Genomic DNA, 55,780 nt, shown 5'->3' with positions numbered 1-55,780 from the left:
TTATTATAACTTCTTCGTTTCCGTTGAGTATTTCCTCTGGAATCTTTTTGTTTTGGGCGTTCGAATTAGATAGCTCTCCAAGCCATTCAGCCGTTCTCTTGCGGAAAAGTATCCTGTAGAGGCCGCGTCTAACTTCGACTTTCGGCTCGTATCCGTCGTGCTTTTTGATAAAGCTAACGATAAATTCCTTGAGTTTCTCTGATGCCGTTGTTATAGAGAGCGGATTGGAAGTTCCTTCTGCAACGAAGAGACCAAGGAAATACGCTTTCTCGTTGGCCACTGAAGCTGTGTTAGCCGGAACCTTACGGATGCCAACGAGGATATCACCTTCTCTAAGCTCCCCTGCACGAACCCACTTTAAACCATCTCTAAAAACAAGCACTGGGTGAACTGCGGTTATTTTGAGCGTTCTTCCCTTGGAGAGGTTGATCTGAAGTATCTTCCTAACCTTCTCGCGATAAAGGTAGGAAGCCTTGGTGCGCTTTACTTCTCCAGTTACGGAGTCGAATGTGTAGACGCTGACCGTTTCCAGTGGAACTGCAAAGCCTGTGTCAAATGGTATTTCCCCATTCAACGCTTTATACTTCTCGTACATTTCCTCGATGGTCTCAAAGTGAACCAAAGTATCGTTCTCATAGTATACTCTCGTGTCTTTTGCAAAACACTTTCCACTACCAAATTCACCGAAGACCTCGGAGATAGCTTGAGTCTCGATTCCACCGCCGAGAAGCTTATCCAAGGCCTTGCTTCCAGTGGTAATTTTGCCTACAACGGCTCTCTTTTGTAAATATTCATCAGCACGCATGAAGGTTCCAATATTAGCTGCTTCTCTCGCGGCTTGGATAATTTTTAGAGCAGCACCTTCACTTATTCCAGCAAGTTCTTTCAGCTCTAACGGAGAAGCTACTGCTATCGCCTCCAAGGTGTCGTAACCTGCTTCTCTAAGCTTTTCAGCAGTAGCGGGCCCAACTCCAGGGAGATCCTCCAACGTTTTTATTTCCTTCTTTTTGGTTGATCCACTACTCTCTTCGATTGAATCTTCTTCAATTGAGAGTTCTTCAAGATCGTCGAGCTCTTCAAACTCTTCGAGCTCTTTAATTTCATCTTCGACTTTCTTTTTTCTCGCCATAGTTATCACCCATAAGCATGATTCTAAATAGTAGTGCATCCAAAGTGCTTATATATTTTTCCCATGCCCGAAAAAAGCGTTCAACCGCTGAAAATTACAAAATCAAGGATGAGTAAAACCAAAATGCAAAAATGGAGCATTAAGGCTTGAGATTTCCAGTGGAAATAAAGCCCTATTTGTAAACCCCCAACGAGTAGTTGTGCATCTTCTGAACAACATTTCAAGGCAGCATGAGTTCCAGTGGAAATAAAACACCACAATTTTGCATATTTATGCACATTTTAATACATTAGCATCCAAAAGTTCCAGTGGAAATAAAACCCCTTTTCTATGGTTATCTAAGCGTTCATAAACTCGTCTGACAGGCCCCCCAGAGTTTCATTTCCACTGGAACCCAGTTTGGAAAATCGGACGGATTTTGTGGAGAATAGAAATGTAAAAAGCATTTAAAAGGGTCATTTGAGTTTGTCGATGTTAAGTTGTTCACAATACTTAAATGATAAATGCCAGTTAGTTGTTATTTCTTATCATTGGTCATGTTATTTTCTGAACAATGTTCATAGATAAATATATATATCTCAAAGTGTAAAAACAATGGGAGTGTTTTCACCAATTTAATAGAAAGTGTCGGGTGTTCTGCACAGCCTCCAGTGGAAATAAAACTCTGGGGGGCTAGGTCTCTGTTTAACAAATGGTTGGTTGGCAAATACTTTTGTTAAATCGGATGCATGTTTGGGAGCACTGTTGTACTCTTTTCAATGCATATCTTTGTTCATTTTTCGTCCATAGGAAATGGCCATTACACCTTACAGGGGTTGTCTATTGTAAAGATTTCATGAGGTGTTTGCGGCTATTTCGACTATCGCTTCCGGTGGAAGATTGAACTTAAATACTTCAAAGTTCAACTTCATATGGTGGTTCCTGTGGAAGTACTCAAATGGTTGGAAGAGGGGTATGACAATGCGAGGGATATAGTGGACCTCCCGTGGAAAGTGACAAAAAAGTCAGATGGGGTTTATTTGGCTGAATATCCAAAAATACCATTTGTTCTTAATGTAGTAATAGATAAGGAATTTGTTCATCTGATAGTCCCTCTTGGCGTTGATACCGTTGCTTTAGAAGTGCCAGAGCGCTTGAAAGTTTACCACTCTCTTTTGATGCTTAACGACAAGTTGAACCTGATAAAGTTCTGCATAACTGGGATGAACGAGGAAATAACTTTAAGAGTCGACTTGGACAGGAAAACTCTTGGGAAAGGCGAATTTAACGATGCTCTCACGAGCCTGTTAATTGGTTTGAACGAGGTTATAAGGGCTCTGGGACTCGAAGAAGAGTTCGCCATGGCAGTTTTTGAAAGAATTGTGATGATGGTATTGGAACGACTTGAGAAGGGCGCCAAAAAAGAGGATATTCTGAACTTTTGGTCGTCAAGGTTGGAATGGATCCAAAAGATGCCGAAGAATTCCTTAGGGAAATACTTGAAAAATCAAAGTCAAGTGAAGACGTTGGCTACTTCTGACTACTTCTCAATTTCCAGTTCCATTAGCTTTTTGCATAACTTCCAGTGGAAACAAAACTCTTGATGTAGGTCCTTCTTGAAGACTAACTTCAGTTCATTTAGTTCAGTTTTTCCTCTAAATTCGCCAAATATAAGCACGTTGTTCATCTCAATGACACCAAAAACAGCCGCTAGGTTGAATATCAGGGTTCTCAACTGATAGCCACTAGCATAATGTTCGCTCAGCTCTTTGTGGGGATACTCAAAGAGAAAGTACTCAACGCCCTCGATTTCCGCTATGTCAGTCATCGCTATGTCTGCCGTTAAGAGAACAACAAGTGCTGGCGTGTTTTTGTCGAATTCCTTCAGAGTTTTTATTATCAGCTCGTCGTTGGTGTTTGCTTTTTCTTTGATGCTTTCCACCTCTATTATTTTGTCTTTTAGCTTTTCGTATTCTCTTAGGGCTATGTAGGCAGCTTTCCTTGATTTTTTCATTCTCCTGTTGCTGAATTCTTGGAGTAGGTGTGAATTGTGGAGGATATTTCTCAGCTCTCTTAAGTGCGTATGCTTGTATTTGAAGTTCATTGAATTCTCGATTTCCTTCTTAACCAAATCAACTATCGCTATCTGGATTCCCGTCACTCCCCTGAGCTTAGACAGAAACGCGTGGTATAAAAGGTTGGTATCTGGGGCAAAGATTATCCTTCTTGTGAGGCTTTTATATGCTTCAAGCTTCTTTTGGAACTCGTCTATGTTGGCGTAGTTTATTATTCCACTGGAAAGGAAACACTCGTAATAGTCTCTGTATGTGGGAAGATCGTAGAGGTATCTCTCTTTCCCATGGAGCACTTTGTGAAAGTCCTCTTCCTTGGCTAGTGCCCTTACTCTGTATCCATCTTTGTAAGGATACGCTTCGAGAAGTGGCATGTTGTAAAGGGGAGCACTAACGCGGATTTTGTCTCTCATCTGGATTAAGTTGATCAGTATCTGGAGCTCCGGCTTTTCTATAATTTTTTCCATCTTCTGCCCTCCATAAAGTCCTTTAGCCTCTGGATGTGCAGGGGAATCATCATGTACGGCCGGTTTGCATATTCGAGGTCCCTAAGTGAAAGGTAGAATAGGTGCTCGACTTCCAATGGAAGTGCATGGATGGCGGCTCCCGCTACCAAGGCTTTTCTTCCAGAGGTTATGTCCACCGATACCTCGTAGCCTTCTTTCTTCAGCTTTTTGAGGAGTTCTCCTATCTTCTCATCAGCTTCGAGAAAGTTGTCTTCCTCAATTATTATCCACTCTATCTCAGGAGAAAAGCCGTATTCGTTGGAGATTATTTTTAGTGCTTCGACTGCTTTTGGGAGCTTTTTAGTATAGATGTCCTCAAGAAAGATGAAAATTTTGTCAGGCCGGTAGTTCTTCATAACAACTGCATAATAGGCATTTATCATGGCCCATGTCGACCTTCCGAGCATCGTAACGTAGGCTTTCATAGGCTTCACTTTAATCTATAAGTATCAGGCCGTACAAAACACTTTCGGAGAAGTTGAGCTCAACTATCTTTGAGAGCTCTATGCCAACAGCATCTATTGAGGGTCTGACCTTGTTGGGCATTCTGCAGTTTCCGCTTTTTTCAAATTCGCATTCTTCACAAAGGTTGCAGTTTCCCGGGAACAACGCTAGTGTGTAGAAGTTTCCGTTTTTAAATAGCTCATCTTCTTTCTTTAGAATGTATTCCAATGCCTTCCTCTTTTCATTTTCAAAATCCTCGAAATCGATTTCAAATTTTATCAAAAGGGCTCTTTTGTAGTGTTTTATCAGCTCCTTTGCTTCCATCCATGAAGGGGCATAGGGTGGGCAGGAAGGGCTTTTTCCATAAGCCGGACAGCTCCGGCACTTCCATACGGGTCTTGGTGAGACAACAATACCCTTTGCGGGTATTTCTTTTTCCCAGAGGACTTTCATAAAAGAAAAGTTGAAAATCTCAAATAAAAACTTAATCCATCAGGCGGCCTCCGTTAACGTCTACTACTTCGCCGGTTATATGGTCGTTTTCGAGAAGAAAGACTACTGCGTGGGCTATATCTTCTGGCTTGGCGATTTTCCCGGTTAATGAGAGCTTTCTTAGCCTTTCTCTCATCTCTTCGTTTATCATATCCGTTGCAACGGGTCCCGGAGCGAGCAAAAAGGAGTTAGAAAAAGCAATGGAAGGGCATATAATCCAATTCGGCGAGCTGGTTGGCCTTTATGAAAGAAGGTGATCACTTGTATCTTAGCTTGACATAGAGGTTGACCCCACTCTGCAGGGCTGCTAGGGAGTTCAGGGTTAGAAATACCCAGTCTCCTATTAGGTATGAGTAAATCGCAAGTAGTGTCGAGCCAACAATATAAACCAACACAAATTCCAGATTTAAGGGACATTTCTTATTTCTTATTGTCTCCAACGTTTGAGGAATCCAGGAACTCACGAGAAGAAGCATACCTATAAGCCCCACGAGTTCCTTCATTTTATCACCTCACTCATTCTTTTGCACAAAGGCTAAAACAGCATGGTTTTAAAAAAGATTATGAACTATTGCGGGTGTATTTTCAGAAAAAGAAATGCAAAAATAATCAGAAGGATGTCAATGCTTTAATTCGGATGCGAGCTTTGAAGTTGCCCATGTTTTGACATCGTCATCGAGAATATCGTTAATAATCTTAAATGCTTCCTGAATTTTTCCCTGCCTTGCGAGAGTTAATGCTACCTCCGCCTGTATTTTTGACCTGTTGGATACGTCTTTTATAAATTCGGCTATTTTTAGGGCTTCGTCTATGTGGTTAAGTTCAAGAAATTCAAAAGCTAAGCTCATGAGGGCTTTGGTAACGCTTTCATCGTTCTCAATTTCGAGTATGGCACCTATTGTTCTGTTAAGGGCTTCGCTGTAGTCCCTTCCCTGCTTTGCCATTTCCACCGTAACCATTGACATTGACTTTGCCCTTATTCCTTTGTCAGGGATTGACTCTGCAATTTGAAATGCGTTTTCAAAGTCGCCCCTCTCTATGAGCTTTGAAACGGTTTCATAGAGGGCTCGTGATTGATACCATTTCTGCATGTAAACACCAAATAAATTTTGCATTTGAAAAATTTAAGCTTTCCTACATTCCAAGAATAACGTATATTCCAAGAAGTATCAACAGTACCCCGGCAATCATTGAAAGCTCTCTAGACTTTTGGACTATCTTTTGTGAGATTGATTTGCTCTCTGTTATGCTTCCAACTGTTAAGAGGATTATAAGCAGCGGAAGGATGAAGATGACATTGTAAAGTGCTAGAAGGATTAACGTTAATGCCCTGCCCACTTTGGATATGAGGATCGCGTATGCCAGATAAGTTCCCGAGGAACATGGCAAGAGGGTGAACGATACTATAACGCCGAGTGAGAATGCCCCTAAAATGGTTGCTTCCCTGCTGAATATGTTTTTTCTTACTTCTTTTTTCTTTGCTATCCTGCTTTTTTCCATGTAGCCGGTTATAAAGGTATAAGCCCCAAAAGCTATTGAAACTACTCCCGCAACCCATACTGGAATTGTCTTGGTGAGTACCACCAATCCCACTCCAAGAAGGTAGTAGGAGATGTAAATTGCAGCAACAAAGGCCAGTCCAACAGCATAAATTCTCCTTTTGGAGATGTTTTCCTTAAGTGAGAGGGCTATGAGAAGCATCGTATAAATGACAAACGTACAGGGGTTTATTGAATCCGCACCAGCCAGCGCGAGAAGGGGGTAAATTAAATTTCTTAAGCCGAGAAGTGATAGTATGCCGGCCGTTAATCCAATTGAAGATAAGATTACTAAAAGAAGAACCTTGATTTCAGACTTCACTCGGCTCACCATTTGTGAAGATATATTCAAGCTTATTAATAATTTCGGTCTTGTTTTCCGGGATGAGGTACGTTTTGTCAGTTATAAAGAGCACGCCATTGGCTTTTTTGGCTTCTTCCACGAGGTCATCCGCGTATTCGAGTGGAAATTCTCCGTTGACTATTGCATAGAGCTTTCCGTCGTAGAAAATGCCTATTACCGGGACACCGGTCACTCCAAGTATTTGGTATAGCTGCTCAAACATATTCATGTTGTGCTCATTACCTTGTAATTCGTAGTACGTTAAAGCATCTTTCCCAAAGAACTTTGGAATCTCTTCTTTCATTTTTCTACAGTGGGGGCACGTTGCCGCTCCATACATATAGAAGTGGAACTTTGCTTTATCAAGTGTAAAAGTCTCTGTTGTCGTGCTGGAAGATGATGTAGTCGATGAAGTCGATGAGGTAGATGAGTTATTATTTGATATGCACATGCTGGTGAGCACTATGAGTGCAAGTAGTAGCGCTCCCAGAACTTTTTTCATTAACCTCTCACCTGATTCAAGGGTATGCTTTATGGATTATAAATGTTTAGGAATGTAGATTTTTTGGCACGTAGCTTTTTAAGGACTTCCAACACAAGCTATTGGTGGTGAGAGCATGAATGACGTCGAGAGGGCTCTCCAGACTTTTTATTCAATGAAGCTGAAGAATATAATGCCGTCAGTAGCTTCAATGCCAATTGTCACAGTTGATTCTCCCATCATAGATGTTCTTAAGCTGCTCAGGACGAGGCATCACGTATGGGTTGTGAACAATAAAAAGGAGATGAAGCTTGAAGGAGTCATCAGATACCTTGATGTTATATGCATTCTTCTCCCTCCGGAGAACACAAAGGCGAGGCTTGGCAACATAAGCACGGTTTTCAAGTCCATTTTGGGAGGAGCAGAAAAAGCATCCGACGTAATGGAGCGTAATGTAATGACAATAGACGAAGATGCCACTGTCTTGGATGCATTAACGAAAATGAGGAGGTACAGAGTACAGATCTTAGCTATTGTCGATGAAAACAACATTTTGAGGGGAGAAATAAGCCTGAGGTTGCTCATTGACGAGTTCTTAAGACTCATGAAGGTGGGTGGTGTGCAATGGCTCCAGAATGGATCCTCTTCACCCTCGGAGTAGCACTTATCTTTGGAAAGCTTGGAGATCACCTAATGGAGCGCTTTGAACTTCCCGGTGTACTGGGAGAGATACTGATGGGTATGATTTTGGGAAATTTGATATATTTTGGCTTAGTAAGTCCAGAATACCTTACTTTGCATTCAAATGAGACATTTGAGTTTTTGGCTCGTTTGGGGATAATCTTCTTGCTCTTCTTGGGTGGTCTTGACACAGATGTTGAAATGCTCAAAAAAACCGGTGCGGTGGCGACTGTTTCTACTCTCCTGGGCGTTTTTGTCCCTTTGGTTCTTGGGTACTTTGGGCTCAAGCTGATGGGTTATCCTTCTAGGGAAGCCTTTGCCGGTGGTGTTTTATTGACGGCAACAAGCATAGGGATTACCGTAAGGGTTATGATGGACCTCGGAGTTTTGAGGAGCGACGTTGGTGCCGCTTCCCTGAGTGCCAGTGTTATGGACGATTTCCTTGGAATAGCACTAGTCATATTCGCGGTCGGCACTGGAAGTATTTTGGGGCTAATAAGTAAAATGGCAATCTTTTTCATCATTACAGGTTTGGTTGCGTGGTATACAATAGAAAAATACATCCGCTTTTCAGAATGGCTTCACGTTGAGAAAGGTGTTCTGGGAATGGTGCTTGCTCTGATGTTTCTGTTCTCTGCTCTGGCTGAACACTGGTTTGATGCCGCTATAGAGGGTGCCTTTATGGCTGGTCTTGTTCTCTCAAAACTTCCTGAGGGTAAGAGAATAATGGAGGATGTAAGAGCAATAGCCTATGGGTTTTTGGTTCCCGTATTCTTTGTGTACACTGGGGCAATGCTCGATTTAAGGGTTTTTGCCAGCGTTGAAGCCCTTTCCCTTGCAACGGTCTTAACTATAATTGCCGTCGTTGGAAAGGTCCTCGGCAGAGGAGTTGGGGCAATGATTATGGGGTGGAGCGCCAAAAAAGCCCTCCAAATGGGTATTGGTTCAATTCCAAGGACGGAAGTTGCACTTGTTGACCTTATGGTGGCAATTCAGGGAGGTGCAATTCCCGAAAGCGACGCTCCAAAGTTCATTGCGGCGACGCTAATTTTCATAACTATCTCCGTCTTAATAACTCCACCTCTGCTCAAGTGGGCATTTAAAGAGGAAGTTGAAGCCATGAAGCAAGGAAAAGCTGAAAAGAGAGTAAAAGCGGTGCAGGAGACGAAGAGAAGAATTTCAATATTAAAGGGATCAAAGAGAAATCGCTAAAATACCCTTGCGTATCCCCATTTTTTAACGCTTGTTAGGATTGAGGTTTCCGTGCTCTTTATCCCGTCAATTTTTCCAAGCTTTTCTATTAGAAAGCTTTCCAGTTCTTGGAGGTCTCTCACGGTAACCTGCATGAGAACATCGTGTGCTCCGGTAGCTATCCCCAAAACATCAACCTCTGGAAGTTTGGAGAGCTCTTCAACGGCCGTTTTGATTTTGTTGGGCTCGATATCAACTGCTATGAATGCCACTATGGTGTAACCCGCTTTGAAGGGGTTTATTAGGGCGGCAAACTTTCGTATTATTCCCTCTTCGATAAGTCTCTTGACCCTAAGCCTCACAGTTGATTCTGGTATTCCTATTCTCCTTGCTATTTCTGAATAGCTCATCCTCCCATCTTCTTGCAACAGCCTTAGGATATTTCTGTCTATTTCATCCATCTTCATTTTGACCACCAGATTCGTACTTTGTTTAAATATTCTACTACTGAATTTTAAATGCTTTTTGCCATTTTTGTCAGAATGCGCAAAATTTAACCAAAAATTCTATTAATTTCAAACGCATTATTTAAAGTGGTGAGAAAGTTGAGAAAGGAAGATATAATAACGCAATACTCTAAAATCTTCCCAAAGGCTTCTAGAGTAACCTATGCTCCGATAGTCGCCCATAAGGCAAAAAACGCAAAAGTATGGGATATCGAAGGGAGAGAATACATAGACTTTTTGAGCGATGCCGCCGTTCAGAACGTTGGCCACAACAACGAAAGGGTCGTTAGGGCCATAAAAGAACAGGCTGAAAGGCTAATCCATTTCACATTTATCTATGGTTTTACAGCGGAGCCCCTCTTGCTTGCAGAAAAGCTTGCCGAGATTTCACCCATTGAAGAACCGAAGATAGCCTTTGGGTTAAGCGGGAGTGATGCAAACGATGGGGCAATAAAGTTTGCCCGGGCTTACACTAAAAGAAGAACCATTCTTAGTTACCTTAAGAGTTACTACGGCTCCACATATGGTGCAGCCAGTATAACCGGCTTGGATTTTCATGTCAGGGCTTTGGTAGGCGAGCTTAGCGACGTCCACTATATTCCCTATCCGGACTGCTACAGATGTCCGTTTGGAAAAGAAAGAGGGTCTTGTAAGAGGGAATGCATTGAATACATTAAGATGAAGTTTGAGGGTGAAGTGTACGCGGATGGTGTTGCTGCCTTGTTTGCCGAACCAATTCAAGGAGATGCCGGAATGATTGTGCCTCCAGAGGACTACTTTAGAAAGGTCAAGAAAATCCTTGACGAGCATGGAATTCTTCTTATAGTTGATGAAATCCAGAGCGGCATTGGAAGAACTGGAAAATGGTTTGCCATAGAGCACTTCGGAGTTACGCCGGACATAATAACAGTGGCAAAGCCCCTTGGGGGAGGCTTACCGATAAGTGCCGTAATCGGAAAGAGCGAAATTATGGATGCTCTTCCACCTCTTGGTCACGCCTTTACCTTGATTGGAAACCCTGTTGCGAGCAGAGCAGCACTTGCTGTCATTGAGGAGATAGAGGAAAAGGATCTCTTAAAGAGGGCGGAAAAGCTTGGGGATTACACCATGAGGAGACTGGAGAAGATGAAAGAAGAGCACGAACTAATAGGCGATGTGAGAGGAAAGGGTCTTATGATAGGGGTTGATCTAGTTAAAGACAGAGAAACCAAGGAGAGAGCATATGAAGAAGCGAAGAAGGTTGTCTGGAGGGCTTACGAGCTTGGATTAATCGTTGCCTTTTTGCAGGGGAACGTCTTGAGAATTCAGCCTCCGCTCACAATTGAGAAAGAAACTCTCGACGAAGGCCTTGATAGGCTTGAAAAGGCTATAGCGGATGTTGAAGAGGGCAAAGTTGGGAATGAAGCCTTGAAGTTTGTGCAGGGCTGGTAGTCTTTAATTTCTTTAGCCTATTCACTGCTCTTTTTTGTGCTATGATGCACATTTCGCATCCGAAAAACTTTATAAAGGGGGTTATTTTCGCAGATGAGTAGCAAGGTGGCAAATATATGAAGAAAAAGGTAGCTGTAAGTATGCAGGTAAGAAAAAAGGTCGTAAAAGGTTATAATAACCAGATGCCCAAGTGGTTTTATGCTTTCGTGCCTTTCAAGATAGCCACCGGCGGTTCCTCCCAAGTAATTCCCCTCTATGCTATCCACCTCGGGGCTGGTGCCGGCGAGGTTGGGCTGTTAAACGCATTTTCAACACTTTCTTCCACCGTAGGAACAGTATTCTGGGGCAAATTGAGCGATAAAACACTTAAAAGAAAGATCTTCATTCTAATGGGTCTTTTGAGTGTTTCAATTTTCTTAAGCCTGCTGTCGTTTGCAAGGGACTTCTGGGATCTCTTGGCAATAAACGCAGTTTATTCATTTTTCCTCGCTTCAACGGTGTCCATACCAATTGTCCTCCTCTTCAGAAACGTGAGAAAGACAAGATGGGATGAGGCGGTAGGAAGGTTCAACAAAATCGGCGGTTGGGCGTGGGTCTTGGGACTTTTGGCAGGATTCGCACTCGTTAAATTTTTAAGTTTTAGACAGCTGCTCCTGTTTTTTGCCATAGCAAACGTTCCAGGAGTTATCATGGCATTGAGAACTATCAGAGAGGCTCCAGTTTACCTTCACAGGAATAACATAAAGCCTTTTGTAACCCAAGTTATCCAAAAGAGCCGCTACCTTCCAAACTTTATTATTCATATGCCCACAAAACTAAAGGTCTCTCCAAAGTTCGCGGGATTTTATCTGTCTTCGGCATTCTTCTGGATATCATCGGGTATGTACGTCACTCAGCTCCCCGTGTACCTAATAAACAATGGACTTACTGGCCAAGAAATATTTGGGCTGGCGCTCTTAAACTCCTCAACCTCAGCAATGCTCTATCAGAGGGTGGGACTAAAGCTTAAGTCCAAGAATCCCGCTTTGGCGTTGATTCAGGGATACTTCATTAGAAGCCTTGGAGCTCTCCTGTTGCTGTTCCCCCTAACCGTTCCTTACAGTTTACTCATCTCAGCCCTTGGAAGCTACATTCTCATGGGCTATTCCTGGTCGTACGTAAGCGTTTCATCAACCTCTCTCCTAGGAAGAATGAGCTCTCCAAAAGAGCAGGGAAGTGTTTTAGCAACTGCAAACTTAATAAACTCCGGCGGATTTGTCCTTGGAAGCTTAGCCGGGGGCTTTGTAGTGTCACAAGTGGATTTCGCCCTTAATTTTGCCATAGCATCTTCAATGGGCCTTTGTGCAATAGTTCCAGTGCTGGGTTTGATAGGATTTTCATTCCCGCTCCACACTCCAGTACACATAAGGAGAAGGAATTAGTGTATTTCAGCGTTTCCAAGCCTTATGTACCTTCCATGCCTTTTCACAAACTCCAAAAAGCGCTTGTACGTGGGGTGATTGCTTAGAGTTTCGCTGTCCCCAATTGCTATCAGCTTTCTCTTTGCCCTCGTTAGGGCAACGTTGAGCCTTCTTAAATCAGTTAAAAACCCCAATTCTCCTTTCTTATTTGACCTCACGAAGGAAAGGATTATTACTTCTTTTTCTCTTCCCTGATAGCCATCTACACTGTGAACCTCAATCTCTTCGCCGATAAGTGAGCGTATTAGGTCAACCTGGTCGTCGTAAGGAGTTATAACTCCAATCCATTCTTCTTTGACTCCCATTCTCAAAAGCCTCTCAACTATCTCCTTAACCAAAAGCGCTTCAAGGGGGTTCTCTCGTGATGTTGAGCCTTTCCTCTGCCTCTCCCATTTATCTCTCCTCTCGGCTGTGTCGACGAAAACAAGGGGTTCCTCTCTTTTGAGAATCGAATTCCAAGGCTCTCCGAAAAATGGTTCCCTAACATTCAGGTCAGCCAGAGTTATATTTTTCACGCTCTCATCCGCTTTTATCTTTCCGTTGTAAAATTCTCTGCTCGGGAACTCCATGAGCTTTTCGTTCATTCTGTACTGTATTTCGAGCATCTTCGCTTTGTATGGGTAAAGCTCAATAAGCTTCTCGAAGAGCGTCTCACTAAGCTCCTTTGCCTCTTCGCTTAGAATCGTAGGTGGCAGCTGCTTGTGATCTCCAGCAAGGACAAAGCGCTTGGCCTTTGCGATTGGAATTAAAACGCTTGGAATAGTTGCTTGAGATGCCTCATCTATTATTGCTACGTTGAATTCAACGTCTTTTATGAATTCAAGGGCTGCGGAGGAGTTCGTGCTTAAAACAACGTCAGCCTTTTCAATTACCTCCTTAATTATCTCCTCCTCTATCTTTTCGGCGAATTTGTAGAGCTTTTGCACCCCTTCGTTTAGGGTTATCCACTGCGCCATCTCTCTAACCTCTTTTGCGGGAACCCCTCTTGCCCCCCTTCCCTTCTCGGCAAGCTTTAGAATCTGCTTGTTGGTCAAACCCCTTCTAAGCTGTGGCACTGGTTTCTTGTATTGGTCTCTCATCATGGCCAGTCTTTCTGCTTTGTTTCTTAGCTCTCGCACTCTTCTGTATCTTTCGTGGCTTTCTACTTGAAATGCGAGCGTTGATTCTTTTAGGTGCTTTGAGACCCTCGAAGGGTGCCCTAAGCGGACTAGGTTTACCTTTCCCCAGAGCCTCTCCACGAGGTTGTCAACTGCAACGTTGCTCTCTGCCGTGGCAAGAACTTTGTTTCCTCTTTTGACCTCCTGAAGTATGAGCTCGGCGAGGGTTCTTGTCTTTCCAGTTCCAAAGGGACCATGTATTAAGAAGAAATCCTCACTGCCAAGGGCGAGGCTTATGGCCTTTCTCTGAGTAGGGTTAAGGCTCTTGTCAAAGGGCTCGAATTCTTGGGGAGTGCTTTTTGTCGGCTTTTCTTGCTTTAGAATAAATTTCAAAGCCCTAATGCCGCTTTCACTGAGGTTTTTCAGGTTCTCTATCTGCCTTCTAAAGGTTATGTCGTTGGCGTAGAGGTCTATTCTAACGTTTCTCAAGGCCCAGGAAGGCACGGATTCGAGGGCAACTACGATAAACCTGCTTCCCTTTTCCACAACAGTTCCAACAAGGTCGCTCATTAAGGGATTTCCTCTGCTGATTAAAACCAAATCTCCAACGCCAATTTCCGTCTTGAAGGGCTCCTTCCTTCCGTATTTGACGAGCTTAAACCCAAACTCCTCGCCAACTATTTTTCCGTTGAGATTTAGAATAGTCCTTCCGAGCTTTTCTCTCTCATAACCTCTAAGCCTGCGCATCTCTTCGCGCATAGCGTTGATCTCTGCTTCTCGCTCAAGCTCAACAAGGTCGATTAGCTTTGCGATATAAGTTTTTACGTGCATGCTATCACCTGACTCAAAAAAAGTTTGAGCTTTTAATTGTTTCTTCTTTTTCAAGAAGAGCTTTTTGGTGGGCCCGCGGGGCTTCGAACCCCGGACCTCCCGCTTATCAGGCGGGCGCTCTGACCAGGCTGAGCCACGGGCCCATTGTCTGGTGCCCCGGCCGGGATTTGAACCCGGGTCGCGGGATCGAGAGTCCCGCATGATTGACCGGGCTACACCACCGGGGCGTCGATGTTGATAACCGAAAATTAATTTATAAATCTTTCGATGCTAAAACTACATCTATCGTGTGAATAATGTATGGTTGGGAGTATCTCTACCCCTAGGGCTTTACCCCTCCAGATAGGCTTCCAGATATTTCTTGAGCCCCTTGATGCTAGGCATCACAACATCGGGCTTTATTTCACTCTTTTCCACATCCTTGAGGGTGTTGACGCCCGTAAGCACCATTATGGCCTTGGCATTTATCTTCTTTGCAAACGCCATGTCCGTATCTAACCTATCCCCAACAACCCATATCTCATCTGCATTGAGCTTTTCCTTTACCACTTCAAAGACCGGTTTGTTTGGTTTGCCAATGATTAAAGGCTCCTTTTCGGTCGCGGTTTTTAGGGCGGCGATTATTGCGCCAGCTCCGGGCAAAATACCTTCTTCACTTGGGTAAGTTGTGTCAGGGTTAGTCCCTATAAAGTGGGCGCCGTTACGTATGGCCAAACACCCGTATTTGAGCTTTTCATAGGTGAGTTGAGGGTCTAGACCAACTACAACGTAATTTATTTCCCTCCACTTCTCTTTTGCTTCTTCGAGGCTTATTACAGGCCAGCCTATGGCTTTTATCTCTTCCAAAAGGCCTTTTCCACCTATTACAAAAACGTTGCCCTTTTCAAAGTGCTTCTCCAGATATCTGGCTGTAGCGTATCCGGAGGTTATTATCTGGTTTTCTTCAACTTCGATTCCCATCTTCTCGAGCTTTTCTTTGTACATTCTGGCATTTCTGGTAGAATTGTTGGTGAGAAAAATGAACGGGACTTTTTGGGATTTTAAAAACTCGATAACCTCTTTGGCTCCCTCGATGGGTTCGTTTCCCCTATAGATGACTCCGTCCATATCGAAAATTATGCCGATCATCGCTAGCACCAGAGAAGAAAACGAAAGGGAGTTTAAAAACTCACTGCTCTGCATAGATTTGGAGCGAGATCAGGGAGAGATCCTTCTGGATTTCATTAGTGGCATTTGGGTCAACAAGGAAAAACATTGACACTTTAAGGGTTTCCGATGGGGCAAGAGGAGTTTTTAATAGGGATATTGCTTGGTTGTTAAGCTCATATAAGGTCTTTTCCGAATACTCTTTGAGGGTGTAGGTTTCGTTGCTCCTCGTTACCACTATCCACTCGATTATTATGCTTTTGCTTAGCTCCCCTTCTTCTGGAGTGAAGTCCACAAGGGATTCAGCATCTGTGAGCTCTCCATCCTCTAAGTCCTGGACTCTGGGAGTCATGATTATTTTCGATATTTCTATTTCTCCACCGTTTTTTATGTAGAAGCTAACGTTTGCTTCGTCTCCGGGTTTTAGGTTATCGAGCTCAAAGAGCTTCAAATCGTTGTAGAACCTATCCCCTGTTTTGCTGATTCTTATGTCGAATTCTCCTGTGGAGATCTCGTTTTTCTCAGAGAGACTGATGTCGCTGAAGAGCGCAGTGCCTACTTTAAAGCCCATTACTCCCAACAACAACCCCAGCATCATGAATACGATTTCCTTCCTCATTATGATAACCCCACTACAATTTTGAGAAGTAATATGTTATTGAGTTAAAAAGTATTTCGTCCTTGGGAGTTAAGAAATTGAAAGAAGAGACTACACAGGGGGCAGTGAAATTATGGAATGAGCACTTCTGATCTAACCAGAACATCCTACCTCTAAGATTTTAATTTCATCCCCTTCGCTAAAGCCATTTTTGTCTTCTGGGTCAAATTTGAGTTTATCCCATACTTGGCCGTCTTTCTCTCTCCATTCCCCTATGATATACGAGCATTCCGAATACATTTCTGCTTTGTATACAAAATTTTCAAAATAATACATACCTGCAATTGTGGAGTCTATGTTTGTTCCTTCTATCAGAATTATAAAATCTCCCTCGTGTTCTAATGATTGAATTACAAAGAGTCCATTTTCCACATCCCACCAATTTTTCCCGGACTGGGGGTAGGGGTATATACTGTGTGGGGAGACTAAGCCATTTTCTGAGAATGATACCAACGTTGCTCTTTTTTCTTCAAGTTGTTTTGTGCACTTATTTGAAAGAGGCCCTCCAATAATTAAAAGTGGAGAAACTCCGCTACATTTGTCTGTCTCTATTAGTGAATGCTCATGGAATATAAGATAAGCGTGATACTCTTCAGTGGGCGACGAAGGAACAATGTAAAGATTTTGATACTTTTTGATTTCTCCGAGTTTTATTGGAGTAAACGGAGCAGATAGCAGATAATAATTGTCACTTGATAATAAAACCGATCCTTGGGGAGTTACATAGTCGGTGGATAGTCTTCCATAGGCTCTGAGCAAGTTTTCGACTGAAATCCTTTTGAAATCTGACGGAGTTGTTCTGAATCCCAAAAACGCATTGAATTTTGCTTTTTTTGCTACATTTATTGTTTCTTCATCCCAAGTGAGATCATAATTATAGAGTTGCGGGGGTCTGGCTACATTTAAGACGCTCAAGAATATCAAAAGACTGAGTGTTACCGTGATAAGAAGTTTAACTTTTTGAGTTGTCTCCTTTAAGTCTCGCATTAAAGAAAGAGCCACTATTGGCGTAGCAAAAGGTACAAAGTACTGGACTATTCTAACTAGCCAGTTGTTAAATGACCACCCTCCAGAACTTGGCATTAAAATGGAAGCAAGGAGACCCAATCCTCCGACAAAGACTAAAATTATCGAGATAACATCCAAGTCCTGAAAAGCATTTTTTGGTATTTTGTTTATAACTTCCTTGATGTACACTATGGCGAAGAACAGATTGCCAAACTGAAGTAAAAGAAATGTTACTGCGGAATTTGAATATACGGTTGTATAAACATCGGCCCTAAGTTTAAACTGCAAGTACAAGCCTATCATAACAAGTGCAAAAGATAATCCAAATATATAGGGCTTGAATCTTTTAACAATCGCTGTTGTAACCTCCCAAATGTTTTTTAATGTGTCTACCCTCTTAGTAGCAAAATCCGTAATCCTGACTACGATGTAGAAGCCAATCACTAACAGAATAGTGGATATGATCGAAAAATGATCCCATAACGGTGCTTTGCCAATTATTTTTGTGTTTTTTATTACCCATACTAACGAAGCTACCATCTTGTTATATGGGGAAAATATGAGAAAAACCACCCATCCCGATACTATTGAAAAAGATATCGTTAAAAGCTCCGTTCTACGGTTTTTTCCTTTGATTACAACTTCTAACATGGTATGTACCAGTAGCAGTATCGAAAATACAATAAACGACAGGATATGAGTTAAAACAAGTAACACAGAAAGAATAGGGGCTAACAATCTCTTATGTCTTGATCTTAGAGCTAGGAATAAGGACGCACCTACTATGAGTCCTAATTGTTGGGGTCTAACTTCCATTGCTGGCCAGATGTAATAGCTGGACATAAAAAGGACTAACAGGGAGAACAAAGAAGCTCTTTCGTCAAGCCCCATCTTTTTGTAAAACCAGTAAAGAAAGATCACATAAATCAGGAAGACTAAGGCAGAGAAAGTTAGTGTTGTAATGATTGGGTCGGAGATTACGTCATTCAATTTATGGAGCAGAAAAGGGGTAGCAAATCCAGAGATCGGCCAGTTGCTGTACCAATAACGATCCCCCAGAAGGGAGGTGTAGTAGGATTCATCAAAGCTTGTGAAGTATCGCCCAAAACCAAATCGAATATAGTACCAAACTATGAAAGCAAAAAACAGAATAAGAAATAGTGTAGCATTTTTTGTCAATTTTTCGCTGGTGACCAGATACATTGTTCCAAGGATAAACAGGAAAAGAATGAGGAGCGTAATATCCAACTTCACCCCTCCTTTATGGGAATTGTGAGGAGTAAAGGATACTCTTCGTTCTGAGATTTAACAATGACCTTAACTTTTACTGGTTCTGCAACGTATTTTACCTTTGAGTACTTTCTGGTTAGGATGTAAGTCTCATTAATTTCTGTTAGGTCGTATTCTATTATTTCCGCTAAAGTTTCATTTCCTTCGGAAATATTCCGAACATGAGAGACGTGAAGTGGTGTCCCAGTTATCGGAAAAGCTAAGTTAAGCGTAAGGTTATTGTCTAGCAACAAGATGCCCAATTCAGATGCATTGTTTAAACTAGAATGTGTGCCGAGAATTATGGAGCCGTTTATCAAATATTTTTCAGTTCTCGTTTCTAGGGTTATTTTCTCATACTCAACTTCCGATACGGAAAAGTTGAAAGATATTGAGTGTTTTTCTTGAGGTTCTAGAACAACTTCGCCGCTCTTTATTTTATGATTGTTTATAAAAACTTCAAACTCATACTTTGTCCTTTCTCTTTCATGTGATTCTATTACAAAACTCATTTCGTAAGTTTGATTGGGAATTATGTAATTTGGGGTAGTCAAGTTGTCAAAATAAGCCAGACTATATCCGGGACTCGTTTTGGGGTATACTATTAGCAGAGTGCCCAGAGCTATAACAGATGCCAAAACTAAAACATAAAGCAGTTCTCTCCTCATCACTCAATCCCAAAAAAACAAAACGTTCGGAAACTTAAAAGACTTTCCTCATAGGTTTGGAATACTACAAGGATAATCTGCAGGATACTAAACTTAGGCTGTGAAAGTGTTTTGGAAAAAAGAATTAGACTTCATTTAAAGTGGGAACTCACAAGTCTCTATAATTGCCCTATTGTATCCATCGTTGTGAGCCTCATCTACGGGAAGTTTCTCTCCAGTGTCGGGATACCAAAATCCAATGCGAATTTGATAAGTACCTTGAGCTGGAATTTTGACTATGTATGCTTCGTGGATTATTTCTCCAGGTTTCCAACTTGAAGTGGGACACTTTCCTCCACAAGGTTGGTGATCCTGTTGAAAAATAATGTTCCCTTTTTCGTCGGTAAAGTGCACAAATATTTCATAATCTCTTTCTATGGGCGAATTTGTTCTCCAGTAGTATTCAATTAAAAGCACATGTTTATCATGCATTGTTTGATAAATGCACAAGCCTATAAGTTCTATTTTCTGAGCAAAAATAGGCTTGGAGATTGAACATCTCTTTTTCGTTATATCTGTTGATAAGTTCGAGAGTAAGAGTGTGTAGTTTGAGCTTCTTTTATAAAGAATTCCTTCACTATCTGGAAATTGGAATCTGTTAATTCCTATAAAGTGTCCGCTACTATTGTTATAATGAATGAACAATTCCCTGGCTTTCAAAGTATAATTAATGGCCCACGGTTCAGCTAGAAAGCCTCCCTCAGTGTAAAGAACATAGTCTGAAGCAATGGAGAGGAGATAGTTTTCTTCAATAGGTTCTATAACCTCGATATTACATCCCCTAAGCAATGCCATATACCTTAACGGCCAAGTTATCCATGGATTATTGGCCAGAACATATAATTTCTTCTGAGTTTGGGGGCAACCTATTGCCGAAAGAATATCATCGATCTTCCAGTCCTTTTCTGTGGTTTTCAAGTAAGCTCCCCATTCTGAATGTCCAAATGCTCTACTTTCGTAAACTCCAGTAAAGTACAATTTTCCCCCATTTATTGCAATTAAAGAGCTTTGAGTGATCGATGTTGGTTGGAGAGCACCAAGAAATGTCAAAACATTAAAAACCCCAGAGATCCCAAGAATAACTGTAATCGAAATGCTTAGCACTTTTTTGTTCTGTCTTACCAAACTTTCAGTACCATAGGAAACCAACATAGCCAAAAGTGGAATTATTGGCATTAAAAATCGGGGAGCTTTATTCCGGGTTAATGTGAAAAGAACGTAAGAGAAAATTAACTGGAACAATAAAAGATTTGTTAGCGTATTTTGTCTTCTTTCCTTACAGACATAGAACAACACAATAGTAAACACAACAAACCCCAGCAGACCGAGATAATAATTAACAAACACCCAAAGGTAGTACAGAATTGATTGAAATGAAAACACTTCTGGGTCTCCTTCCAAGGCACCACTCACTCTACTGTTGTATAATAGTGCGGGTATTAACACTTTCAAGTTTGGCAAGTACCACCACGCCGAAATCACAAAAGCCACCAAAACAAAAAGAGCAAAATTGCTAAGTATCTCACATTTTAAAGTCTCCTTGTGAACACAGTTGTTCTTGAATCCCTTTATTAACCCATACAACACTGGAACAGCAATGAAAAACGGAAAAGTCCATTTGCACAGCAAGCCCAAGCCTGCGGTTATCCCAGCGAGAATTGAGTACTTTCTCGATTTGAATTCCTCAGCTCTTAGAAGAAAATACCAAGCAACTGTAACCATTGCAGTTAGCGTTAAATCTACCATGAAAACTATTGATTGATCAAGCACTATCGGAGAAGTCAAAAGAACAAGAACTGCCAAAAAGCCTGATTTTTTTATGTCTAGTATTTTGGAGAGTTTGTAGATAGAGTAGCTAATTAATCCAACTGCTATAAGATTCACGGTGAAAATTCCGACTTCGGGGGATTCCCCAAAAATCACATATCCAGGAATTGCCAAAAGCTGGGGAAATGGTGGGTAATATCTATCTGCAAAAATAAGGGGAGTGAGACTTAGGTCTCTCAATGCGCGATAATATTTAATGCTATCCATGAAATGGATTGCCTGATCCCATATTAGGGGTGGGATGCTTTTAATGAATATTTGATAGTATACAAGAACAACGAAGGATGCATAGGCAATAAATATCAAAAACACCTCACTTTTGTTTTTGAATTCTTCACGGAGCGCGTTCATAGGCCTCGAATACCAAATAAGCTGTATTCCTTTAAAATGTTTGTGATAGTTTTTAGAACTTCGAAGAATTGCAAAAGGCAAAAGAAGAGAAAAAGGAAGTTTGAAAAAGGCTTTCAGCCTTTGTAGACGATTGTAATGGTGTCTGCTGGGTTGAATCCACTGTCGTCGGCTGGGTCGAGGATTACTACTGGTTCGCCAGCATCACTGTCAGTCCACTTGCCGACGATCCAGCTGACTTCTGCGTAGTCGGCGAGGTTTGGATAGATTGTGTTGGCGAAGTAGTATGCTCCTGCGAGTGTTGAGTCGGCATCAGTACCGTAGATTGTGACTACTAGTGCGCCTGTCTCATTGTCTTCGAAGAGCTGGATGATGAAGTATCCTTCGGTGACGTTGTACCAGACTTCTGGGGCGCTCCAGGTGAGGTTTCCTTTTGGAGTAACTATTGTGATGTTTTCGCCAAGTACCATGTGGACTGGAGCAACTGGCTCGAAGGCTGCTGTTACCTCGTTAACTGCCGGACCACCGACTGAAACAACAACGTCCTTGTCTGTTAGCGCACTCATGTCGAGCTGGGCGTCAGTCCTCATGAGGAACTTCTCTGGTGGAACTGTCTGGGCTATGTATGCTGAGATTGCGAATGAATCACTGCTGAGAGCATCACTACCGTAAACCACGTACACGTGCTCAGCCTGCTGGACTTTTTGCTTATAAATTGCAAGGCCTGTGGATGGAACTTCTCCAGTAAGTTTGACGTCTGCTGTTGCTGTTACGAATGGTTTTACTGTTACATAGGCATATCCTTTTGTTTCGGAGAATTCCGCAACTACTAAGTATTCTGTACCCTCAGAACTGTAAACTGGAATATTGTCAATTGAGTAGTGTCCATCTTCTGCAGATTGCGTGATTAATTGATTGCCGTAGTAGTCTGTTGCGTTAACCCACGTTCCGTTAACTTTTATCTTGAGGTACACTTTAGCTCCTGGAATCTGCATTCCTGTGATGTCTGTGACATCTCCTGATACTGAACCTGTTCCTAAGAATGTAACTGTTATGTTGTTACTACTTGGAAGTGCTCCATAGGTGGCACTAACTGTAGTGCTACCTACTAGTTGAGCTAGTTCTTCAGGTAACATATCAGCTGTTGCTTTTGATTTAACAGTTACTGTTGCAGTACCGCTCTCATCAGTTGTAGCATTTTCTGGTATGAGATCTGCAATTGCTGAATTGGTGTGGTAGAATTCTATTGTAGCATTTGGATATGGAACTGGCTCGCTCGGAAGTTCTCCGATTTGGGCAGTAATGTTGGTGATGATCTCTGCTTTCTGCTCCTCGGAAAGGAAGTCTATGTCCATTATCCATTCCTCGAACGGAGCAAACTGCTCTTCGAACTGCTCGCTGGCGTTCATTATCCTTAGTAATGCCTGTATTGTAAATTCTGGCCCTTCTTCTCCTTCTTTGATGAGCTTCTTGTCAGTTTCATCAAGCAGGCTCAATGTGAGGTTGTCTGGAACAATTTCGATTGTAGTGAAGTTAGTGAGACTATCTGCTAACTCTGTTTCAGTTGTAGCTCCAACATATATGGCGTTTATTTGGAAGGATGATGATGCCTGTTCGATGTATAGCAGTCCTGGATACATTGGCGGTTTGTAGACGTAGGTTACATCATACTTATCAGCAGTCACAGTGATGGTCCAGTTGTAGTATCCGTTTGACGTAACAGAGTGCTCATAATCTGCATATGTATCGGCTACTGGTCTGATAACTTCACCATCCCGAATCTCTGGGACTTCTAATGCATTGTGGACATTTTCGGGTACTGCTATAACGTAACCCCATTGCCACCATGCCCACTCATACTCGCCACCGCCAGCATATACTCTAAACGCCACTTCATCCTCTCCTGCATCTGCTTTTACTAGTTCACCTGTTATGGGGTCGTAAACTGGGTAGTACGGGATGTCTGGTCTTTCCAGTGGGGCATCGGCCCAAGATATATAGATTACAGTGGGTTCATCAGGTGTTTCAGTAGTGTTTTCAATCCTAATGTTCGCATACACCCATGCAACTTCATTAGGCTCTGGAGCTCTTACATTTAGCACTAATGCGTCGGTGTGGTTGTAGATGGTCGCAGTAATGCTGTAGTTTCCTGGTACTGGAGCTATGAGTACTTTTCTAAACTCTGCCATACCATTTACTAACTCAACTGGGCGTGAGTCTGGTCTAATTATTGTTTCATCCGAGAATTCAATTGTAATATCAACAGGACCACTTATTGGGGCGGTCTCATTAGTTGTTGAGTCTATTGTCCTAACCTCAGAGTATACATTCCAAGCTGCTCCCGCAACGATTTCATCTGGGATAACATTAACTTCGATGTACCACTCCCTGACTTCAAAGGTTCTAGTTATGGTTGCTCCAAGAGATGCATCACTTATTATCACCGTGTAGTTACCAGCATCAAGCGTGACGTCCTCGATAATTATTTCGCCATCCTGATCAACTGTGGTAGTGTAGTCAGTGTCGTTTATCGTGACGGTTATATTCGGATTGTCGGAGATAGACTCGACGTATATTACGAAGTCCGTTGGAACGTCTTCGTAGTATGTTCCGCTTATCTCGGCATCAAGGGCGAGCTCGATGGGTATTTCATAGGTCTCTTCGAAGTACGTGAAGTTTGTGGCCGGGTCATATAGCTTGACCACTAGAGGAACCACGCCGCTACTGTTGAATACGAACTTCTCGGGAGCCCAAGTGAAGTCAAACGTGAAGGTGTTGCTTCCACTTGAGCCTCCACCAATGCCTAGCGTTGGAAGCGAGGCCTCAAATGTTATATTGGCAGCACTCGCGATGCTGGCCGGAAGGTCAAGGACAACACTTCCAACGAGGGGCTCGTTGGCGTATCCGTTTGGCAGGTAGTAGAACGTCTTTGGTTCGTAGTCCACATTAACTGCCCACTCCTCTACTGGGATGAAAATGGCTACTGTATTAATGAGGTAATCTTTGTAGTAGACTTCGACGGTTCCGGTGACATTTTCAGTTGGATCAGTCAGTGATATTGTAACTTCTCCCATGCCGTTGTCACTTCCGTAGTTGGTGCTGACGGTAACGTTAAGGTCGGCTGCAGTAACTGGAACATCCTCGTCCGGATGGCTGTCAGTTGGCTCAGCATTTACCGTGACATCAGTTGATATACCCCAGTAAATCTTGTCTGGAATAACGGTTATGGTGGCGTTCCATGGAGTGACTGGTATGTTTATGGTGGTACTGTTAATGAGGTAATCTTTGTAGTAGACTTCGACGGTTCCGGTGACATTTTCAGTTGGATCAGTCAGTGATATTGTAACTTCTCCCATGCCGTTGTCACTTCCGTAGTTGGTGCTGACGGTAACGTTAAGGTCGGCTGCAGTGAGTGGGACACCGTTAGTCGGCTCCACCGATACCGTGAGAGTGTTGTCAACATACTTCCAGACCGTGACGTCCTCGATGTTTATGATGGCACTCCAGTCGGTGACTGGGATTGTTGTAGTACCTCTGATGCTTGTGTTGGTCAAGTCGATGACGTGGATGGCTATTGGTGTGAGGCCGTTAACTGGAATCTCATCAACTGGCAGAATGTACATGTATTCGTTGGTAGAGGCAGTTGTGTTGACTATCACAGTACTACCATCTGCGTCATATACGAGTATTCTCATGTAGTGGGGACCGTTGTCCGGGGTAAGGCCTCCGTTAGCATCTCTGTTGTAGTACTCAATGGTAATCTCCATTGCGTTCGGGATGTATTTATAAACTGGGGTTGACTCTGGTGTGGCTGTTACTTGTATCACCTTTCCGACGTAGTCTTCTGGAACCTTTACTTCTACCGGCATCCTCACGGTCTTACCGCTGAGTACATCGGTAACTGTGACCCAAGCGAGTCCCGGCATCTGTGGTGTAACGTTCTCGAATGTCACTATTCCCTGGTAGCCGCCCTGACCGGAGTACCAGTCATCATTCTGCTCAAGTGTAAGGTTCTTTGTCTCAACATAGCCATCGGGGAGTTCAATTGTAACTGTGACATCTCTACTTCCTGGACCGCTTTCCCAGGTATCGCCAAAGTACAGTGACTCCGCTACGAATACGTTGAAGTTGACGCTCTCGCCTTGGATGAGCTCCTCTGGGGATACGTCCACGAAGATACCCCAGTCCTTGACAGGTATTTTGAAGCTAACGCTCTTGTCAAAGCTGTCGGTGTATGTCACTACAACGAATCCTGGCTCTTTGAATAGGAACGTCTCTGGGAATGTAAATATGGTGCTGGTATCATCTGAGACGACCGTCGAATTGGTAAGCACTGTACCATTTGGAAGCTGTAAGGTTATGTTGACGGTGGCGTTTATCGGACAAGGCTGGGTGTAGATAACATCCAGCGTTAGGCTAGCCGGAATTCCAACGTAGAACTTGTCATCAGTGATGAAGTACGTGTCTGGGTAGTGGGTAACGGTGTAATCGTAATCAAGACCCCACTCTCTAACTTCAATGGTTACGCTGTTAAATTCTTGGTAGTTTTCGTCCCACACTTCAATGGTAACGACTCCACTCTCGTTGAAGTTAACCGGAATGATAACCTCGCCGGTGTTATTGACGACATTTATAGTGCCGTTGTGTATTTCAACGTCGTTTAGGAGGATGCTGTAGTTTGCTGTTGAAGCAATGTTGTATGGGCTGACTGGATAGTTAACCGTTATGTTAAGGGTCTGGTTGAGACCCACATAGAAGTATGCACACTCTACGCCATCACAGGTTATGGTTGGGGTTATATTGATGTCCCATGAAGTTATGTTGAACTCGAGGGTGGCAGTTGGGGAGTACATGCTCATGTTTGCATAGAGGTAGTAGGTACCTCCTTCTTCCAAGGTAATATCGCTCATACTGAAGGAAGCATTTCCATTGATCATAGTGGTAGTTGTGTTGTATGTAGAGTTCTCTGCTAGTTCAATGTAAACGTTATCATTGACACTTAAGAGTGCACCAAAGTCCGTATATGCAATTACATTTCCAGTTATGTTGAATGGAAGCTTTGCATATGGTGGATATGTCAAGCTGAAGTCGGTAGTGTAGTTAACATCAAACTCAATCCACCAGTTGTGGACTTCTGGGCCAGATATTGTCTTAGTTAACTTGTTTATAGTGTCCGCTACAGTTATCTCAACAGTTCCAATACTGTTTGAAATCAAGTTCTCGAATGTTACACTGCCAATACCATTGGTTAGGGATATTATTGTGGTATTATCTGTGCCGTCTGGGAGGTAGACTATTGCAGTAACATTACTTGGAGCACCTACACTACTATCTGGGTCATATGTCACGTTTACTGTCAGATTGAAGGGTATCTCTTTAAATGCCATGTCATACTTCCATGTTGTATTGTAGTACGGCACTGCCGATGTAACAGTGTATGTTACGTTGTATGGGAAGAGAACTGGAAGGGTCTCATTTGCCGTTATCTCGTACAGTGGGTCATAAAGCACAATAATTGCCGTCTCAGCTTCCTGAGGAAATCTTAATTCAGGCAACTCAATATGGGCAGTTCCATTAGTTACTGGGAATCCAGGTATATTGCCATCTGGTGTCTCATAAAGCTTAGTAGCAGTGCTTATCTCATTGTAGTATACTGTAACTCGGACGTAACTGTTCGCTGGTTGGTCATAAGTGACGTTTAAGGATATGTTCACTGGTAACCCTGCAAATATCTTGTTATTGGGGTAATTTGTACCAACTGTTGCGCTTATAGAAGTTGGAGCTGCAGCACTTACTGGAACTAAGAACCCTGGCACTGCTGTTGCTAGCATTAAAACTGCTAGCAACACACCTAAATATTTGCTCTTATTATTATTCATAAATCCTTCACCTTACCTTACTTCTTTTTTCAGAGGCCGGCCTCTGAGAGGCCAATATGATTTTATACTTTCAAACATTATAAGCCTTTCGATAATTGTTCATTAATGACTTAATTACCTCATTAATGCTTGTTACTAAGGGTAATTGTTTGATTAAGGGAACTATTGAATAATTCCAAACTAACTGTTACATCTTGTACATCTTATGTTAGTTATTTTTATCAAACTAGTTATTATGGCGATAGCAGTTAATTGAGTATGTTGGGGGATATTCCCTACTTGTTGACGACATTCGTATGGTATAACTAATGTAACAAAAAAAATACAACATAGTACTTTGTGCTTTTCACGGCTTTTTCACATCCTACTCTACAGAACTAACTCTCGCAATCCAAAGGTCAAGAGATTAATACTAAATTAACTCACCTACTTCGGGCCATTAATACTCTCAAATTGTCTCGTAATATTCGATTCTCTCACAAAAAACTTAAAACCTAACATTCACAATCTATTCTGGTATCTCGCTCATGTTTCCTGTCCAAATCTATATCATTGGGAACTAGGGGAGTTTCTCCTTTAAGAGAAGCACGCATCTTATGTTTGGCAATATGAGAGAACCTCTTCAAAGCCTTTGGGTTTCTCATCAGATTTTTCATAGCATTTTCAAGGGACTCTTCCTTGAGGTCTTTCAAAATCACTCCATTTTTTCTGTCATCCACTAAGAACTTTGCCCCAACATAAGGTGAAACGATTACCGGGGTACCAAAAGCTAGGGCCTCTGCAACGACCATTCCGAAGGATTCAGGAAAGGTAGACGGGAGAACAAGTAGCTTGGCCTTTGAGTATATTTTTGAAAGCTCTTCATCTCCCAAACCCCCAAAGAAGTGAACTTTCTCCGTTATTCCTAGCTTTTCTACTAGATTTTTGTATTCATCTACCATATCTCCTTTCCCGACCACCCAAAGCTTCCATTCCGGAAATTCCTCTGAAACCTCTGCAAAAGCCCTTATGAGCAGGTTTAAGTTCTTAAACTTGTGGTATTTGCCTAGCTGGCCCACGAAGAGCACTGCGTTTTCTCTTTTGCAGGTTTTGGAAAGGTTAAATTTTGTAATATCTGGCATGGGATATGAAATTCTGGAGTGGTATCCTCTGCCCCTGAAGTACTCAAACACAGTCCCAGAAACGGCAATTATTGTTGACCCCCTTAGCGTTATTCTCTCCAGAGTTAAGGAATATACGCTAGCGACAAAGTCAAGTATTTTATCTCCCTTTTTGAGCCCCACTGTGTGATAGACTATCTCAATAGGAATACCTTTTAATTTGGCAAAGAAAGATGCAATGTCTGCGGCAAAAGGAACGGGAGTATGGGTAATTACAAGTTTGCTATCCTTAATCGCACGGGCCACCTTAAAGATGAACCTCAAACTTATTGGAGTGTTTGATATTATTATTTCTGGCTTAACGCGGTAGACGGTGATTCCGTTTATCTCTTCAATCTTTTCAGTTCCTCTCGTCATGCATAAAACCTTGACTTTGTCTTTTTTTGCCAACTCTTGGGCCATATTGAATGCATACCTCTCAAGTCCTCCCCCTTCGGGATAAAAGTATGGAGAAACAACGAGTATGTGCTTCCCCATCAACGCTCCCCCTTAAGCATGTATATGCTCACAAAGAAGGAGAAGAACATCACGGATATTCCCAGAGTTGTTAGGGTAAGCACTAGCACGGCCTCTCTGAGCATAAAGAGCTCTCCATACCCGCTTGCCCTCCACTGCAGGAAGATATAGATACCTAGGATAATACCTATGAGGAACATTATGCCTCCTACCAGCAAACCTTCCTCGAGGACGGAGTACCTAATGAAAAATCCTGTCAATTTACTGGGCTTTTCAAAACCCTCCTTAACAGCGTAGACTTTTGCAGAAATGCCGAAAGACAATACCTGAAAACCGAGGAGTGTTAAGGCGCTTCCAAGTATTAGGGTATGCAGTCTTTCCGGGTTGATTAGATATGCATACCCCATGAAGAGAACGCCCATTCCCAGAAGAAATATTCCCGGAAGGAGAAAGAGATGAGAGGGTGAATAAAGCAGCATAAGTCTCAGGTGCCGCCACCCATCCCTAAAGGAGCTGAGCTTGGATTCCCCTATCCTTTCATGGTACCTTATGGGGACTTCTTCTATTCTCAGCCCTGCTTTAACAGCCTCAATCACCATCTCACTGGCAAACTCCATCCCCTTGCATTTGAGTGGCAGTTTTTCTAGGGCTTCCTTTGTTATGGCCCTCATTCCGCAGTGTGCATCGCTTATATTTGCCTTAAAAAGGAAGTTGAGTATCCATGTGAGGAGGGGGTTTCCAATGCGCCTGTGGAGCCAGGGCATTGCTCCATCGTCAATCTCACCCCTAAGCCTACTCCCCATGACAAAATCCGCACGCCCGTTGAGTATCGGCTCCAGAATTTTTGGGATGTCTTCCGGGTCGTAACTCCCGTCAGGGTCCATCATGACTATAATCTTACCTTTCGCGTTTTCAAACCCGAGAAGGTAGGCATCGCCATAGCCCTTCCCTTCTTGTCTTATAACCCTCGCACCGAGCTCTTGGGAAATTTTGGGGGTATTATCATTGCTTTTATCAACGACTACGATTTCATAGGATATTCTCATTTTACCTAAAACTTCTTTTATCTTGGGCAAAATGACCTTTATTGCTTCTTCCTCATTCATGGTTGGCAATACAACAGATACATCAACCATTTAAAATCCCCCGGTAGTATTTCTCCAACTCCTTGGCGATTAAATCCCAATCATATTTCTTTGCTACGCTTTTGGCAGTCTTTCCCAATCGTTTCTTATGTTCGTATGCAACAATTAAATGTTCCGCAAAGTCTTTTTCGCTGTTTTTACTCACAAAACCATTTTTCCATGGCACAATTAAATCTTTCGATGCGTTTAAAGGATGGTCAACAACCACAGCAGGAAGCCCAGAGGCGTTGGCCTCTAAAACAACAATTCCAAACCCTTCCCTCAACGAAGGAAATGCAAAAACTTTGGAAGATTTCATTGTTGAAATTACCTCTTCATGATTCTCCAAAAACCCCAAAAACTCAACATTGGAAGAAATTCCAAGTTCCCTTGCTAAAAGTTCGAGGTTATCTCTCTCAGGTCCATCCCCTATTATTCCCAGAGTTATGTCGGGATGCTCTCTCTTAACATGAGCAATGCTCCTTAGAAGAAAGTCGACGTTTTTGTGCCTGACTAACCTGCCAACAAAGAGGAAGTCAAAGCTCCGCTCTCCCTTCTTTATTTTGTCAATCTTTTTAAAGTCGATGCCATTTGGAACCAAGGCAGCTGAGACTCCTATTTCCTTTAGATAATCTTTAGTGATCTTGGAGACTGCTATGTGGTGCCTTGTAAGTTTTGTTAGCCCCTTCTCTATTTTCACTCCGACAATTCCAGCACTCCCGAGATAATCTTTCCAGTATTTTCCCCAAAACTCGTGCCAAGTTATGACAAAACTTGCTCCCTTTGGGAGATTCAAGCGAGAAGTATAACACGATAAATACGGGAACTCCTGACAATCAATCACGTCAAAGTCTCCGAGAGAACCTTTGAGGAGCATTTTCCAAGCAAAATAAATAGCTTCTGATATTGATCGTCTCCCTCCGTGGTAGAGTGTCTTTGAGTCTCCCACGCTTATTATTTGAATCCCATCTTTCTCGATTGTATCTTTCCCTTCCCACCATTTTAAGGTAAACCAGACGACCTCGTGTTTTCTGGCAAGGCGTTTTCCGAGCTCATAGAGTCTCTTCTCAACACCCCCTTTCACATATGGATAAACTACATCGTAGATAAATGCAATCCTCATGCCCTTTCATCCCTCCAGATAACCAAAAGCATCAAGACGAATACTGCAAAAGTTGCCCAAACTACAACATTTATAACTGCCCCTATGCTTCCATGGTAAAGCATAATGCCCAGAACTTCCATTAAAACCCCAAAAATCATGCAATAGACGATCTTAAAGTTATCAGTAGCCAGTCCATAGTTCATCATTACGTTGACCATTCCAAGAAATGACATAGCTAATCCATATTTCCAAATGTAGGGGGTTAGGGTGATGTATTTTGGACCATAAAGGACATTAAGTATGAATTCCGGGATGAAATAATAGAGCGCTAAAACCACGCCCAAGACAATCAAAGTGAACCCCAAGGCTTTTAGAAGCATTTTCTGGTTTTTGCCACTCCTAGTTGCTTTAGGTAGTACAACCAGTCCAACAGCCATTGTTGAGAACAGAGATATTCTTCCAACCACGGATATAACAGAATACTGCCCCGCAATTGCTGGGGGAAAATAATGTTTTACAAGGATTAAGTCCAAGTTCCACAGAGAAGCGTAGAAAAGCATTGCTAAAAAGGCAAACCAGCTGAATCTCAAAAAATCTCTTAGATCTAAGGACTTGGCATTTTCAAACTCACTTTCTTCAGTTCTTCTCCAAATGAACGCTAAGGTTAGGAATATTGTGAGTAGCGAGGCCAGGGGAAAGCCCAAAATGCCCCCCACAACCCCCAGCCCTTTTATGACAAGTACAGCTCCAATTGCGAATTTGAACACGGCCCAAGATGATATGCTTATGGCAAGATTACCAAATTTCTGGAGTCCCCTCAAAATACCCTGGTAAAAAGATAGTAGCATGCCGAGAGGGACAGAAAGAAAAACAAGAGAAAAGTAACTCAACTCCTGAATATTCAAAAACCCTGAAAGGGGAACAGACACTACCAAGAGTAGGAAATATAACAGAACACCTGCAACGAGGACTAAAAAACTTCCTTTACGTACTAGTTTTCTTCTGTTCCCGTATAATGCAGAAAGCTTTGTCGATGAGGCATTGATAGTATCAAACACCACGGAAACCACGTAGAGTAAAGATAACAAGGCTAGTAATTCTCCATACTCCGCTGGGGTCAAAAACCTGCCCATAAAAACTTGATAAAGGTAATTGAAGAGATTTGAAACGATTATTGCTACCATCAAAATGAATGTGCTTATGTAGAACTCATGACCAAGCAGGCGGCTAAGATTCATTAAACGCCCCCCTCAGTATTCCACTACCCGACTTAATGCAAGCATTTTTTAAGGATATCGTTGAATATAAAAAAGCCAAACCTAAAAACGCAGGTGGGATTAAATGAAATCCCTACGAAAATCTTCTCTAACTCCACTTGCCTTTCTCACGATCATAGCAGTACTTTTGAGAAGCCTCCCATTGAGATTTAGGTATCTCCTCGGTTATGATCCGTATTTTCATTTGGCTTATATTGAGGAGGCTTTGAAAGCGGGGGAATGGTTTAACTTCTTCACTCTTGCCAATGGCCCGTGGGGGTTTCAAGTTAGAGACTTCCACCCTCTTGGGCTTTGGATGACTCCTGCTTATATCTACAAAATTTTGAGTGTCTTTGGGGTTTCTCTTTACGATGCTTTTAGGATCACGCCGGTGATTTTTGGAGTTTTGACGATAATATTCTTTTATCTCGCCCTACGGAAGTTCTATGGTGATAAGAAAGCTTTCTTCTCGGCTTTGTTTTTGGCTTTGAGCTTTGGGCACGTCTTTAGGTCGATGGCAAACTACTATAGGGGAGACAATTACATGCTCTTCTGGTATTCAATAGCTTTACTTGGGATAGCATTGGCATTCAGTGCAGACAAAGAAAAATGGGGGCACAAAAGGCTACTGTTCTACTTAGTTCCGGCCTTTGCGAGCGGTTTAGCCTCAATCTTCTGGCAGGCCTATTACCCAATATTCATATTTCTAATTTTGAGTGGTATGTTATTGGCTATCGGTTCGTTTCTACTCAATGAGCAAGAGCGTTTGTTAGACAGCCTCGCTCTAATTCTTTCGACAGCACTGGGGGCATTTATAGCCAACTTCTTAGGAGGAAAATTTGGCTACGGCATGCTTGGATACACTGGAGACTTTGGAAGATCCATCGCAGCAAAGCTGGGGGTTGAATTTGGACTAATAAAGGACGCATACCTTTTGGTTCATCTTTACTACCTCGTGCCGCTGGCTCTGGTTTTTGTAATACTTTTGCTCTTGCTCTCAAAATTCGTGAAAGACAAAAAAGCAAAGGTGAGAGCTATACTCGGCTTAGCTGCAGTGTCCATTTTGATATTCCTCTTAAAATTCCCGGCATTGAAAGAGCTTTCTAGCGTTTTTGGTATGTTTGAGGGCGTTCCAATAATGGAGACAAGCCCAACAACTTTCCAAGATCTGTGGAATGCCTTTTCAATAAGCCTTTTCCTAAGTCCACTATTCCTTCTGCGCTTCCGCCCAGGGCGAGTGAAATTAGTCGATTTCCTCCTTCTGGGATTGATTATCCCGAGCCTATATATGCTCTCTACCTGGTCAAGGTTTGTCTCCATAGGCTCACTGGCTGTAGCCCTTATGGTGGGAGCAGGAGTGGTGGAAGCTTATGAACTGATAGTGTCAAAGTTGGAAAACAAGAAGGCGTATGGCGTCGTTTTAGCTCTTCTAATACTGCTCCCGACAATAAACGGGGTCTTTACATTTGAAAATGTCCTAAACACAAAGCCCTTTATGAATGAAGCGTGGGAGGATGCTTTGACGTGGCTCGGGAATAACTCAAACGAGAACGACATTGTTTTAGCCTGGTGGGACTATGGGGCTTGGATAACGTACTACTCGAGGAGAAGTCCCCTGGCTGAAATAGCACCTAATCCGGATGTTGCCCTCTACTACTTGGGAAAAAGAGATGAGAACTGGGCTATAAACCTTGGGGTGGACTACGTTATTGTGAGCTATTACGACTTCCTAAAGTTTGATGCGATAGTGCAGACTGCCAGTGCTCACCCCAGTTACAACATCAGCGAAAGATATGGGCTGGTTGTTCTGCCACTGACTTTATCTTACGGCGGGATTCTGGCCTTTGAGAGAGGGGAATACAAAATATTGGCAAAGCCCGGAGAAAAATGGGATGTCAGAATAAACCTGAATGGGAAGACAATATCTCCCAAGAAACTCTTCGTTGAGTACCATAGGGACATAACAACTCCGGAATTAGCTTACTCAAACACGAACACATACCTTTACGTAAATCTTGATTACAAATATGCGATTTTTATGAACGAGGAAGCGTTTAACACACCTCTAGTAAGGCTTTTCATCAATGCGAGTGAGCCCTATGAGCTAGTTTATTCAGATGGCGGCTTGATAAAAATCCTGAAACTCAAACACCCAAATGTGAGGATTGAAAGAACCGAAAGCAAAGTAATATTCAAGTTTGAGAACGCAGTGGGGACGAAGCTAAAAATATGGGGGTTCTTGGACAACGGGACGGCGGTGTTTGAAGGGGAATACAACGTTGAAAATAAGACGGAGCTTGAGCTTCCAGAAGAAGTAGAAGGAGATGTTGTAAGGTATGCGTATATGGAAGGTGAGAAGATACTGGACAGGGGCATCTTTAGGAGAGATTAAATCTCATGATTACCTCTGAAGTCTTTTGCCTTTTTGTATCGGTACACTTTAACAGGAATCTACCGAAGAGGAAGCCAAAGCTTTCGGAGTTCTTTGATATAATCGAAGTGGAAGAAGCTGAGGAGGACGTTGAAAAAGAGCTTTTGAAGGATGATCTTGCGGGGGATTACTAAAGAAAAGGGAATAAGTGTTAATGATGCTCTCGTTTGCCTCAAAATGAAAGAGCTAAACATTAAGGAAATATACACATTCGACAGGCATTTCCAGAACTTGGACGTTAAGGTTATTCAAGACTGAGAACTTTTTTCTTTTTAATTATTGCCTTTTAGAGCAGGGAATCGGCCTTGTTTCTCTTAAAAACTATTCAAGTTTTCCATCATAACTCTTAAATGGATTGTAAATTTTCAATCCTTCAATTCCCTTAAAGTCTTTTTCATTTCTTGTGACGAGAATTAGATCATGATAAAGTGCTGTTGCAGCGATTACCGCGTCTGGAAGCTTAATTTTATATTTTCGCCTTAAATCTATTGTCAAGTTTGCAATTTCATCCGTTAGAGGAATAACCCTGGCGAAGCTTATGAACTCCTCCGCTTTTTTAAAGCCTTCTTCAGTATGCCCACGCCATCCCAAGAATTCAATTTTCGTAATTATTGAGACATTAAATGAAGTTTTGAGAATTTCTTCCACTCTATTAATCTCTTTCTCTGGGATTGCATCGGCCAGGTAATAGATTAGAATGTTTGTATCGATTAAATATTTCTCTCCCATTCTTCCCTCAGCTCCCTGAGCTCTTTCTCGAAGTCGACCTTTAAGTTTTTGTATATCCCTCTAAACTCAGAAGGGTCAAAAAACTTTGCTTTGATTTTCTCCCAGAGATCTATGGGAATTATAACAGCTTTGATCTTTCCGTTTTTCCCATATACATATTCAATTTCTTCCACTCTTACCACCAGTAATTATTGAACCCTCAGAGATTTAAAACTTTCTCTTAGAAAAGACGCGCACCATAAATTCACCAGTATTATTCTGTGCCGTTGTCTGGTCTCAAAATTCGCCAAGGGTTCATGTAGCTTAAATCTTCAACATAATACTTGAGAAGTTTGAGTTCTCAGAGATTTATAAATCCTGATGTGACGGTATTTAATTTTGATTCCACTTTGTCCTGAATGGTGAGAATTGAATTTGAAAAAGCCACATTATAACTTTGATCCTTTCCCTAAAAGCCACTCAGAAATTATTTTAGAAGTTTTTGTTTTGCAAAGTGAGGATGGTACTTTTTCTTTTTCGATCCTTGCTCTTTTAGGGCAGGAGATCAGACAATCCATGGATTATTTCAAAGGAAAATAAAGTTAATATACCTAAATATCCAAATGGTGAGAAAATGGAAGAGCTTTGGATAATAGGCGAGTTTGAAAAGATTGCTACACTTAATCCGGAGCGTATAATCAAGCTCCTAAAAAAGATAAAAAGTTGTTTTGGGAGATCGTAGTTAGTGCATATCTTGACGGAAAGATAAGCCTAGGAAAAGCAGCAGAACTTCTGGAAGTTACCAGGGAGGAGTTAATTAAAGAATTTCGTGAGAAGGGAATTCTCATTAGGAAACTGAGCAGGAAAGACATTATAGCAGAGTTGGAAGTACCTTCAATTAAATCTCCCTAACTTCTATGTTGAGCTTCAAGCTCAAGATTGTGCCGTTTATAGCGTCCAGAATTCTCTGGGTGGCGTTTGTTTTGGCGTAGTCCCCGTTTACGGGCTCAGGTAAGGGCGGCCTCTCATCCTTGAAGAGCAAAAACCAGAGTTGCCATTTTCCGGGTTTGTCTATGCTGAACGTGTAGTTGGTTTCCCACTGGGGCGTCCAGTTGCCTTCAATGTCGACGGGCTTGTGGGGCAAGGTCACGTTGAAGTAGTCCATAAGGTACATGTTGTGGATGTGTGTCTCGTTTGTCGTGAAGTTGTAGGTCAAGTTGACGAGCCAGACTTCCACGTGGTAGGTAACGTTCCTGTATTCGTGGTTCGCTATGCCCAAAATCACGGTGGCGTTCTCCCCAACGAAGAGCTCTGTGGGGTAATCAGCTGCTTTTCCATTGGGGCCGAGGATGTAGAACTCGGTGAAAGCTTCTCCAGGCTTCGGATGGGTTATGACGTAGCCCAAAGTTGCTATTGAAGAGATTATAGCTATGATTAAAATCACGGTTAGAGCTTTGTCAAGCTTGCTGGCTTGCTCCCATTCGAGCTCCTCCTTGAGCTTTTCAATGCTTATTCTTGGAATCCATGGGTCGATTGCATTTGCCCTGCGGTAGATTGCCACAACCCCAAAGAGGACGTTGAAGACGGTTAAGCTGACGAGTATGGGGATGAGCCTTATGCCCCAGGGTGTGTAGTTGAGGCCGAGGCCTATGAGGGGAACTATCGCTATGCTTAAACCAAAGCTTAGGGCTAATCTTTCAAGGTTGTCGAGCTCCTTTTTCTCGGGGAAGAGGGCTGTTATGAAAACATAGCCCGGGAAGAAGAGTACAAAAGCCAGACCAAGGGCTTTTCTAAGCAGGCTTTCGGGATAGAAAGCGATGAGGAAGTCAAGGAAGATTGAGAGCGCAATGATCGTTATCAAATCCCAGTAATCTCTTAGGTTCATTTAATCACCAATACTAAAGGAATGAGAATGCTTAAAACGGTTTTCCCTATGCTAACGTGTTAATTTCAAGTTAAGTGAAATCGTTTGTTATAATGAACGAAAGACTAGAGCACTTTAAAAAATTTACAGGCTGTTCTTTGAGTAGTATCTTTCGAAAGATTTAGATATTTTCGTTGCATACTAATACTTAGGTGTCAGTAATGCCCAAGTTTTACAAACCTTCAGAGGTTGCGGAACTCCTCAATTACAATAAAGTCACCATAATCCGCTGGATCCACGCTGGAAAAATCAAGGCCATCAAAATAGGCCGAGACTACAGAATTCCAGAAGAAGAAGTCCAAAAACTACTTGGCAAAAGAACAGAAATAACAAGGGCAATCCTCTACGCTAGAGTCTCAAGAAGAGACCAGAAGGAAGACTTAGAAACCCAACTCAAAACCCTCGAACAATACGCTACCAGCAAAGGCTACCAAATCGTGGATGAGGTTAAGGAAGTTGCCTCTGGACTAAACGAAAACAGGAAAGGCCTCAAAAAACTAATCAATTTAGCAAAAAACAAGGAGTACGATGTTCTCATCGTAACTTACCCTGACAGGCTCACACGATTCGGATTCAAATACTTGGAAGAACTCTTCACAGCCTACAACGTGAGGATTGAAACAGTCTTCAAGAAGGACAAAACCCCGAAAGAAGAACTCGTGGAAGACTTGATTGCAATAATAACCAGTTTCGCGGGAAGACTTTATGGGTTGAGGAGTCATAAGAATAAGAAATTTGTCCAAGGGTTCAAAAAACTCCTCACGGAGGTTGAAAACGAGTGAAACTGACCAGAACAATCGTCCTCGAAAGTTATCCACTCACGAGAAAAAAGTTCGAAACGATAAAAGAAGTTTATGATGAATACTTGGAAATTCTGAAGTTTCTGACAAATTACGCCGTCGCGAACAAGGTGAAGAGCCACCTGAAACTTAGAAAACGCTTTTATGAAAAACTCAAGGAAGAACACGACTTACCAACCCATTACTATTACACTGTTTGTCAGGATGCCACGACAAGGGCAAGGAGTTTTCTCGAACTGAAGAAGAAGGGAAGGGCCAGAACAGAGAAACCAGAAATCAGGAACGTTTCTCTCTGGCTGGACGACGTTCTGTGGGATTACAAGAGGTTTCCACAGTTCAACACTCTTAGAAACGGGAGAAGAATTCTCATAATCGGCCTAACCACGAAACGTGGGCGGATAAAACTTCCTTTAAAACCTCACAAACTCTTCTTTAAATACCTCAACGAGGGCTGGAAGGTCAAGGCCGGCGTGAAACTCCGTATTGCTGAGGAAGAGCGGAAAATCCTTGCGTATTTCGTCTTCGAGAAAGAGTTCGATGAACCCAAAGTTACTGGGCGTTTCCTCAGCGTGGATTACAATGCAGACAACGTTTCTTTCGGCACTCAGGAGTTTTTAATTCAGGTTAGAACGGATTTTGGAAGACTGACGAGGTTTTATTCTGACGTGAGGACAAGAACTCAGGAGTCTCACTTAACTGGCTGGAAAAGAAAACTGCCTTCGAAGAAGGGGAAGGGACTCCTCAGGAAGTTTGGACGGAGGAAGATGGATAGGAGAGTTGACTTGCAGAGGAAGTTGGCGAAGAGACTAGTCGAAGTTGCCAGAGAGTTGAACGCTACGATTGTTCTTGAGGCCGTCCCCAAGAATTTCAATCAGAAGGTTACCAAGAAGAGGAAGAAGAACGAGAAGAGGCTGAGGAACACGCTCCACAATATTGGTATGAACGGGTTCCAGCGGTTTGTTTTCGAGAAGGCGGTTGAGTTTGGCGTTCCCCTTGTTTTTGTGAATCCAGCGTATTCTTCTCAGGTTTGTCCTCGTTGTGGGGCGTTTAAGATTAAACCCGGTGATGGCGCTCTGCGTCGGAGGGTTTTCGAGTGTCCCGTTTGCGGGTTTTCTGCAGACAGGGATTTTGTTGCTGTGCTGAACTTGTTGGGGCTGTTTCCGTTCAGCCCGAAGGCCCGTGAACCGTTGGGGGAGGAGCCGGTGGTTCCCGTGAACTTAACGGTTGAGGCCAACCTCCTGCACCACAAGAACTCATTAGTAGTGATTAGTCAGTGTTTAAAACAAAAATAGGTGCAGGAGGAAACGGGGCTCCATTATGAAGTTTGAGGAGTGTTTGAGGAGAGGATTAATAAAGCACGATCCTTCAGCAATAGAAAGGGTGAAAAGTTCAATAGAGATTGCAAGACGGTTCCTAAAATCTGCAGAAAGAACATTTGAAATTGGCGACTACGTTATGGTTGAAATAGCCGCTTATAATTCCGCATTTCATTCGGTGAGGGCCCTACTCTTTGCAAAGGGATATAAAGAAAGAAGCCATCAGTGTTTAGTTATTGCTGTTAGGGAACTGTACAGAAGTAATCCCAAAATAGTGGAGCTTATGGACATTCTAGATAAACTCGGGATTTCAAGGCACAATGTCCAGTATGGAGGGGGCTTTAGTTGATGAAGAAGAAGCGGAGTTCGTTTTGAGGTTCGCCAAAGAACTTTTGGAAATTGTGAGTCAGGTGGTATAATAGTGTTTCTTGCATTTTTAGCTGATTTTTTCTTTTTACGCCTCCTTTAGGGAGGGGAGAAGGTCAGCTCTGTAGTAGAGTAGGTTATTCTCTACACTTTTGACGTCACCTGCTCAAGGGGACTCTTGAAGGCCTAGAAAGTTCTACCACAAATCTTATTAATGTGGAATTACGATAAGAAAATGGTGACAATTATATGATAATGGAAATTAAGAGAATTGATAGACAAGGTAGGGTAGTCATTCCCAAAGAGTGGCGTGATAAATGGGGTGATGAGATCATTTTAATTGAACTGGACGATAGAATAGAGATACTACCGAGAAAGAAGCCCAACTTGTCCAGATTTTTTGATATGGTTGAAGTTGAAATTAAGGGAGAAGACCTCGAAAAGGAACTGCTGGAGGATTTAATATGAGATTCATAGATGCCAATGTTTTTCTATATGCCATAATAAAACCAAAAAACAACCTCAGCCCTCAAATTCTTGATAGGAAAAAGAAGGCAAAAAAGATTCTTCAAAGAGTCCAAGAAGGGGAAGAGGTCACTACGACGGTCGTTCACCTTAGTGAGGTCGCAAACATTCTCGAGGCGAAGGCCAACTTAACAACTGCTCTAGAGTTCCTAGAAGAACTTCTAACAGCGGAAAATGTTAAAATAGTATCTGTCACGATGGAAGATTATCTAAAGGCTGTCTTAACAGCAAGGGAGAAAAACGTAAGTGTAAATGATGCTTTGGCGTATCTTAAAATGAAGGAGTTGGGCATTAAAGAAATTTATACTTTTGATAGGCATTTTGAGAACCTTGATGTTGTGGTTGTTGAAGACTAACTTTCACCTACATCCCTACCCTGAAGGACGAGGCTTTCAAAAGAACAAAGTATTTGTAAGGCTAAAGCTTTTCTAGAACTTCAAGTTCCCTCTCTTGGTCATAGAACTTCATTCATAATCCACTAACAGGATTATCCAATTTTTGGATATATCATTTTGGCTGTATCTGGCTCCAGCTTTGCCAAAAAAGACATTAAAACGGGTTTGGTTCATCCACTCAAAACCTCGTAGACTTTTTTCATCACTATTATGGCGAATATCACGAGCAGAAGCTCGACCAGAGGTTTTAAGTTTTCCTTCTGCTCCTTGCTTAAGAATAAGCCCCCAACTTCAAGGGTTATCAAAAGCCCAATGAGGGTTAAGGTGAGAAATACATCTACACTCCCTGTAGCTAAAGCCGAGATGAGAACCCAGATTGAGAGGAAGAGCAGGATATAGTCTTCTACGTCCATTCTATTACTCCCCCGAGCTTTTTGGCCTTTATCTCGATTCCATGCTCTCCCATATTAAAGTCCTCGCTCTCCAAAACCTCACCTGTGCCTTTTGCAAGGGCCAATAGAATAGACGAACACACTGGACAGGCCGTTTGGTTGCAGTCCTCTATGCTCGCCCTACATATCTCAATGTTTGTTGGCTTTACGATTATCCTAAACCCCCCTTCACTTTCGTCTATGTGGACACCTCTGGCAAGGTCAAGGGCTCTCAAGACAGAAGATGCAACGCTTTCAACTGCCGAGGAGCCGCTTCCGTCCAAAGTGCTTTCAAAGTGCTCTTCAAACTTCTTGACAAGGTCGGCACCAGTTGGCCTTATCAAAAGACCCATCTGCCTCTCATTGGCCACGTTGGTTAAGAAAACCGTCTCCTCGTCCATCCTCCCAAGGTCGAGGTCAAAGTCCTTGTGCAGGGGGATAAAAGTCCCTCCTTCGGGCATGTTCTCGTATGGGGGTATGTACAGCGCGTTGCCTTCAAGGCCCAGATCCCTTACCATACGGCGGAGGGTCTCTATGTAGGGGAGTATTAGGTTGTCGAGGGCCTCTCTCTTGACGTATTCTTTAGATTTGAACGTTAGGACTACAAAACCCAGAAACAGTCCGGCAAAGCCCAGATTAACTAAGCTCTGATTGGAATTTATCGCCCCATAGATGATGAGAAAAGTTCCAATGCCCGCTAGAGAAGCACTGGCTATCCTCTCCACTCTCATAATTTTACCTCCCCCTCAATTTAAAACCATTAACTTTAAAATGTTTATCATTTTCTTTGATTTGAGGGAAATGAGAGTAGCTGCTTTAATCATCCTCACGCTCCTGATTTTCAGCGGCTTTGGATTAGCCATGGAAAGGCATCTTGAGTACGAAAAGGCCTACGAGAACGATAAGGGGATTTATATCCATTTTAGAATTATCCTCCTCTACTCTGAGATGGCTCTTGACAAGGTAATTGCCGAGGACAACGAGAGCATATATTACGCGAATAGCGTTGAGGCAAAGCTGAACACGACTAGGGAAGAGGTGGAGTTTTACAAGTCCTTTGGGATAGAGTCAAAGGTTGAAAAGTATTTGCCTCCTTTTCTGGAGCTCGGTAATGGTTTGAAGAAGATAGCCCTCGGCCAGAGGCTCTTCTTAGACAACATCGAGGTCGTCAAAGAGATGAGAGACTACTATGCCTACGTTAATGCAACCCTAGGTTTGGAAATGGTGAAGGAAGGAATCTCAAGTGCCGAGAAGGCCCTTGATGTGATTGATACCTTTGAGTTCGTTGATGAGGACAACAGCACCTTAACGCTCGATACATCATCCCTCAGAGAGAAGCTTGAGAAGATTAAGAAGATGTATTCCGGCTATGAGAGGGTTTTGAGTGCTTATAAAGTTTTAACCCCTGAAGAAGTGCAGGAGATTATCAAAGAAAAAGAAAAAAACGGAGAACCAATTGGTTTTGAAGAATTTCTCGAGGAAAACCAAGTTGTGCTAGTTCCTGCGTCCATAACACTCTACGCCTCGAACCTTAACCCTTATGTTTATGAGAACGTCACCTTTTATGGCTATGCTCCGGGCTTTGAGAATGTTTACCTCCATATTGAGAACCAAACCATAGCTTTGAGGGTTAAGGGGGGCAGATTTTCCTACGTGTATTCCTTTGATAAGGTTGGCAAGTATGAGGTCTTTGCAACCGGATTAAAGAACGGGAGCGTCGTGAAATCAAACGTTCTTGTGGTTAATGTGTTGAAGGTGCCCACTAAGATAGTACTCTCTTCCAGGGGAAGTGCCTACGTAAACGAGAGCATAACGGTTAAAGGCCTGCTCCTTGACTATTACGGGAGGCCCTTAAAAGGTGAAGAGGTCTTTGGGGAGTTTGATGGTGAGAGGTTTTCATTGGTAACTTCAAGCGATGGGAGGTTTTCGTTCAACGTTACGAGCAACGAGGCCGGGAAGAAGCTATTAAACGTTACCTATATCGGTAGTGAGATTTATGCAGGTAGTTCTGCCTCCCTTGGGGTTGTGTTCCTTGAATACCCGGTTGAGACGGTGGGTGGGGAAGAGGAAGCTGAAAATACCGTAAACATTGGAGGTACCGAGTTTTCCATATTTGAGTTAATACTCTTTGTTATGGTTCTTGTCCTCTTTGGCGGCATCGGGTATCTGGCAAGGAAAGTTTACATAAGAAGGAGAAGAGGTATAAGCGATGAGGAGTTCGTGAAGCTGTTGAAGGCCCTTGAAGAGGCATGGAAGATTGAAGAACAAGAAGTGGAAAGGAAATTAAAGTCTTTCAGGGAGATGTACAGGGAGGTTTACGAGAAGCTCATCAAGCACTATGGTCTAAAGCCCAGCCTAACGCCCAGGGAGCTTGTGAACAGGTTGAGGAAGGAGGCTTTTGCATACCACCTGGAAAAAGTCACGGTTCTTTACGAGAAGCACTTTTATGGTAAGAAGCCTCTCAGAAGGCGTGAGGTTCTGGACTACTTGAGGCATATAGCCGGGCTTATAGTGTCCTTCATAGTGAGGGAGGAGTTATGAGGAGGGCCGTCTACATTATACTCATGGCATTTGGTATCTTTCTCATTGTGATGCCTTTAGCCATACCTGTATTCCACACAAGCGCTGAGTTCAGCGTTTTCAACACGAGGTGGAACGGTGCCTCAGAGTTTGGAAAGCTCTTGTATGAGGAGACGAAGGTTGTTCCTGTGATAACTTCGTATAACTCCTTTGGCCTTGGCGAGAAAGAAGGTGTTCTTTTAATCCTTGGACCGAATCTGGGTTATTCTCCCCTTGAGGTTGAGGAAGTTAAGAAGTTCCTGGAGAACGGCGGCACGCTTGTTTTGATAGACGACTTCGGTACGGGAAATGATATTTTGGTGGGGCTAAACTTAACGGCCAGGTTTACGAGCCTTATTCCCATTGACGTCTTCTACTCGAAGAACTACAACTTCCCTGAGGTCGTGAGGATCTTAGACCCACAGCTTGGCGTTGGGGTTGATAAGCTGACGCTTAACGTTCCATCGGTAATAGTCGGGGCCAACGGCTCAATATACACGAGCAAAGTGGCTATAATAGGGAACAACCAGAGGCAGCTCCCAATAATGAGCGAGCTCGAATACGGGAACGGGAGGATAATCCTCTTCTCGGACCCGAGCGTCTTCATAAACGACATGTTCGAGATGAACGAGCCCTTCATAAGGAACTTCGTGCGCTACATAAAGGCAGATGTGATTTACATCGACGAAGCTCATCACGCGAGCTTCAATCCTTATTCCATGGGAACTGTGGTTATCAGAAGAAGCTTGGACAAAATGAAGGCATTTTACGTGATTTTGGGGGTGGCAGTTTTAGCTATTTTCATTGAGAGCGGCTTGGCCTTGGAGGGAATAAGTAGGACTGTGAATTTCATACTGGGCAAAGTCTTTAAGGAAGAAGAAAAAAGTTTGGACGATGTGATAGAGGAGTTAAAGAAAGAGGGCTATGATGAGAAGGTTCTCAGGAAGATAATAAGGGAGATAAACACCGGAAAAAAGCTGGGTGGTTAAAATGAACGGTAAAGAGTTCCTTGAAAAGCTCAAAGATGAAATTCACAACGCTGTTGTTGGGAAAGATGATGTTATAGAGCTTTTGGCTGTAGCTTTATTGGCCGAGGGGCACGTGATCCTTGAGGGGATTCCGGGAGTTGCGAAGACTACAATAGCGAAGAGCTTTGCACATGCCATTGGTTTGGAATTTTCGAGGATTCAGCTTACACCTGATTTATTGCCTGCTGATATAATCGGAACCGTTTACTACGACCAAAAGATTGGTCAGTTCAAGATAAAGAAGGGGCCCATATTTGCCAACGTAGTTTTGGCCGATGAAATTAACAGAGCCCAGCCAAAGACTCAATCCGCTTTGCTTGAGGCGATGCAAGAAGGCCAGGTAACGATAGAGGGGAAAACCCTTTCATTGCCAAGGCCTTTCCTTGTGATAGCGACCAAAAATCCGCTGGAGTTCGAGGGAGTTTATACTTTACCGGAGGCCCAGATCGACAGGTTTATGATGGAGATAAAAGTGGGCTATCCCGATAAAGAGGAAGAGCTTGAGATGCTGCTTAGAAAGGACAGAGGAGAGTTTAGAGAAGTAAAGCAGAGGTTCACCCCAACCCAGATTCTGGCTTTAATGGCTCAGGTTAAAAAGGTCAAAACAAGTGAGGAGGTTCTGGAGTATCTTTATCAGATAATCGCCAGAACTAGAAAAGACGATAGGCTTTTAGTTGGAGCCTCTCCAAGGGCTGCTGAACATCTCCTCTATGCCTCAAAGGCCTTAGCCTTCCTAAGGGGGAGGGACTACGTCATACCGGACGACATAAAGGAAATTGCACCAAGTGTTTTGAGCCACAGGCTTATTGTTAGGGCAGATTACGAAATTGAAGGTGTTAAGAGCGAAGACGTCATAAGGGATATCCTTGACGAGGTAGAGGTGCCTGTATGAAAAGAGAAGATCTTCTGTGGACTCTTTCGGGCATAGGCTTTGCCCATGGGTATTTGGCCTCAAACGTTTTTAGTGCTCTTTTTGGCCTAGGCCTAGCTCTGTATATCTTAAAAACCAGAAGGGATTTTAAGCCGGAGATAAAAGTTGACGTTGAGTTTCCAAAAACTGTTGAGGAAGGTAAAAAGGCAAGGGTTGTTTTGAAGGTCAAGAACCTTGGGAGCGATGTAAAGGTTAGGGTTAAGAGCGGCCCTGTTTTAAACGTGAGGATTGAAGATGGGGGAACTTACGTTCTGAAGTCTGGGGAAGAGAAGTTTATCGATTTATTTCTTATTCCAGAGAAGAAGGGAGAGTATGAAGTTTCACTGGAACTGGAGATTTATGATTTGAACGAGCTCTACTTTGAGGAATTGAGTGTTGGCAAGTACAAGCTCGATGTGATCCCCTCGGTTGATTCCATAAGGGAAGCGGCTAAAGAGGACTACAACATAAGGCTTGGCGAGGCCTACAAGAAGAGCGTCTTCCTTGGGCTGGAGAGCTTGGAGCTCGAGGGCTTGAGAGAGTATCTACCGGGGGATGACTTGAGGAGGATAGACTGGAAGGCCTCATCCCGTTTGGGAGAGCTCATAGTCAGGGTCTTCATGAAGGAGCAGGAAGGGAACGTTTACCTTGTATTGGATGCAACAAGGGAGATGAGGAAGGGGCTCAAGAAGGCCAAGATAGACTATGCCTCAACTCTGGTTCTGCACTTGGCGACGGTTCTTTTGAAGAAGAACTACAAGGTGGGGCTTATCATATACGATGACAGGGGCGTTAGGGTCGTTAGGCCATCTAGGGGAAGGGAGCAGATGAATAAAATAAGGGCTGCGGTGAGGTTCAGGCAGGAGAAAGGGCTGATGAGCTTGAAGAGCACCTTAACCTTGAGGTTCAGCGAGAAGGGTAGGAAGTTCATGGGGAAGCTCTTCCCGAGGAAGAGGAGTGGGCTTGGTGAGGCCCTGCTCAACATAAAGGATCCTTCTTATCTGATAGTTATTAGTGATTTGATGGGGCATACGTCCCTGCTTTACAGGTTAATGCTTATACTAAGGAAGAAGCACAAGATAGTTGTGCTCTCCCCCAACCCAATACTGTTTTACGGTAGAGATATTAATGAAGAGACGTTGAGGTTTTTGTACGAAAGGTATCTGGAGAGGGAGAAGACGGTTAGGAAGTTCAACGCTTTGGTTCCTACTATTGATCTGGGCCCGAGCGATTACCTTAGGGAGATAGCGAGGGAGCTGAGATGATCTGGGGAGTAATAGCGATAATAGGGAGCTTGCTTTTAAGGGCCAAGGCCGTTGTTTTGATACCATTAGTTTATTTGTTAGCGAGGAAGAGCAAAGACTTGGGTCTTCTTGCTTATTTCTTCTATGCTATTTGGTTGATGAATGATGTTTTTGTGAAGGATTTCCTGTCTTTTGAGGCAATTAAAGTTCTTTTGCTTGGTGTTTTGCCTTCTTTAATGGTTCTTAGGGAGGTTTTGGTCGGGGTGGAGTTTAGGGGGAGTTATAACTTCAAAAAGCCAGATATGAAAGTTTTCCTTGATTTGAGAGTAGTTGTTTTTGTTTTAGTGGTTGTGGGCTTGATGGTGGTTTTAAGGCTCAGGTATGAGTACCTTTACACCGTTGAGAACCAGGTTTCGCTTATGGCTGGGTTGAGCATGATGTTCCTCTTGCTGAGCTTAAAGAGAGAAGTCAAGAAAGTGGAAATGTTTAAGTGAGTTGTGAGGAAAAATATAGGCTGGCGAGTGTGATGAAACCTGAGGACATCTTTAGGCCTAAAGTGGCTTTGCCCATAATAACTGTAATTGCGCTTATTATGAGGCTAGTTCCCTTAAGGTATGAGTACATGTTTGGTTATGATCCTTATTTTCATTTAGCTTATATTGAGGAGGCTTTGAAGGCTGGGAAGTGGTTTAACTTTTTCACTATTGCTGGTGGGCCTTGGGGATTTCAGATTAAAAATTTCCATCCTCTTGGGCTTTGGATGACCCCGGCTTATGTTTATAAGTTTTTGAGTGTTTTTGGAGTTTCCCTTTACGACGCTTTCAGAATTACACCGGTGATTTTCGGTGTTCTAACGATAGTTTTCCTTTATCTTGCCATGCTTAATTTTTATGGAGAGAAAGAGGCGTTCTTCTCGGGGCTATTCCTTGCGGTAAGCTTTGGGCACATTTTTAGGTCGATGGCAAACTATTATAGAGGAGATAACTACATGCTCTTCTGGTATTCGATGGCTTTGTTTGGAATTTCATTGGCTTTAACAAAGACCAGAAGAAAATGGAGATATAAGAGACTTGCCTTTTATTTAATTCCAGCCTTTGCAAGCGGCTTAGCCTCGATATTCTGGCAGGCTTACTACCCAATATTCATATTCCTTCTTGGGAATGCCATTCTTTTGGCCTTTGGGGCTTTCATTATGGGAAGAGACAAATACCTCCTAGATTCTGGGCTTTTGGCAGTTTCAACGGCTTTCGGGACAATTCTGGCCAACTATTTAGGAAAATATTTTGGATACTGCATGCTCGGAGGAAGTAATTGGCTGGCTAAGAAGACTGCAGAGAAACTTGGAATTGAATTAGGAGCAATCAAAGACGTTTATTTGGTTGTTCACTTGAAGTATCTAGTGCCTTTAGCACTTGCAGGAATTCTTGTGTTGTTCCTCCTCTCGAGAGTCCTGAAAGATAGAAAGCAGAGAGCTCTAATAGTGGTTATGCTTTCAATCATCGGAGTTTATCTGCTTTTCGCTAGGTTTGAGGCACTTAAGGAGCTTTCCTCTGGATTCGGAATTTTCAAAGAAGCGCCAATTCTTGAGACAAGGCATTCGACGTTTAGCGACATCTGGGCAGCTTACAGCATTTTGGTGTTTTTGTGTCCTCTTTTCCTCCTTCGCTTTGCCTCGAGAAAAGCCAAACTTCCCGATTTCCTTCTCTTGGGTCTTATTCTGCCAAGCCTTTACATGGTCTACACTTGGACGAGGTTCCTTTTCATCGGGTCTATGGCAATTGCAACAATGGCTGGAGTAGGGGTAGTTTCCCTGCATGATACAATTTATCCTAGGGTAAAGTCGAAGTTTGATTATAGAAAGGCGCTGGCCCTTTCGGTGCTTCTGCTCGTTGTGGTTCCGGTAACAAGTGCGGGTTTGGGACTTGAAAGGGTTTTGGCAGAGAAGCCTTTCATGAATAAAAACTGGGAGAATGCCTTGCTTTATTTAGGGAATCATTCAAATGAAAACGATATAGTTTTAGCTTGGTGGGACTACGGTCACTGGGTGACTTATTACGCAAGAAGAAGCCCAATAGCCCAGGGGAGTCCAAATTCTGGCGTAGCCCTTTATTATCTCGGCAAGCTCGATGAAAACTGGGCTATAAACTTGGGAGTGGACTACGTTGTTGTGAGCTATTATGACTTCCTCAAGTTTAGGGCGATAGTCGAAACTGCAGATAGCCATCCGAAGTACAACATTACCGAAAAGTACGGGCTTCTCGTCTTGCCGCTTACCTCCGAGATTGGAGCTTTGGTATTCCAGAAGGGGAATTACAGAATAGTGGTGAAGCCCGGGAACGAGTGGAGTGCGATAGCAAACATCAACGGGAACGTGCTAATGCCAAAGGAGCTTTACGTGGAGTATCAAGGCAGAGTGATGAAGCCAAACCTCACAAACTCAAACTCCAACACCTACCTTTACATAAACCTTAATTACAAGTATGCGGTTTTTATGAACGAGGAAGCCTTCAACACAACTCTGGCAAAGCTTTTCATAACGCCCAAAGAGCCTTACGAGCTGGTTTATTCCGACGGGGGATTTGTAAAAATCCTGAAACTTAAACACCCAAACGTGAGGGTGGAGAAGGCAAACGGCAGGGTAATTTTCCATTTTGAAAACGCAACCGGAACTGGACTGGGAATCTGGGGTTTCATGGACAACGGGACGCTCGTGTTCAAGAAATGGTATAACGTGAAGGGTAAAAACGAGTTTGAATTACCTGAAGAAGTTAACGGGACGGTTATAAGATACGCCTATGCTGTGGGCAAGAAGATAGTTGATAGGGGGATATTTCGGAGGGGTTGAAGACTGGGGGGGTAATTATAAAGAGTTACCTTTCGAAAGCCTCAGCCTTCAGGGCGGGGAGGAGGTCAGCCTTTTTGATTCTCTCTATTCCCTTCTTGTCCATCAACTGCCCCTAAAGGGGAGGCTTTCAAAAGAAAATGTAACAAGCAAAGTATTTGATGGTTTTTGTTTTCGTAATTTTTATGTAGTCCTGTGAGGTAGTTTTTAGTGATGTGGCAGTTCCCGGTATGTGGGGTTTACAAGCCCGAATGGGGGACTCAACGAAAGGTGTGGGGGCTTATTTCCCCCGAAAGCTCCACGATAAAGGCTAACTGGAGGGGGAATAAATGGATGAGATTGAGGTTGTCTATAAGGATGGTGTCTTCAGGCCTTTAAAACAGAATGGAATTTATTGGACAGCCTCTACTGCGGAGGACATAGACAAGAGTGAGATAAAAGAGAGAAGAAGCTGAAGAAACTGGTGAATAAGATGCTCAAGGAAGAGATAATCAAAGAAATTGAAGTTGCTGAAGAAGAGCTTTCATCGGCTTATCTGCTGTTTGAAAACGGAAAATATAGAGATGCAATCAGCAGGGCTTATTACTCAATGTTTCACGCAGCAAGGGCTTTGCTTTTAATGAGAGATATAATTCCAAGAAAGCATGCCGGAGTTGTATCTATGTTCGGGCGGTATTTCGTTAAAGAAGGCATTGTCGATGAAGTTTACGGGAAGGCTTTAACCAGAGCTTTTGAACTTAGAACAAAAGCCGATTATAATGTTTTCTACTCACCAGTTAGGGAAGAAGCTGAGGAGATATTAGAAGATGCTGAGAAGTTCTTGGAGAAGGCCAAAGAAATTTTGAAGGTGGTTGAGTATGAGAGAGAAAGCGTTGAAGGAGTTCATTGAAAAATTAAAAGCTCAATTTCCCGGGAGGATTGAGAAGATTGTGCTGTTTGGCTCCTATGTAAGGAGGGACTACGATGAGGAGAGCGACATTGATGTTTTGATAGTTGGCGAGCTTAGCTTAGATGATATACTCGACCTAATCTTTGAAATTATGCTTAAATATGGGGTTTTAATAAATGCAATCACCGAGAGTAAAGAAGAGTTTGAGAGACTAAAAGAAACATCGTTCCATAAAATTATACTGTCCGAGGGCGCTGTACTGTATGAAAAGACCTAATGCTGACCTCCGTTCTGGTTGTCCGCTACTTTTGGGACATGCGAAACCATTGTAGCGGGCAACCAGAACGGTAATTGGCTTAAGACCGGGCTGAACCGAAACCGGCAACGGGAGTAGGTGATGGGCCCGCAAACCTTCCCGCCAATGGCGAGGGGCTAACTCGTTGGAACCCTCGCAAAAGGGAGGAGATATGTTATGGCGGAAGTTGTTATCACGTTTAAGGTTCCAAAAGAAGTTGAGATGAAGATCAGGGAGGAGATTGAGAGATTAAAAGCCAGGATAAATGTTGATGAGGCTTTAAAAAAAGCGAGAGGTTCTCTAAAGACTGCAAAAAGCTGGGAAGAGCTGGAGGCAGAACTCTATGACGAGCTTATTCCTTGACAGTAATGTTATAATCGAATTTGCAAAAAATAACCCCAGAGCAGTTGAGCTGTTGGATTACATCTTTAAGGGCAAGTTTACCACCTTCATAAATGGAATCGTATACAGTGAAGTATTTTTTATCTTTATAAGGTAAAAACTGGGAAATCCTATTGGGAACTGAAAAAGAACAAAGCATCAGTTAAAGAAACAGCAGAGGAATTCCTAAAATCCCTTTTTCCAATGTTGAGCATCCCAAATTTTCTGGAAATAACCTCTGAAATAACACTCCTTTCAACTGAAATCTCTAGAAAATATGGTTTGCTCCCAAATGATGCTCTCATCTTAGCCACCTGCAAGTTTTATAGTATCAAATATCTGATATCCTTTGATAGTGACTTTGAAAATGCATGCAAAAAAGAGGGAATAGTTTTGATAGACAGTCTTGAGAAGCTGAGGAAAGAAGTGCGTGGTCAATATGAGAACCCTTGAAGAGATTGAGAAAATTTTGAGGGAGCACAGGGAAGAGCTGAGGAGGAAGTTTAAGGTTAAGGAGATTGGAATATTTGGGTCTTACGTTAGGGGAGAGGCTAAAGAAACAAGCGACGTTGACATTCTTGTAGACTTTTATGAGCCTATCGGGTGGGAGATTGTGGATCTAAAAGAATACTTAGAAAGTTTACTTGGAGTAAAAGTTGATTTAGTAACAAAGGACGGCGTGATGAGAAAGCCCAAGCTCTGGAAATACATCAGGGAGGAGCTTATCCATGTCTAAACGGGACTACAGGCTTTTCCTTGAGGACATGCTCGAAGCCCTGCGCTGAGAAAAGTGCTGATGTGATGCTAACGACGGATGATTCCCTTATCAAAAAGGTTAAAGAGAACAGGGATAAAATCAAGGTGAGGGTTATGAATCCGGTTAAGTTTGTTGAGGAGGTGTTTGAATGGAGGAGATTGAGGTTGTCTATAAGGACGGTGTCTTCAAGCCTTTAAAACAGATAAAATTAAAGGAAGGCACGAGGGGAATTGTGATCATAAGATTACCAAAGCGAATATCCGAGATAGCGAAGAAATACAGGATAAAGGTAAAGGAGGATGCCCTCAGGGAGTTCCTGGAGGAGAGGAGATGATTGTTGTTGATACATCGGTCTTCATAGATTTGTTCTTTGAATATGACAGAAAAAGAACCAAACTTGCGGATGCCTTATTTAAGACTATAGAGGAAAAAGAAGTCCCAATTTTTGAGCCCAGACTATTCAAAATAGAGCTCATCGGGCAACTAGTTAGGAGGACAAAGAAAGACAGAGCCTCAATTATTGCGGAGGAGGTCTTTAATGATGTTAACTTTGTTGAAGACAGCGAAATTTATGAGCTCGCCTTTTTGATAGCATTTGAGACAGGATGCAGGGCAATAGACTCGTTCTACATCGCCACTGCAAAGGTTAGAGATGCAATCCTCGTATCAAACGATAAAGTTCAAGTGGAAAGCGCTAAAAAGTTTGGAGTTAATGCCTTCTATTTAATCGAAGAGCTCAAGGATATAAAGAAAAAGCTTGGTGAATAACATGAGAACCCTTGAAGAGATTGAGAAAATTTTGAGGGAGCATAAGGAAGAGCTGAGGAGGAAGTTTAAGGTTAAGGAGATCGGTATTTTTGGGTCTTACGTTAGGGGAGAGGCTAAAGAAACAAGCGACGTTGACATTCTTGTAGACTTTTATGAGCCTATCGGGTGGGAGATTGTGGATCTAAAAGAATACTTAGAAAGCTTACTTGGGGTAAAAGTTGATCTGGTGACAAAGGACGGCGTGATGAGAAAGCCCAAGCTCTGGAAATACATCAGGGAGGAGCTTATCCATGTCTAAACGGGACTACAGGCTTTTCCTTGAGGACATGCTCGAAGCCGTTGAGAGGATTGAAGAATACACAAAAGGTTATTCCTTCGAGGATTTCATAAATGATAGGAAAACAATCGATGCAGTTGTAAGGAATTTAGAGATCCTCGGAGAAGCCGCCCGGAACATTCCTGAGGAGATAAGAAAGAAGTACCAGGAAATCCCATGGAAGAGGATAGTGGGCCTCAGAAACGTTGTTATTCACCAGTATTTTGGAGTCGACTTAAAGGTGGTATGGGTAATAATTTCCTCCCAACTTCCCCAGCTAAAAGATAAGCTGGTAGAAGTCCTAAAGTCTGAAGGTGAATAACATGAAGACCCTGATAGTGATCCCCGCATACAACGAGGAGCTAACGATTGGGTCAGTTGTTGCTTTAGCTAAGAAGTACGGGGATGTTCTTGTTGTTGATGGAAGCGAGGATAGAACTTCCGATATCGCGAAAAGCACGAAGACAAACATGATAAAAACGAGACTTGGGGGCTATTTAAATGGGTGAGATAGAAAAGCTCGACCCATCGAAAGTTACGGTGATAATCCCAACATTAAATGAGGAAGATGGAATTGGGGAGGTTATAGATGGCTTTAAAGAGCTCGGCTACACAAACATCCTCGTCATCGACGGCCACAGCACAGATAGGACAAGGGAGATAGCCAAGGAGAAGGGTGCCAGAGTCGTTCTCCAGAGCGGGAAGGGCAAGGGACAGGCCGTTGCAGAGGCGTTTAAAATGGTAAACACGCCGGTGGCTGTTATTATTGACGGGGATGGAACGTATGACCCTAAGGATGTAACAAAACTCCTCCAGCCGATTGAGAGGGGCATAGCGGAGCACGTTATTGGAAATCGTTTGAGTAATTTTGAAAAGGGTGCTTTTACGAGGTTAAACCTTATCGGTAACAAGATTTTCAATGCCCTTTTTAGGTTTATGTACGGTGTCGAGGTTCATGACCTTCTTACTGGATACCGTGCCCTTACGCGGGATCTTTACAAGAGCGTCGAGCTTGAGAAGCACGGCTTTGAGGTTGAGACTGAGCTGACAGTTGAGACCATTGCCAAGGGATTCCGTATCGCCGAGGTTCCCATTAACTATTACAGGCGTAAAGGGAAAGCAAACCTCCACCCCATTAAGGATGGATGGAGGATTGGGAAGACGATTATAGAGCTGCTGGTGAGATACAATCCCGCTAAGTACCTCTACTTCATTGGGGGTCTTTTCCTCCTTTTTGGGCTCATATTTGGGGTTTACGTGGTTCATGAATGGTTCAATCATGTCTCTCACAATCTGCTGGCAATCGTCACTTCCATACTGGTCTTAGGTGGGATTCAGTTCATTGCAATAGGCTTTGTGATGACGTACATGTTCAAAGTGATGACAGAGATCAAGAAGGGGTTGAGGGAGATGAAGGAGTAGAGATAACGGTGGGAACTATGAAACCAATGATGAAATAAATCAAGAGGATGGTAAGGAGGAAGAGCAATGAGGATTGTTGACCCAAATTCGATATACAGAACAGTAGCAAAAGCAAAAATAAACCGTGCTATGTACCTTGTGGATATTCTTAGAAAGAATATTCCCAAGGATTTCAAGATAAACAGGTATCTTGACGCTGGAGGTGCCGATGGAACAAACGCTTACATTTTTGGCAGAGAGTTAAATGCTAATGAAATATGGGTGCTGGATATACAAAGGTATCAAACACAATATGACAATGTTAAATACATTGTTGGTGATATCCGAGCTCTCCCATTTGAGAATGGTTACTTTGACTTAGTTACAGCAATTTCTGTAATCGAACATGTGAAAGAAAGAGATAAGGCCATTAAAGAATGTTGCAGGGTTCTTAGGCCTGGGGGTTTACTGTTTATCCAGATTCCAAATCTTAAGTTTCCAGTTGATTTGCATACTGGAATGTTCAACCCATATCTTCTCCCTTCTCCGCTCAGAAGACGATATGTTAAAGCTATGGGGCATGAACATTGGCTTGAACATGTGTTTAAAGTTTCTCCGGGGGATATCATAAAAGAAGCGGAGGCTCAAGGGTGCAATTTAGTATATACTGAGAGAATAATTTATACAGAAGAGTTGATACCAAATAAACTTAGAGCAATTTATAATCTTTTAAAACGCCTTAAAGTTCTTGATGTTATGCCATTGGGGTTCGTGTTGATCTTTAAGAAATTAGAAAAATGCGCTGGAGGTAACTAAGATGAAGATCTCAGTCCTCGGTCTCGGGTACATAGGACAAGTGGGAACCCCTTAAGAGCAATAAGTCTCAGGTGATAATCAATGAAACTCCTAGCCGCCTGTGAAAGTGGGGGACATCTGACACAGATGACATACATATTGAAACACCTGAGAGAACTGAGGGAAGACATTAATATCGTTTTAGTAACTGAGGACAGCAAAAGGACAAAAAACCTGAAAAGTTATAGCCTATTCGATGAAGTTTACCTCTTAGAGACTAGTGGATACAAAAACAAATACCTGAGATACCTTCATGCATTCAGCCCGACCGTTTTTATCAAAGTTCTAAGGATCCTTAAAAAAGAACGGCCGGATGTTATAATTTCTACCGCAGGGTGGGTTTCAATTCCAGCTTTTATCCTCTCAAAGGTCGTGTTTGGCATACCCACGATTTATATTCACTCATGGTCAAGGGTTACTAAAAAATCTGACAGTGGCAGGATTCTGTACTACTTCTCGGATGTCTTCATAGTTCAGTGGCCCCAGCTTCTGGAAAAGTACGGCAAAAAAGCACG

61 protein-coding genes and 2 tRNA genes (2 of these 63 only partly in view) are annotated in these 55,780 nt (G+C 42.7%); 34 read left to right on the top strand and 29 right to left on the bottom strand.

The window, feature by feature from the left end; all coding sequences use genetic code 11:
• Window positions 1-1,129, bottom strand: partial view of a DNA repair and recombination protein RadA gene (gene radA / locus NF865_RS02550; protein ID WP_253305052.1) — the 5' portion only. It extends 1,400 nt beyond the left edge of the window; the window shows 1,129 of its 2,529 coding nt (coding positions 1-1,129); the start codon lies at window positions 1,127-1,129; its stop codon lies off the left edge, out of view.
• Window positions 1,130-2,052: 923 nt separating this feature from the next.
• Here radA and NF865_RS02545 point away from each other — a divergent pair.
• Window positions 2,053-2,712 carry a DUF8183 domain-containing protein gene (locus NF865_RS02545; RefSeq protein WP_366513827.1) on the top strand — a complete coding sequence of 220 codons (660 nt, stop codon included), beginning with the start codon at window positions 2,053-2,055 and terminating at the stop codon, window positions 2,710-2,712.
• On the opposite strand, the gene NF865_RS02540 is transcribed toward NF865_RS02545, so the two are convergent.
• The 8 genes from NF865_RS02540 to NF865_RS02500 all read right to left on the bottom strand — a co-directional run bounded on the left by NF865_RS02540 (window position 2,649) and on the right by NF865_RS02500 (window position 7,005).
• Window positions 2,649-3,647: a PIN domain-containing protein gene (locus NF865_RS02540; protein ID WP_253305051.1), complete on the bottom strand. Its 999-nt coding sequence runs from the start codon at window positions 3,645-3,647 to the stop codon at window positions 2,649-2,651. The genes NF865_RS02545 and NF865_RS02540 overlap by 64 nt on opposite strands.
• Entirely contained in the window at window positions 3,632-4,111 is a 480-nt protein-coding gene (locus NF865_RS02535; RefSeq protein ID WP_253305718.1) for a hypothetical protein, read from the bottom strand. The genes NF865_RS02540 and NF865_RS02535 overlap by 16 nt, the downstream gene beginning before the upstream one ends.
• Before the next feature lie 10 nt (window positions 4,112-4,121).
• Entirely contained in the window at window positions 4,122-4,583 is a 462-nt protein-coding gene (locus NF865_RS02530) for a DUF2284 domain-containing protein (RefSeq protein ID WP_253305050.1), read from the bottom strand.
• 31 nt (window positions 4,584-4,614) lie between these two features.
• Window positions 4,615-4,758 carry a hypothetical protein gene (locus NF865_RS02525; protein WP_253305049.1) on the bottom strand — a complete coding sequence of 48 codons (144 nt, stop codon included), beginning with the start codon at window positions 4,756-4,758 and terminating at the stop codon, window positions 4,615-4,617.
• Window positions 4,759-4,879: 121 nt separating this feature from the next.
• The gene (locus NF865_RS02515) at window positions 4,880-5,125 is read right to left on the bottom strand and encodes a lipid-A-disaccharide synthase N-terminal domain-containing protein (protein WP_253305048.1); all 246 of its coding nucleotides are present in this window, start codon (window positions 5,123-5,125) and stop codon (window positions 4,880-4,882) included.
• Between the two features lie 117 nt (window positions 5,126-5,242).
• Window positions 5,243-5,713, bottom strand: coding sequence for a hypothetical protein (locus NF865_RS02510; RefSeq protein ID WP_253305047.1), 471 nt, complete (start codon window positions 5,711-5,713; stop codon window positions 5,243-5,245).
• A gap of 43 nt (window positions 5,714-5,756) precedes the next feature.
• Window positions 5,757-6,482 (bottom strand): cytochrome c biogenesis protein CcdA, encoded by a 726-nt coding sequence (locus tag NF865_RS02505; protein WP_253305046.1) that lies wholly within the window; start codon window positions 6,480-6,482, stop codon window positions 5,757-5,759.
• Window positions 6,472-7,005 (bottom strand): thioredoxin domain-containing protein, encoded by a 534-nt coding sequence (locus NF865_RS02500; RefSeq protein WP_253305045.1) that lies wholly within the window; start codon window positions 7,003-7,005, stop codon window positions 6,472-6,474. Before NF865_RS02500 ends, NF865_RS02505 begins: the two co-directional genes overlap by 11 nt.
• 115 nt (window positions 7,006-7,120) lie before the next feature.
• Between NF865_RS02500 and NF865_RS02495 the strand changes: the two genes are divergently transcribed.
• Together NF865_RS02495 and NF865_RS02490 are read left to right on the top strand one after the other, a co-directional pair.
• Entirely contained in the window at window positions 7,121-7,645 is a 525-nt protein-coding gene (locus tag NF865_RS02495) for a CBS domain-containing protein (protein ID WP_253305044.1), read from the top strand.
• Window positions 7,609-8,877, top strand: a complete 1,269-nt coding sequence (locus NF865_RS02490) for a cation:proton antiporter (RefSeq protein WP_253305043.1) — start codon at window positions 7,609-7,611, stop codon at window positions 8,875-8,877. The genes NF865_RS02495 and NF865_RS02490 overlap by 37 nt, the downstream gene beginning before the upstream one ends.
• On the opposite strand, the gene NF865_RS02485 is transcribed toward NF865_RS02490, so the two are convergent.
• Window positions 8,874-9,323: an Lrp/AsnC family transcriptional regulator gene (locus NF865_RS02485; RefSeq protein WP_253305042.1), complete on the bottom strand. Its 450-nt coding sequence runs from the start codon at window positions 9,321-9,323 to the stop codon at window positions 8,874-8,876. The genes NF865_RS02490 and NF865_RS02485 overlap by 4 nt on opposite strands.
• 138 nt (window positions 9,324-9,461) lie before the next feature.
• On the opposite strand from NF865_RS02485, the gene NF865_RS02480 reads away from it, so the two are divergent.
• Window positions 9,462-10,793: a leucine/methionine racemase gene (locus tag NF865_RS02480; protein ID WP_253305041.1), complete on the top strand. Its 1,332-nt coding sequence runs from the start codon at window positions 9,462-9,464 to the stop codon at window positions 10,791-10,793.
• A gap of 116 nt (window positions 10,794-10,909) precedes the next feature.
• Window positions 10,910-12,214 (top strand): MFS transporter, encoded by a 1,305-nt coding sequence (locus NF865_RS02475; protein ID WP_253305040.1) that lies wholly within the window; start codon window positions 10,910-10,912, stop codon window positions 12,212-12,214.
• Here the strand turns inward: NF865_RS02475 and NF865_RS02470 are convergent.
• From NF865_RS02470 to NF865_RS02410, 13 genes are all read right to left on the bottom strand, one after another.
• Window positions 12,211-14,181, bottom strand: coding sequence for an IGHMBP2 family helicase (locus NF865_RS02470; protein WP_253305039.1), 1,971 nt, complete (start codon window positions 14,179-14,181; stop codon window positions 12,211-12,213). The two genes, NF865_RS02475 and NF865_RS02470, sit on opposite strands and share 4 nt — an antisense overlap.
• A 65-nt stretch (window positions 14,182-14,246) precedes the next feature.
• Window positions 14,247-14,324: transfer RNA gene (locus tag NF865_RS02465), tRNA-Ile, on the bottom strand.
• 6 nt (window positions 14,325-14,330) lie between these two features.
• Window positions 14,331-14,408 (bottom strand) — tRNA-Glu (locus NF865_RS02460).
• Window positions 14,409-14,511: 103 nt separating this feature from the next.
• On the bottom strand, window positions 14,512-15,309 hold the full coding sequence (locus NF865_RS02455; protein ID WP_253305717.1) for a 2-phosphoglycolate phosphatase: 798 nt from the start codon (window positions 15,307-15,309) through the stop codon (window positions 14,512-14,514).
• Window positions 15,310-15,349: 40 nt separating this feature from the next.
• On the bottom strand, window positions 15,350-15,946 hold the full coding sequence (locus NF865_RS02450; RefSeq protein WP_253305038.1) for a CalY family protein: 597 nt from the start codon (window positions 15,944-15,946) through the stop codon (window positions 15,350-15,352).
• Window positions 15,947-16,078: 132 nt separating this feature from the next.
• Window positions 16,079-18,241, bottom strand: coding sequence for a hypothetical protein (locus NF865_RS02445; RefSeq protein WP_253305037.1), 2,163 nt, complete (start codon window positions 18,239-18,241; stop codon window positions 16,079-16,081).
• Window positions 18,242-18,243: 2 nt separating this feature from the next.
• On the bottom strand, window positions 18,244-18,930 hold the full coding sequence (locus NF865_RS02440; protein WP_253305036.1) for a hypothetical protein: 687 nt from the start codon (window positions 18,928-18,930) through the stop codon (window positions 18,244-18,246).
• A 135-nt stretch (window positions 18,931-19,065) separates the two neighbouring features.
• Window positions 19,066-21,003 (bottom strand): ArnT family glycosyltransferase, encoded by a 1,938-nt coding sequence (locus NF865_RS02435; RefSeq protein WP_253305716.1) that lies wholly within the window; start codon window positions 21,001-21,003, stop codon window positions 19,066-19,068.
• A gap of 257 nt (window positions 21,004-21,260) precedes the next feature.
• A complete protein-coding gene (locus tag NF865_RS02430) occupies window positions 21,261-27,023 on the bottom strand; it encodes a carboxypeptidase-like regulatory domain-containing protein (RefSeq protein WP_253305035.1) in 5,763 nt (1,920 codons plus the stop codon).
• A gap of 494 nt (window positions 27,024-27,517) precedes the next feature.
• Window positions 27,518-28,660 carry a glycosyltransferase family 4 protein gene (locus NF865_RS02425; protein WP_253305034.1) on the bottom strand — a complete coding sequence of 381 codons (1,143 nt, stop codon included), beginning with the start codon at window positions 28,658-28,660 and terminating at the stop codon, window positions 27,518-27,520.
• Window positions 28,660-29,775, bottom strand: coding sequence for a glycosyltransferase family 2 protein (locus tag NF865_RS02420; protein WP_253305033.1), 1,116 nt, complete (start codon window positions 29,773-29,775; stop codon window positions 28,660-28,662). Before NF865_RS02420 ends, NF865_RS02425 begins: the two co-directional genes overlap by 1 nt.
• Complete coding sequence (locus NF865_RS02415; protein WP_253305032.1) at window positions 29,768-30,886, bottom strand: glycosyltransferase family 4 protein; 1,119 nt, start codon at window positions 30,884-30,886, stop codon at window positions 29,768-29,770. Before NF865_RS02415 ends, NF865_RS02420 begins: the two co-directional genes overlap by 8 nt.
• Window positions 30,883-32,106 carry an oligosaccharide flippase family protein gene (locus tag NF865_RS02410; RefSeq protein ID WP_253305031.1) on the bottom strand — a complete coding sequence of 408 codons (1,224 nt, stop codon included), beginning with the start codon at window positions 32,104-32,106 and terminating at the stop codon, window positions 30,883-30,885. Before NF865_RS02410 ends, NF865_RS02415 begins: the two co-directional genes overlap by 4 nt.
• Window positions 32,107-32,209: 103 nt before the next feature.
• Here NF865_RS02410 and NF865_RS02405 point away from each other — a divergent pair, with 103 nt between their 5' ends.
• From NF865_RS02405 to NF865_RS02395, 3 genes are read left to right on the top strand one after another with little or no spacing between them, the layout of a single operon-like run.
• A complete protein-coding gene (locus NF865_RS02405) occupies window positions 32,210-34,516 on the top strand; it encodes a glycosyltransferase family 39 protein (RefSeq protein ID WP_253305030.1) in 2,307 nt (768 codons plus the stop codon).
• Window positions 34,517-34,521: 5 nt separating this feature from the next.
• Complete coding sequence (locus NF865_RS02400) at window positions 34,522-34,689, top strand: hypothetical protein (RefSeq protein ID WP_253305029.1); 168 nt, start codon at window positions 34,522-34,524, stop codon at window positions 34,687-34,689.
• Window positions 34,673-34,813: a PIN domain-containing protein gene (locus NF865_RS02395; protein WP_253305028.1), complete on the top strand. Its 141-nt coding sequence runs from the start codon at window positions 34,673-34,675 to the stop codon at window positions 34,811-34,813. Before NF865_RS02400 ends, NF865_RS02395 begins: the two co-directional genes overlap by 17 nt.
• 63 nt (window positions 34,814-34,876) lie before the next feature.
• Here the strand turns inward: NF865_RS02395 and NF865_RS02390 are convergent, their stop codons facing one another.
• On the bottom strand, window positions 34,877-35,284 hold the full coding sequence (locus NF865_RS02390; protein WP_253305027.1) for a type II toxin-antitoxin system VapC family toxin: 408 nt from the start codon (window positions 35,282-35,284) through the stop codon (window positions 34,877-34,879).
• Window positions 35,266-35,466, bottom strand: coding sequence for a hypothetical protein (locus tag NF865_RS02385; protein WP_253305026.1), 201 nt, complete (start codon window positions 35,464-35,466; stop codon window positions 35,266-35,268). The genes NF865_RS02390 and NF865_RS02385 overlap by 19 nt, the downstream gene beginning before the upstream one ends.
• A 520-nt stretch (window positions 35,467-35,986) precedes the next feature.
• Here NF865_RS02385 and NF865_RS02380 point away from each other — a divergent pair.
• A complete protein-coding gene (locus tag NF865_RS02380; RefSeq protein ID WP_253305025.1) occupies window positions 35,987-36,175 on the top strand; it encodes a UPF0175 family protein in 189 nt (62 codons plus the stop codon).
• Here NF865_RS02380 and NF865_RS02375 read toward each other — a convergent pair.
• Window positions 36,162-37,148, bottom strand: a complete 987-nt coding sequence (locus tag NF865_RS02375; RefSeq protein ID WP_253305024.1) for a DUF8471 domain-containing protein — start codon at window positions 37,146-37,148, stop codon at window positions 36,162-36,164. The two genes, NF865_RS02380 and NF865_RS02375, sit on opposite strands and share 14 nt — an antisense overlap.
• Before the next feature lie 200 nt (window positions 37,149-37,348).
• Here NF865_RS02375 and NF865_RS02370 point away from each other — a divergent pair, with 200 nt between their 5' ends.
• The 5 genes from NF865_RS02370 (at window position 37,349) to NF865_RS02350 (ending at window position 40,550) form a co-directional block, all read left to right on the top strand.
• Window positions 37,349-37,969 (top strand): IS607 family transposase, encoded by a 621-nt coding sequence (locus NF865_RS02370; RefSeq protein WP_253305023.1) that lies wholly within the window; start codon window positions 37,349-37,351, stop codon window positions 37,967-37,969.
• Window positions 37,966-39,279, top strand: a complete 1,314-nt coding sequence (locus tag NF865_RS02365; RefSeq protein ID WP_253305022.1) for an RNA-guided endonuclease InsQ/TnpB family protein — start codon at window positions 37,966-37,968, stop codon at window positions 39,277-39,279. The genes NF865_RS02370 and NF865_RS02365 overlap by 4 nt, the downstream gene beginning before the upstream one ends.
• 25 nt (window positions 39,280-39,304) lie before the next feature.
• Window positions 39,305-39,652, top strand: coding sequence for a HEPN domain-containing protein (locus NF865_RS02360; protein ID WP_253305021.1), 348 nt, complete (start codon window positions 39,305-39,307; stop codon window positions 39,650-39,652).
• A gap of 266 nt (window positions 39,653-39,918) precedes the next feature.
• Window positions 39,919-40,137, top strand: a complete 219-nt coding sequence (locus NF865_RS02355) for an AbrB/MazE/SpoVT family DNA-binding domain-containing protein (RefSeq protein WP_253305020.1) — start codon at window positions 39,919-39,921, stop codon at window positions 40,135-40,137.
• On the top strand, window positions 40,134-40,550 hold the full coding sequence (locus NF865_RS02350) for a type II toxin-antitoxin system VapC family toxin (RefSeq protein ID WP_253305019.1): 417 nt from the start codon (window positions 40,134-40,136) through the stop codon (window positions 40,548-40,550). Before NF865_RS02355 ends, NF865_RS02350 begins: the two co-directional genes overlap by 4 nt.
• A gap of 209 nt (window positions 40,551-40,759) precedes the next feature.
• Here NF865_RS02350 and NF865_RS02345 read toward each other — a convergent pair whose 3' ends face one another.
• Window positions 40,760-41,002 (bottom strand): DUF8044 family membrane protein, encoded by a 243-nt coding sequence (locus NF865_RS02345; RefSeq protein WP_253305018.1) that lies wholly within the window; start codon window positions 41,000-41,002, stop codon window positions 40,760-40,762.
• Window positions 40,993-41,751, bottom strand: a complete 759-nt coding sequence (locus tag NF865_RS02340) for a DUF7982 domain-containing protein (protein WP_253305017.1) — start codon at window positions 41,749-41,751, stop codon at window positions 40,993-40,995. The genes NF865_RS02345 and NF865_RS02340 overlap by 10 nt, the downstream gene beginning before the upstream one ends.
• A gap of 70 nt (window positions 41,752-41,821) precedes the next feature.
• Here NF865_RS02340 and NF865_RS02335 point away from each other — a divergent pair, with 70 nt between their 5' ends.
• The 10 genes from NF865_RS02335 to NF865_RS02295 all read left to right on the top strand — a co-directional run bounded on the left by NF865_RS02335 (window position 41,822) and on the right by NF865_RS02295 (window position 51,150).
• On the top strand, window positions 41,822-43,561 hold the full coding sequence (locus NF865_RS02335) for an Ig-like domain-containing protein (protein WP_253305715.1): 1,740 nt from the start codon (window positions 41,822-41,824) through the stop codon (window positions 43,559-43,561).
• Complete coding sequence (locus NF865_RS02330) at window positions 43,558-44,568, top strand: DUF4350 domain-containing protein (protein ID WP_253305016.1); 1,011 nt, start codon at window positions 43,558-43,560, stop codon at window positions 44,566-44,568. The genes NF865_RS02335 and NF865_RS02330 overlap by 4 nt, the downstream gene beginning before the upstream one ends.
• Before the next feature lies 1 nt (window position 44,569).
• Window positions 44,570-45,499 carry an AAA family ATPase gene (locus NF865_RS02325; RefSeq protein ID WP_253305015.1) on the top strand — a complete coding sequence of 310 codons (930 nt, stop codon included), beginning with the start codon at window positions 44,570-44,572 and terminating at the stop codon, window positions 45,497-45,499.
• Complete coding sequence (locus tag NF865_RS02320) at window positions 45,496-46,782, top strand: DUF58 domain-containing protein (protein ID WP_253305014.1); 1,287 nt, start codon at window positions 45,496-45,498, stop codon at window positions 46,780-46,782. The genes NF865_RS02325 and NF865_RS02320 overlap by 4 nt, the downstream gene beginning before the upstream one ends.
• On the top strand, window positions 46,779-47,255 hold the full coding sequence (locus NF865_RS02315; RefSeq protein WP_253305013.1) for a hypothetical protein: 477 nt from the start codon (window positions 46,779-46,781) through the stop codon (window positions 47,253-47,255). The genes NF865_RS02320 and NF865_RS02315 overlap by 4 nt, the downstream gene beginning before the upstream one ends.
• Window positions 47,256-47,287: 32 nt before the next feature.
• Window positions 47,288-49,606, top strand: coding sequence for an STT3 domain-containing protein (locus NF865_RS02310; RefSeq protein ID WP_253305012.1), 2,319 nt, complete (start codon window positions 47,288-47,290; stop codon window positions 49,604-49,606).
• Window positions 49,607-49,932: 326 nt separating this feature from the next.
• Window positions 49,933-50,058, top strand: a complete 126-nt coding sequence (locus tag NF865_RS10375; protein WP_301281861.1) for a hypothetical protein — start codon at window positions 49,933-49,935, stop codon at window positions 50,056-50,058.
• A gap of 17 nt (window positions 50,059-50,075) precedes the next feature.
• Window positions 50,076-50,492, top strand: coding sequence for a HEPN domain-containing protein (locus NF865_RS02305; RefSeq protein ID WP_253305011.1), 417 nt, complete (start codon window positions 50,076-50,078; stop codon window positions 50,490-50,492).
• Complete coding sequence (locus NF865_RS02300) at window positions 50,461-50,769, top strand: nucleotidyltransferase domain-containing protein (RefSeq protein WP_253305010.1); 309 nt, start codon at window positions 50,461-50,463, stop codon at window positions 50,767-50,769. Before NF865_RS02305 ends, NF865_RS02300 begins: the two co-directional genes overlap by 32 nt.
• A 195-nt stretch (window positions 50,770-50,964) precedes the next feature.
• Window positions 50,965-51,150 carry a hypothetical protein gene (locus NF865_RS02295; RefSeq protein WP_253305009.1) on the top strand — a complete coding sequence of 62 codons (186 nt, stop codon included), beginning with the start codon at window positions 50,965-50,967 and terminating at the stop codon, window positions 51,148-51,150.
• 149 nt (window positions 51,151-51,299) lie between these two features.
• Here the strand turns inward: NF865_RS02295 and NF865_RS02290 are convergent, their stop codons facing one another.
• Window positions 51,300-51,473, bottom strand: a complete 174-nt coding sequence (locus NF865_RS02290; RefSeq protein WP_253305008.1) for a hypothetical protein — start codon at window positions 51,471-51,473, stop codon at window positions 51,300-51,302.
• Here NF865_RS02290 and NF865_RS10425 point away from each other — a divergent pair.
• From NF865_RS10425 to pssD, 10 genes are all read left to right on the top strand, one after another.
• Window positions 51,394-51,621: a PIN domain-containing protein gene (locus NF865_RS10425; protein WP_366513876.1), complete on the top strand. Its 228-nt coding sequence runs from the start codon at window positions 51,394-51,396 to the stop codon at window positions 51,619-51,621. The two genes, NF865_RS02290 and NF865_RS10425, sit on opposite strands and share 80 nt — an antisense overlap.
• Window positions 51,608-51,904: a nucleotidyltransferase family protein gene (locus NF865_RS02285; RefSeq protein ID WP_253305007.1), complete on the top strand. Its 297-nt coding sequence runs from the start codon at window positions 51,608-51,610 to the stop codon at window positions 51,902-51,904. The genes NF865_RS10425 and NF865_RS02285 overlap by 14 nt, the downstream gene beginning before the upstream one ends.
• Before the next feature lie 169 nt (window positions 51,905-52,073).
• A complete protein-coding gene (locus tag NF865_RS02280; RefSeq protein WP_253305006.1) occupies window positions 52,074-52,259 on the top strand; it encodes an antitoxin AF2212-like protein in 186 nt (61 codons plus the stop codon).
• The gene (locus NF865_RS02275) at window positions 52,256-52,693 is read left to right on the top strand and encodes a type II toxin-antitoxin system VapC family toxin (protein WP_253305005.1); all 438 of its coding nucleotides are present in this window, start codon (window positions 52,256-52,258) and stop codon (window positions 52,691-52,693) included. Before NF865_RS02280 ends, NF865_RS02275 begins: the two co-directional genes overlap by 4 nt.
• A gap of 1 nt (window position 52,694) precedes the next feature.
• Entirely contained in the window at window positions 52,695-52,991 is a 297-nt protein-coding gene (locus NF865_RS02270) for a nucleotidyltransferase family protein (RefSeq protein ID WP_253305004.1), read from the top strand.
• On the top strand, window positions 52,984-53,331 hold the full coding sequence (locus NF865_RS02265) for a HepT-like ribonuclease domain-containing protein (protein WP_253305003.1): 348 nt from the start codon (window positions 52,984-52,986) through the stop codon (window positions 53,329-53,331). The genes NF865_RS02270 and NF865_RS02265 overlap by 8 nt, the downstream gene beginning before the upstream one ends.
• 1 nt (window position 53,332) lies before the next feature.
• The gene (locus NF865_RS02260; RefSeq protein ID WP_253305002.1) at window positions 53,333-53,518 is read left to right on the top strand and encodes a glycosyltransferase; all 186 of its coding nucleotides are present in this window, start codon (window positions 53,333-53,335) and stop codon (window positions 53,516-53,518) included.
• Window positions 53,511-54,431 (top strand): S-layer glycoprotein N-glycosyltransferase AglJ, encoded by a 921-nt coding sequence (aglJ, locus tag NF865_RS02255; protein WP_253305001.1) that lies wholly within the window; start codon window positions 53,511-53,513, stop codon window positions 54,429-54,431. Before NF865_RS02260 ends, aglJ begins: the two co-directional genes overlap by 8 nt.
• A 66-nt stretch (window positions 54,432-54,497) precedes the next feature.
• Window positions 54,498-55,226 (top strand): class I SAM-dependent methyltransferase, encoded by a 729-nt coding sequence (locus NF865_RS02250; RefSeq protein ID WP_253305000.1) that lies wholly within the window; start codon window positions 54,498-54,500, stop codon window positions 55,224-55,226.
• A gap of 81 nt (window positions 55,227-55,307) precedes the next feature.
• On the top strand, window positions 55,308-55,780 hold the 5' portion of the coding sequence (gene pssD, locus NF865_RS02245; protein ID WP_253304999.1) for a PssD/Cps14F family polysaccharide biosynthesis glycosyltransferase. 22 nt of this gene lie beyond the right edge of the window; only the first 473 of its 495 coding nucleotides appear in the window; it begins with the start codon at window positions 55,308-55,310; the stop codon falls past the right edge of the window.

Source organism: Thermococcus aggregans, assembly GCF_024022995.1.
GTDB classification, from domain to species: domain Archaea; phylum Methanobacteriota_B; class Thermococci; order Thermococcales; family Thermococcaceae; genus Thermococcus_A; species Thermococcus_A aggregans.
The sequence above is the reverse complement of the archived record's forward strand: the minus strand, read 5'-3'. Positions and strand labels throughout refer to the sequence as shown.

What these genes read in the sequence shown, in the direction of transcription:
- NF865_RS02540 (WP_253305051.1), bottom strand. Translation starts at nt 3,647, where the DNA reads ATGGAAAAAATTATAGAAAAGCCGGAGCTCCAGATACTGATCAACTTA.
- NF865_RS02535 (WP_253305718.1), bottom strand. Translation starts at nt 4,111, where the DNA reads ATGAAAGCCTACGTTACGATGCTCGGAAGGTCGACATGGGCCATGATA.
- NF865_RS02530 (WP_253305050.1), bottom strand. Translation starts at nt 4,583, where the DNA reads ATGAAAGTCCTCTGGGAAAAAGAAATACCCGCAAAGGGTATTGTTGTC.
- NF865_RS02525 (WP_253305049.1), bottom strand. Translation starts at nt 4,758, where the DNA reads ATGAGAGAAAGGCTAAGAAAGCTCTCATTAACCGGGAAAATCGCCAAG.
- NF865_RS02515 (WP_253305048.1), bottom strand. Translation starts at nt 5,125, where the DNA reads ATGAAGGAACTCGTGGGGCTTATAGGTATGCTTCTTCTCGTGAGTTCC.
- NF865_RS02510 (WP_253305047.1), bottom strand. Translation starts at nt 5,713, where the DNA reads ATGCAGAAATGGTATCAATCACGAGCCCTCTATGAAACCGTTTCAAAG.
- NF865_RS02500 (WP_253305045.1), bottom strand. Translation starts at nt 7,005, where the DNA reads ATGAAAAAAGTTCTGGGAGCGCTACTACTTGCACTCATAGTGCTCACC.
- NF865_RS02495 (WP_253305044.1), top strand. Translation starts at nt 7,121, where the DNA reads ATGAATGACGTCGAGAGGGCTCTCCAGACTTTTTATTCAATGAAGCTG.
- NF865_RS02490 (WP_253305043.1), top strand. Translation starts at nt 7,609, where the DNA reads ATGGCTCCAGAATGGATCCTCTTCACCCTCGGAGTAGCACTTATCTTT.
- NF865_RS02485 (WP_253305042.1), bottom strand. Translation starts at nt 9,323, where the DNA reads ATGAAGATGGATGAAATAGACAGAAATATCCTAAGGCTGTTGCAAGAA.
- NF865_RS02475 (WP_253305040.1), top strand. Translation starts at nt 10,910, where the DNA reads ATGAAGAAAAAGGTAGCTGTAAGTATGCAGGTAAGAAAAAAGGTCGTA.
- NF865_RS02470 (WP_253305039.1), bottom strand. Translation starts at nt 14,181, where the DNA reads ATGCACGTAAAAACTTATATCGCAAAGCTAATCGACCTTGTTGAGCTT.
- NF865_RS02455 (WP_253305717.1), bottom strand. Translation starts at nt 15,309, where the DNA reads ATGATCGGCATAATTTTCGATATGGACGGAGTCATCTATAGGGGAAAC.
- NF865_RS02450 (WP_253305038.1), bottom strand. Translation starts at nt 15,946, where the DNA reads ATGAGGAAGGAAATCGTATTCATGATGCTGGGGTTGTTGTTGGGAGTA.
- NF865_RS02440 (WP_253305036.1), bottom strand. Translation starts at nt 18,930, where the DNA reads ATGAGGAGAGAACTGCTTTATGTTTTAGTTTTGGCATCTGTTATAGCT.
- NF865_RS02435 (WP_253305716.1), bottom strand. Translation starts at nt 21,003, where the DNA reads ATGGATAGCATTAAATATTATCGCGCATTGAGAGACCTAAGTCTCACT.
- NF865_RS02430 (WP_253305035.1), bottom strand. Translation starts at nt 27,023, where the DNA reads ATGAATAATAATAAGAGCAAATATTTAGGTGTGTTGCTAGCAGTTTTA.
- NF865_RS02425 (WP_253305034.1), bottom strand. Translation starts at nt 28,660, where the DNA reads ATGGGGAAGCACATACTCGTTGTTTCTCCATACTTTTATCCCGAAGGG.
- NF865_RS02420 (WP_253305033.1), bottom strand. Translation starts at nt 29,775, where the DNA reads ATGGTTGATGTATCTGTTGTATTGCCAACCATGAATGAGGAAGAAGCA.
- NF865_RS02415 (WP_253305032.1), bottom strand. Translation starts at nt 30,886, where the DNA reads ATGAGGATTGCATTTATCTACGATGTAGTTTATCCATATGTGAAAGGG.
- NF865_RS02410 (WP_253305031.1), bottom strand. Translation starts at nt 32,106, where the DNA reads ATGAATCTTAGCCGCCTGCTTGGTCATGAGTTCTACATAAGCACATTC.
- NF865_RS02405 (WP_253305030.1), top strand. Translation starts at nt 32,210, where the DNA reads ATGAAATCCCTACGAAAATCTTCTCTAACTCCACTTGCCTTTCTCACG.
- NF865_RS02400 (WP_253305029.1), top strand. Translation starts at nt 34,522, where the DNA reads ATGATTACCTCTGAAGTCTTTTGCCTTTTTGTATCGGTACACTTTAAC.
- NF865_RS02390 (WP_253305027.1), bottom strand. Translation starts at nt 35,284, where the DNA reads ATGGGAGAGAAATATTTAATCGATACAAACATTCTAATCTATTACCTG.
- NF865_RS02375 (WP_253305024.1), bottom strand. Translation starts at nt 37,148, where the DNA reads ATGAACCTAAGAGATTACTGGGATTTGATAACGATCATTGCGCTCTCA.
- NF865_RS02370 (WP_253305023.1), top strand. Translation starts at nt 37,349, where the DNA reads ATGCCCAAGTTTTACAAACCTTCAGAGGTTGCGGAACTCCTCAATTAC.
- NF865_RS02360 (WP_253305021.1), top strand. Translation starts at nt 39,305, where the DNA reads ATGAAGTTTGAGGAGTGTTTGAGGAGAGGATTAATAAAGCACGATCCT.
- NF865_RS02355 (WP_253305020.1), top strand. Translation starts at nt 39,919, where the DNA reads ATGATAATGGAAATTAAGAGAATTGATAGACAAGGTAGGGTAGTCATT.
- NF865_RS02350 (WP_253305019.1), top strand. Translation starts at nt 40,134, where the DNA reads ATGAGATTCATAGATGCCAATGTTTTTCTATATGCCATAATAAAACCA.
- NF865_RS02345 (WP_253305018.1), bottom strand. Translation starts at nt 41,002, where the DNA reads ATGGACGTAGAAGACTATATCCTGCTCTTCCTCTCAATCTGGGTTCTC.
- NF865_RS02340 (WP_253305017.1), bottom strand. Translation starts at nt 41,751, where the DNA reads ATGAGAGTGGAGAGGATAGCCAGTGCTTCTCTAGCGGGCATTGGAACT.
- NF865_RS02335 (WP_253305715.1), top strand. Translation starts at nt 41,822, where the DNA reads ATGAGAGTAGCTGCTTTAATCATCCTCACGCTCCTGATTTTCAGCGGC.
- NF865_RS02330 (WP_253305016.1), top strand. Translation starts at nt 43,558, where the DNA reads ATGAGGAGGGCCGTCTACATTATACTCATGGCATTTGGTATCTTTCTC.
- NF865_RS02325 (WP_253305015.1), top strand. Translation starts at nt 44,570, where the DNA reads ATGAACGGTAAAGAGTTCCTTGAAAAGCTCAAAGATGAAATTCACAAC.
- NF865_RS02320 (WP_253305014.1), top strand. Translation starts at nt 45,496, where the DNA reads ATGAAAAGAGAAGATCTTCTGTGGACTCTTTCGGGCATAGGCTTTGCC.
- NF865_RS02315 (WP_253305013.1), top strand. Translation starts at nt 46,779, where the DNA reads ATGATCTGGGGAGTAATAGCGATAATAGGGAGCTTGCTTTTAAGGGCC.
- NF865_RS02310 (WP_253305012.1), top strand. Translation starts at nt 47,288, where the DNA reads ATGAAACCTGAGGACATCTTTAGGCCTAAAGTGGCTTTGCCCATAATA.
- NF865_RS10375 (WP_301281861.1), top strand. Translation starts at nt 49,933, where the DNA reads ATGGATGAGATTGAGGTTGTCTATAAGGATGGTGTCTTCAGGCCTTTA.
- NF865_RS02305 (WP_253305011.1), top strand. Translation starts at nt 50,076, where the DNA reads ATGCTCAAGGAAGAGATAATCAAAGAAATTGAAGTTGCTGAAGAAGAG.
- NF865_RS02300 (WP_253305010.1), top strand. Translation starts at nt 50,461, where the DNA reads ATGAGAGAGAAAGCGTTGAAGGAGTTCATTGAAAAATTAAAAGCTCAA.
- NF865_RS02295 (WP_253305009.1), top strand. Translation starts at nt 50,965, where the DNA reads ATGGCGGAAGTTGTTATCACGTTTAAGGTTCCAAAAGAAGTTGAGATG.
- NF865_RS02290 (WP_253305008.1), bottom strand. Translation starts at nt 51,473, where the DNA reads ATGAGAGCATCATTTGGGAGCAAACCATATTTTCTAGAGATTTCAGTT.
- NF865_RS02285 (WP_253305007.1), top strand. Translation starts at nt 51,608, where the DNA reads ATGAGAACCCTTGAAGAGATTGAGAAAATTTTGAGGGAGCACAGGGAA.
- NF865_RS02280 (WP_253305006.1), top strand. Translation starts at nt 52,074, where the DNA reads ATGGAGGAGATTGAGGTTGTCTATAAGGACGGTGTCTTCAAGCCTTTA.
- NF865_RS02275 (WP_253305005.1), top strand. Translation starts at nt 52,256, where the DNA reads ATGATTGTTGTTGATACATCGGTCTTCATAGATTTGTTCTTTGAATAT.
- NF865_RS02270 (WP_253305004.1), top strand. Translation starts at nt 52,695, where the DNA reads ATGAGAACCCTTGAAGAGATTGAGAAAATTTTGAGGGAGCATAAGGAA.
- NF865_RS02265 (WP_253305003.1), top strand. Translation starts at nt 52,984, where the DNA reads ATGTCTAAACGGGACTACAGGCTTTTCCTTGAGGACATGCTCGAAGCC.
- NF865_RS02260 (WP_253305002.1), top strand. Translation starts at nt 53,333, where the DNA reads ATGAAGACCCTGATAGTGATCCCCGCATACAACGAGGAGCTAACGATT.
- aglJ (WP_253305001.1), top strand. Translation starts at nt 53,511, where the DNA reads ATGGGTGAGATAGAAAAGCTCGACCCATCGAAAGTTACGGTGATAATC.
- NF865_RS02250 (WP_253305000.1), top strand. Translation starts at nt 54,498, where the DNA reads ATGAGGATTGTTGACCCAAATTCGATATACAGAACAGTAGCAAAAGCA.